Source organism: Streptomyces sp. NPDC056161 (genome assembly GCF_042268025.1).
In the GTDB taxonomy this organism is placed as follows: domain Bacteria; phylum Actinomycetota; class Actinomycetes; order Streptomycetales; family Streptomycetaceae; genus Streptomyces.
Genome location: NZ_JBHJUV010000063.1, coordinates 1 through 48696, shown reverse-complemented (window position 1 = coordinate 48696; position 48696 = coordinate 1). Strand labels below are relative to the sequence as shown.

Here is a 48696-nt window from a genome sequence, read left to right as displayed (position 1 = left end):
GCCCCAGGGGCCGCAGCCAGCCCGCTGTGCTGTGCACGGGACGGGGACGGCGGATACGGGCACGTACGGGCACGGGACTCCGGCGCCGGCATCCGTGGCCGCGCCAGGTGTGCGTCCCCTCGGCCAGGGTTCGCCGGCGCGGGGAACGGTGCTCAAGCGGCTCCGTCGGCCCGTGTCTGACCGACCTGCGGTGAGACGCCGCCCCCGATGCCCGATGCCCGATGCCCGATGCCCGATGCCCGATGCCCGATGCCCCAGGGCGCAGGGCGCAGGGCGCAGGGCGCAGGGCGCAGGGCCCAGAGCCCGGTGGCAGGGTTGCGCGGCCGGGTTCTCCACCCGCGGGTGGAGAAGGGACGACCGGCGGATCCACCCGTGATCCACCCGGGCTCCGATTCGCTGACCTGCGAATTTCCGTAGCGTCGTAGGCGTCGGCAGGACCCGCTGCCGACATCCCCTTCCGCTCACGGAGGCTTTGATGTCCGGGCTCGTCAACGCGCTGGTGATCGTGGCTGTCGTCGCGCTGGTGATCGCGCGGCAGTTCCGTGCCCGCCGGATCAGCACCGACCGGCGCTGGTGGATCCTGCCCCTGGTCCTGGCGTTGGTCGCGCTGCGTGAGCCCGGAATGATCGACGCACACCACCGCGCCGGGTCCGTCGCGCTGCTCGCGGCCGAGCTGGTCATAGGGCTGGCGATGGGCGCCGGCTGGGCCTGGACCACACGGGTGTGGACGGCGCCGGACGGTGCCATCTGGTCCAAGAGCACCAAGGCGAGCGCGGCCGTCTGGGTCGCCGGCATCGCGTTGCGCGTCGGCCTCTTCGCCCTCGGTGCCGTGCTGGGTGTCCATCAGGACAGCTCTGCCCTGCTCCTCGCGCTCGCGGGTACTCTCGTGGTCCGCTCGGGCGTTCTGATCTGGCGGGCGCAGTCCCTCACCGCGGCAGGCGGCCGCCGCGCGGCGTACGGTGACGCCGAGCGCCGGTCGGCGTGGAAGGAGGGCGTGTGACGGAGAACACCTGGACGCGCTGGCCCTCCCGCGAGGCGCTGGGCCGCGAGGGGGTCGCCAGACCGAGGCGCCTGCTCGCCTGGTCCGTGCGGATGCTGGTGCTCGGCGTACTGGTCTGGGGCGCCTTCGACGCCAACCACATCGACGTCTGGGGCAAGGTCGCGACCGTGGGCGGGATCCTCGTGACCGCGGCCCTGTCCTGGGGCTTCTACCACACGACCTACCGTCACCGGCTGTGGCCCTCCGTCGCGCTGATCGTTCTGCTTCTGGGCATGGCCGGGCTCGCCGGGGCGACGGGGTTCCGGGGGCCGGCACTGGTCGTGTGGTGCGGCTGTGCCATCGCGGCCCTGGAGCGGCTCCCTCTCGGAGCGGCACTGCCGGTCACCGCGGTCGCCCTCACCTCCTTCTCCGTGATCAACACCGACGTCTGGCTGACCACGGCGGCCGTCGTGGTGGGCATGGCCCTCGCCGGGTACGTCATGCGCCTGGACGCCGAGGCGCGGGGCAGCGCGCAGCGCCTGCTCACACAGGAGCGGGCCGCCCGAGCGGCCGAGGCGCAGTCCGCGGCACTGGCGGAGCGGGCCAGGATCGCCCGGGAGATCCACGACGTCCTCGCGCACAGCCTCTCGGCCCAGCTCGTGCACCTGGAGGCGGCCAGGCTGCTGATCGAGCGGGACGCGGACCGCGAGCAGATCCTCGATCGGGTGGTGGCGGCGCGCGGCATGGCCCGGGACGGCCTCGCCGAGACGCGGCAGGCGCTCTCCGCGCTGCGCGGTGAGATGTCCCCCCTGGAGGACTTCCTGAGCGATCTGGCCGGCGCCGGCGACGGTGCCGAGGTCACCGTCACAGGAGAACGCAGACCGCTCCCCGTCGAGGCGGCGCAGGCAGTGCGCCGCGTTGCTCAGGAGGCGTTGACGAACGTTCGCAAGCACGCGCAAGGAGCCAGGGTCCGTGTCCTGCTGGAGTACGCCGAGCACGAGGTGAGGCTGGACGTCAGGGACTCGGGTGGCAAGCCGGGTGATCTCACGAAGGCCGGCGGCGGGTACGGTCTGCTGGGGATGCGGGAGCGTGCCGAACTGCTGGGCGGCTCGTTGGAAGCCGGTCCGGACGAAGAGGGGTTCGCGGTGACGTTGAAGGTGCCCGTATGACCGAGCAGGTGGGGCGGAGGCCGGCCCGGGTGGTCGTGGCCGACGACCAGACCGTCGTCCGCGAGGGCATTGTGATGCTGCTCGGGCTGCTGCCGGGTATCGAGGTCGTCGGCGCGGTAGGCGACGGGGAGGAAGCCGTCAAGGCGGTCGCGGAGCTGGCCCCGGACGTGGTGCTGATGGATCTGCGGATGCCCCGTTGCGACGGGGTGGAGGCCACCCGGCGCATCCGTGCGGGGTATCCCGGTACCCAGGTCGTGGTGCTCACCACCTTCGCGGACGACGAGTCGCTGTTCCCCGCGCTTCGGGCGGGAGCGCGGGGCTATCTCACCAAGGACGCGGGCGGCGACGAGATCGTACGCGCGGTGGAGAGCGTGTTGTCCGGGGACGCGGGTCTGTCGCCCAGTGTCCAACGGCGGCTGCTGGAGCGGTTGTCCGAGCCGGAGCCGCAGCCGGCGCGGGTGGCGGCGCCGGACGGGCTGACCTCGCGGGAGACCGAGGTGCTGGTGCTGATCGCGGAGGGGCTGAGCAACCAGGAGATCGCTCGCAGACTGCATGTCTCCACCGCGACGGTGAAGACCCACATCAACAATCTCTTCGCCAAGACAGGCGTCAAGGATCGTGCTCAGGCAGTGCGTTACGCGTTCGGGAAGGGGCTGGTGCAGCCCGCAGCGGACTGAGTCACCTGATGGGGTGAAGAGGGGAGGGAAGAAGAGCCAGGGATCATTCCGCTCTGCCCATCCTTGGGCATGCAGTCAAGCAATGGTCGTCCCGGCGGGGACAGGGGTGGTCCAGGAAGTCCGGCCGAGAACCGGGAAGCGGCGCACACGGCGTCGCGCGAGGTGAGGCACGACGATCCCTGGTACGACGCGATGGCCTCCGGCTGGGGAGAGGCGGACAGTACGGGTGCGCCCGCCTCCTCGGTGCCCGGCGCGCGCGAGAGGGGTGAAGAAGCGGCCGTTCGCACCCGTGACGTCTATCTCGACGTGCAGCGCAGCGCCGCTTTCCAGGAGGTGCGCGGCAGGTACCGGAGGTTCGTGGTGCCCGGTGCCATCGCCTTCTTCGCGTGGTACGTGGGCTATGTGGTCACCGCGACGACGGCCCCCGGTTTCATGGCCCGGCCCGTGGTCGGCGCGTTGAACGTGGCGATGCTGGCCGGGCTGAGTCAGTTTCTGACCACCTTCCTGCTGACCTGGGCCTATGCGCGGCACGCGCGGCTGCGCAGGGATCGGCCCGCGCTCGAACTGCGCTGGAACACACAGGAGAGGGCGCGGGGAGTGCGAGGCGGTCGGTCGTGACGGGGCAGCATCAGTTTCTGGCGCTCCTGCTGTTCGGCGGGTTCGTGGCCGTCACCCTGGGGATCACGACGTGGGTGAGCCGTAGGCGGCAGGGTTCCGTGGAGGAGTTCTACGCGGGCGGCAGGCTCTTCTCCCCGATGGAGAATGGTTTTGCCATCGCCGGTGACTACATGTCGGCGGCCTCGTTCCTGGGCATCTCCGGGCTCATCGCGCTGTTCGGCTACGACGGGCTCCTGTACGCGGTGGGCTTTCTCGTCGCGTGGCTGCTGGTGCTGTTCCTCGTGGCCGAACTGGTCCGCAACTGCGGGCGGTTCACCCTGGCCGACGTGGTGGCGGCGCGGATGAGCGAGCGGCCGGTGCGGATCGCCGCGGGAACCGCCTCGGTCACCGTCTCCGTTCTCTATCTGGTGGCGCAGATGGTGGGGGCGGGCAGTCTGGTGGCGTTGCTGCTCGGGCGGACGGGCGCGGCGGCACAGATGTGGACGGTGATCGGTGTCGGCGCGCTCATGGTGGTCTATGTGTCGTTGGGAGGGATGCGAGCCACGACCTGGATCCAGATCGTGAAGGCGGTCCTGCTGCTCGGCGGGACCATCGCGCTGACCGTGCTCGTGCTGCTGCGCTTTCACGGTGATCTCGACCGGTTGCTGTTCACGGCCGCGAAGCGCAGTGGGCAGGGGGAAGCGTTCCTTGCGCCGGGGCTCAGGTACGGCGGGGACTGGACCGCCCGGTTCGACTTCATCAGCCTGGGCCTCGCACTGGTACTGGGCACAGCCGGGCTGCCGCACATCCTGTCCCGCTTCTACACGGTGCCGACCGCGCGGGCGGCCCGCCGTTCGGTGGTGTGGTCGATCGGGTTGATCGGTGGTTTCTATCTGATGACGTTCGTCCTCGGGTTCGGGGCCGCCGCGATCGTCGGGCCGCAGGCCGTGCGCGACTCGAACGCCGCGGGCAACACGGCGGTTCCGCTGCTCGCCCTCGACCTGGGCGGCGGAGCGGACTCCACCGGTGGGACGGTGCTGTTCGCGATCGTCGCGGCCGTCGCCTTCGCCACGATCCTCGCGGTGGTCGCCGGGATCACGCTGGCTTCCTCCGCGTCCGTGGCCCACGACCTGTACGCCTCGCTACGGCGGGGACGGGGGCGCGCACGGGGCGGGGCGCGCAGTGAGGTCGCTGTCGCGCGGGTGGCGGCGGTCGGCATCGGGGTGGTCGCCATCGGGCTCGGCCTGCTGGCCCGCGACCTCAACGTGGCCTTCCTGGTGGGCCTCGCCTTCGCCGTGGCGGCGTCCGCCAACCTCCCGGTGCTGCTGTACTCGCTGTTCTGGCGCGGCTTCACGACGCGCGGCGCGATCTGGGCCGTGTACGGCGGGCTGGTTCCGGCCCTGGTGCTGGTCGTGCTGTCCCCGGTGGTGTCGGGCAGCCCGGGGTCGCTGTTCCCGGGCGTCGACTTCCAGTACTTCCCGCTGGAGAACCCCGGCATCGTCTCCATCCCGCTGGGCTTCCTCGCGGGCTGGCTCGGCACTGTCACCTCGGCTCAGGCCCCGGACGAGGCCAAGTACGCGGAGACCGAGGTGCGGTCGCTGACCGGTGCGGGAGCCGCATAGGGGCGGACCGGGCGTCCCCGTGGGGAACCGTTACGGCACGAGCGCGGCCGGATGCGTCAGGGCGCCACCCAGGCGTACCGGTGCTCGGGTCGTCCCGTGTCGCCGTACTTCAGCGAGAGGCGCAGCCGGCCCGCCTGCTCCAGGTGGCGCAGATAGCGCTGCGCCGTGGAACGGCTCAGGCCCGTCTCGGCGGCGACCTCGTAGGCGGACAGCGGATGGTCGGCGCGGTGCAGCACCCCGCAGATGAGGTCGGTGGTGGGCTCCGAATGGCCACTCGGCAGACCGGGCGAACTCGGCGAGGGCGCGGTGCGCAGTGCGCCGAAGATCCGGTCGACCTGCTCCTGCCCCGTCAGACCCCGCCCGCCGACCCGGTCGACCGTGCGGCGCAGGGCGGCGTACGAGTCCAGCCGGGTCCGCAGCGCGCTGAACGTGAACGGCTTGACGAGATAGTGCAGGGCGCCCAGACGCATCGCCTTCTGCACGGTCGTCACGTCACTGGCTGCGGTGATCATGATGACGTCGGTGCCATGGCCCTCTTCCCGCATCCGGTGGACCAGTTCGAGCCCGGTCCGGTCGGGCAGGTAGTGGTCGAGCAGGACCAGGTCGATGGCTCCGCGTTCCACCCAGGCCAGGGCCTGGGCAGCACTGTGCGCGCGGGCGGCCACCCGGAAGCCGGGAACCTTTCCCACGTACTTGGCGTTGATCTCGGCGACACGGAAGTCGTCGTCCACCACCAGGACGTCAATCATGGGGCCTCATTTCCTCAAGGCCAGGCGAGCGTTAAGCCCGTGTTTCGGCTCCGCAGTTGTAGCGCGAGCAGAACGAGCACAACAGGCTGTTGCGAGCAAAAGAACGGATTGCGCTCAGAAGACTGCTGCTGTGGCGGGGGCCACACCTACGGTCCCGGGGCATGAGCACAGACACCGGCCCCGCCATCGAGCTGCGGGGCGCGAGCAAGATCTTCAAGACCCCGTCGGGGGGTCTGCACACGGCTGTCCGGGGCCTGGACCTCACCGTCGGACGCGGTGAGTTCGTCGCCGTCGTCGGACCGACGGGCTGCGGCAAATCCACCACGCTGACCCTCGTCAGCGGCCTGGAGGAGCCCTCCGAGGGCGAAGTGCTGGTGGCCGGGGAGCCGGTCGCCGGCGTCGGCGACAAGGTCGGCTTCGTCTTCCAGCAGGACGCGACCTTCCCGTGGCGGACGGTCCTGTCCAACGTCATGGCGGGCCCGCGCTTCCGTGGCGTACCGAAGGCGGAGGCCAAGCAGAAGGCCCGCGAATGGCTGGCCCGGGTCGGACTCGCCGCCTTCGAGGACCGTTACCCGCACCAGCTCTCCGGCGGTCAGCGCAAGCGTGTCGCCCTGGCCGCGACCTTCGTCAACGATCCGGAGATCCTGCTCATGGACGAGCCCTTCTCGGCGCTCGACGTGCAGACCCGGGCGCTGATGTCGGACGAGCTCCTCGAACTGTGGGAGGGCACGGGCGCGTCGGTCGTCTTCGTCACCCACGACCTGGAGGAGTCCATCGCGCTGGCCGACAAGGTGGTCGTGATGACCGCCGGGCCCGCGACCGTGAAGCAGGTCTTCGACATCGACCTGCCCCGGCCGCGCAAGGTCGAGTCGGTCCGCCTGGAGCCGCGGTTCATCGAGATCTACCGCGAGATCTGGGAGTCCCTCGGCGAAGAGGTCCGTATCACCCGTGAGAGGAGTGCGGCCCATGTCGCATGACGTCCTCGCCACCCCCGTCGCCGGCACGGACAAGCCCACGGACCGTACGCGGAGCCGGGCCAGGGCGGCCCGCAGACGCAAGGCCGTCGTCCTGGCCGGCCGGGCAGTGCTCCTGATCGCCGTGCTCGGCCTGTGGGAGGGGCTCTCCCGGGCCAAGGTCATCGATCCGTTCAACTTCTCGATGCCGTCGAAGATCTGGGACCAGATCTACACCTGGACCACGCACGGGACCGCGCTCGGCTCACTGGGCGAGCAGATCTGGTACACGCTCTACGAGGCGCTGCTGGGCTGGGTCATCGGTGTGGTCGCCGGTGTCGTCCTCGGTATCGCGCTCGGGCGGATCACCTTCCTCGCCGATGTCCTTGGTCCATACATCAAGGTGCTCAACTCGATCCCCCGGATCGTCCTCGCCCCGATCTTCGTGATCTGGTTCGGGCTCGGCCCCGCCTCCAAGGTCGCGTCCGCCGTGGTGCTCGTCTTCTTCCCGGTCTTCTTCAACGCCTTCCAGGGCGCCCGGGAGGTCGACCGCAACCTGGTCGCGAATGCCCGCGTCCTGGGCGCAAGCGACCGAAGGGTGACCCTTCAGGTCGTCATCCCCTCGGCCACCTCGTGGATCTTCACCAGCCTGCACGTCAGCTTCGGCTTCGCCCTGATCGGTGCGATCGTCGGCGAGTACATCGGCGCCACCAAGGGCGTCGGCCTGCTCGTCGCGCAGTCCCAGGGCACCTTCAACTCGGCCGGTGTGTACGCCGCGATGGTCATCCTCGCCGTCGTCGCACTCGTCGCCGAGGGGCTGCTGACCTTCGCCGAGCGGCGCATCTTCCGCTGGAAGCCGACCGACTCCGAGCACTGACGGCCGCGAAGGCCGCCCTCGCCTCCCCTGCCTCCCCTCTCCTTTCCCCGCACCGCATCCTCACAAGGACGTGAACCGTCATGCGCAAGACCGCCAGACTCGCGGCACTGTCCGTCGCCGGCCTGCTCGCCCTCTCCTCGCTCACCGCCTGCGCCAACGACGCGGCCAGTACCGCCGCGGGCAGCGGCAGCGGAGGAGGCGGCAAGGGGGAGCAGGTCAAGATCATGGTCGGTGGCCTGGACAAGGTCATCTACCTGCCCGCGATGCTCACCCAGCGGCTCGGCTACTTCGACGCCGAGGGACTGAACGTCCAGCTCCTGACCGAGCCCGCCGGAGTCCAGGCCGAGACCGCGCTGGTCGCCGGCCAGGTGCAGGGAACGGTCGGTTTCTACGACCACACGCTCGACCTCCAGGTGAAGGGCAAGGCCGTCGAATCCGTGGTGCAGTTCTCGCACGCGCCCGGTGAGGTGGAGGTCGTCTCCGCGAAGGCGGCAGGCGACATCACGTCGCCCAAGGACTTCAAGGGAAAGAAGCTCGGCGTCACCGGACTCGGATCCTCGACCGACTTCCTCACCAAGTACCTCGCCGTCAAGAACGGGGTGGACGTCAACGAGTTCACGCCCGTCGCCGTGGGCGCCGGGCCGACGTTCATCTCCGCGCTCCAGCAGGGTGCCATCGACGGTGGCATGACGACCGACCCGACCGTGGCGACGATCCTGGACAAGAAGGCGGGGAAGATCCTCCTCGACATGCGCACTCCCGAGGGCTCGCAGGAGGCGCTCGGCGGCCCGTATCCGTCGTCAAGTCTGTACATGCAGACGGACTGGGTGAACGGCCACAAGGACACCGTCCAGAAGTTGGTCAATGCATTCGTCAAGACGCTCAAGTGGATGTCCACGCACAGCGCGGACCAGATCGCCGCCAAGATGCCCGCCGACTACTCCCAGGGCGACAAGGCCCTCTACGCGGAGGCGATCAAGAGCACGCTGCCGATGTTCACCGACGACGGCGTGATGCCGCAGAACGGTCCGGAGACCGTCGAGAAGGTCCTCAAGGCGTTCAACCCCAACATCAAGAACGCCCAGGTGGACCTGAGCAAGACATACACGACGGAGTTCGTCGAGAAGGCCGCGCAGTCGGCGGGCTGACATCCGGCTCCGGTGCCGCCGCGCCGTCAGCCGCGGGCCGCCCACACGTAACGGTGTTCGGGGCGGCCCGCGTCGCCGTATTTCAGGGTCAGCCGGGCCTGTCCCGTGCGCTCCAGGAGCTTCAGATAGCGCTGGGCGGTCTGCCGGCTCACACCGGTCCGCTCGGCGATCTCCTGGGCGGACAGCGGCCCGCCGGCGTTCATCAGGCACCGGCGGACCAGTTCGGCGGTGGTGGGGGAGTGCCCCTTGGGCAGCTCCGGGGCGGCCGGCGCGGACAACGCCCCGAAGATGTGGTCCACCTGCGCCTGTCCGGCCTCACCACCGCTGTCCAACGTACGGCGCAACTGGGCGTACGCCTCCAGTTTGGTGCGCAGTCCGGCGAAGGTGAACGGTTTCACCAGGTACTGCAGGGCACCGTGGCGCATCGCCGCCTGCACGGTCGACACGTCCCGGGCCGCCGTCACCATGATGACGTCGGTCTGCAGGCCGCGCCTGCGCATCTCCCGGATGACGGCGAGGCCCGTCTCGTCGGGCAGGTAGTGGTCCAGGAGGACCAGGTCGAGCCCGGGCAGCGCCTCGATCCGGCGCAGTGCCCCGGCGGCGTCGTGCGCCTGACCGGCCACGTGGAAGCCCGGCACCTTCTCGACGTAGGCGGCGTTGACGCGGGCGACCCGGGCGTCGTCGTCCACGATCAGGACCTCGATCATCGGGCATCCTCCTCGGCGGCGGTCTCCGCGGGCGCCGTCAGCGCCGGTTCCAGCCCCTGCTCACGTCCCGGTTCCAGCGCCGGGTCCGCCAGGGCCTCCGGCAGCACCACCGTGAACTCCGCGCCCCTGCCGCCCGCCTGGCCCACCGACGCGCTGCCGCCCTGCCGCTCGGCGAACCGGCGCACCAGGGACAGTCCGAGCCCGCGCTTGCCGTGCGCGGGCGGCTTCTTCGTGGACCATCCCTCGGTGAAGACCAGTTCACGCTGCTCCACCGGGACACCGGGCCCGGTGTCGCGCACCCTGAGCACGGCCGTGCGTCCCTCGGCGCGCAGTTCGACCTCCACGCGCGCGTGCGGGGTGCCGGCCACGGCGTCGAGCGCGTTGTCCACCAGATTGCCCACGACCGTGACCAGCCCCCTGGGCTCGATCAGCCGGTCCGGGAGCCGGGTGCGGTCCGAGATCCACAGGGCGACCCCGCGTTCGGCCGCCACCGTCGCCTTGCCGACCAGCAGAGCGGCGAGCAGCGGGTCCTGGATCTTCTCGGTCACCTGCTCAGCGGTGACCCGGTGATCGCCGACCACCTCCCCGACGAACTCCACGGCGTCGTCGTACATCTCCAGTTCGAGCAGGCCGAGCAGCGTGTGCATGCGATTGGCGTGCTCGTGGTCCTGGGCGCGCAGCGCGTCGATCAGGCCCCGCGTGGAGTCGAGTTCGCGGCCGAGTTGCTCCAGTTCGGTGCGGTCGCGCAGGGTGGCCACCGCGCCGCCGTCACCGGTGGGCGTCCGGTTGGCCACGAGGACCCGCTGGCCGCGGACGGTCAGCAGGTCGGTGCCGGTCACCCGGCCGGCCAGGACGTCGGTCGTCCGGCCCTCGCCCAGCGCCTCGTCGGGGGTCCGTCCGACGGCCTCGTCGCCGATGCCGAGCAGGCGCCGCGCCTCGTCGTTGAGCAGGCGGACGCGGCCGGTGCGGTCCAGGGCGACGACGCCCTCCCGGATGCCGTGCAGCATCGCCTCCCGCTCCGCGAGCAGGGCCGAGATGTCCGAGAAGGCCAGGTCCCGGGTCTGCCGCTGGACCCGGCGGGAGATCAGCCAGGCGGCCAGCGCGCCGACCGCCAGCGCGCCGCCCGCGTAGGCGAGCAGCCCCGGGATGGCGCTGAGCAGCCGGGCCCGCACGCTGTCGTACGCGATGCCCACCGAGACCGCGCCGACGATCCTGTGGTGGGAGTCGTACAGCGGTACCTTGCCGCGCGCGGAGCGGCCCAGGGTGCCCTTGTCGATCTCCATGACCTGCTGTCCGGCCAGTGCCGCGCTCGGGTCGGTGGAGACGACGCTGCCGATCTCCGCGGGCGTGGTGTGCGACCAGCGCACTCCGTACAGGTCCATCACCACGATGTACTCGGCGTTCGTGGCGTGCCGGATCCGCTCGGCCTCCGCCTGCACCGGTCCGTCGACGGACGGCCGGGTGCGCTGGACGCCCTCGGCGATCTGCGGATCCTGCGCGGTGGTCTCGGCGATGGCCAGCGCGCGGCGCATCGCCTCCTGGTCGAGTTGCTTGCTCAGCGGGGCCAGGAACAGCCCGGTGGCGAGCACCGCGACTCCCGCGGCGATCGCCAACTGCGCCACGAGGACCTGCGAGAACACTCGCCGTGGCAGCCCGAGACGCAGCCGGCGCGCGGGGGGAGTGGGACTCATGTCCACGACAGTACGGGGGTGGGCGGACCGAGCCGTAGGGGGTGTGGTGTGGATCTCTTGACCGTATCTCGGGGGTGTGCGGTCGGCCTGACGCCGGGGATCCGGATCAGCCGGCCGGGACCGTCGCGGGCAGTTCTCGCACGGCCACCACGTCCATCCGGGCGGGTGCGCCCAGCGCCGAGGCGCCGCAACTCTCCTGGCGCGGCGGCAAGGAGGCGCCCTGGGCCACGATGACGCGCCACCGGCGGCCGTCGGCGTGGGCGACGGTCACCTCCCAGCGGGGCGCCGCGCCATCGGTGCGTACGACGGCCAGCGTGTCCGCCGCGTACTCGCCCGCCGCCGTGCGCACGGCCAGTTCGGCCGCCTGACCGGGCCTGTTCCAGGCCGAGTTCCCGCGGCACCCCTGGACGACGATCCGGCCCTCCTGGACGCCGTGCAGGACCTCCTTGACGGTAGGGGCCTCGGCCCTGCCGTACGAGTAGCCGTACGGCAGGACGAGCACCGTCGGCGAGAAGCGATGTCCACCCAGATGGGTGACCTCCCACACGCCCGGTACGCCGGACGCGGTGAGTTCGGCCGCGAGGGGACGGCCGAGCAGGGCGCAGCAGCGGTCTCGCTTGCCGTTGGTGCAGACGAGCGCGAGCGGACCTGTCTCGTGCGCGCGGCCGCCGAGCGCCGTGTCGAACGTGCGGTGGTCGCCCGCGCCGAGGGCGGCGTAGTCGAGGTCGAGCAGTTTGCGCGGGTCGCGGGTCGTGGCGCCGCGCAGCCACACCTTGCCGGGCACGGTGTGGGCGGCGTACACCCGACGTTCGGCGGGCGTGCCGGGGTCGGCGTGGCGGCCGGGCCGCCGGATGAGCGCGATCCGTACGCCGGTGCCGTCGGCGGCGGCCTCCAGGGCGCGGCCGAGCGCGCGGTCCAGGTGGCTCGACGTGAGCGCTTTGACACCCCAGGGGCCGGGCTGTTCCAGCAGCAGCCAGGTCGTCGCCGTGGCCGCCGTACCGGAAACGGGCTCGTCGAGGCTCCGGGAGACGGTTGCGCACCTACTCACAGAGGTGAGCCTAACCTGACTTTGCCCGGGGGTACTTCCGGCTCGCCCTCCCCGTGCTGCTCCGGCAGGGGCTGCGGGGGCCTCGGGCCCACGTAGTGGCCGCTGGGGCGCATCCGCATCGGGCGTTCCCCGTACTCCTCCAGGGCGTGCGCGATCCAGCCCGCCGTCCTGGCGACGGCGAAGACCGTCTCGCCCGCCGTCGCGGGCATGCCGCAGGAGGCGGTGAGCACGGCGAGGGCCAGGTCGACGTTGGCGTGCAGCGAGGTGTGCCGGGCGGCCGTGGCGACGATGTCCTGGGCCGCGAGGAGGGCGGGCTCCGCGCGCGGGATGCGCTCCAGGAGCGTGAACAGGGCACGCGCGCGCGGGTCCTCGCCCGGGTAGAGCCGGTGGCCGAGCCCGGGGATGCGGCGGCCGGCCCGGAGTTCGGCCGCGACCACCGGGCCGGCGTTGCCCTCGTCGAGCACGTCGAGCAGCAGCCGGTGGGCCAGTCCGCTGGCCGCGCCGTGCAGCGGGCCCTCGATCACACCGAGTCCGGCCGACACGGCCGCGTACACATGGGCCCGGGCCGAGGCGGCGACCCGTACCGCGAGCGTCGAGGCGGCCAGGTCGTGGTCGACGAGCAGGGCGAGCGCCGTGTCCAGGGCGCGAAGTGACGCCTCGTCGGGGTCATGGCTGGTCAGGCGGCCCCACAGGCGTTGCGCGAGCGGGCCCTCGTCCCGGCCGTACGGGCGCAGCGGCAGTGCGGCGACCAGGGTCGGGATGAGTACCCGCGCGGTCGCGAGCACGGCCTCCTCGGACAGGTCGAAGCGCAGTGGGTCCTCCGTCGCCGCGGCGATGGCCGCGACCCGCAGCTGATCGGTGGGCGCGGCGTGCTCCGGAAGGGCGGTCACGGCCCGGCGGGCGACGGCGACGGTGGCCTCCGGCGCGGTGAAGGTCACCTCGGGGCTCAGCCGCTCGGTCCACAACCACTCGGCGACCTCCTCGTAGGAGTGGTGCGCGGCCAGTTCGACGGCGTCCACGCCGCGGAAGTAGTAGTGGTCCTCGTCGATCAGCGTGATGCGGGTCCGGACGGACAGCTCGCCGCCGTAGACCGGCCCGGCCTGGCTCTCGCGCCTGTTGCGCCGGGCGAGGGCCGTCACCTCCGCCTCGTCGAAGGTGCTGCCGCGGCCGCCCGGCTCGCGCCTACTGGTGAGCTGACCACGACTCACGTACGCGTACACGGTCTCCGGCTTCACGCCGAGCAGTTCGGCGGTCTCCCTGGTGCTCAGCCTCCGCTGGGGGCCGCCGGGGGCGGGTTCTTGATCGCGCATGGGGGTCACCGTAGTCGCCTCACTGGCGTATGGATCGAATATTGATCGGATCAATATTGACAGAAAATCTATCAAGCATGGACAGTCTAATCAATTCCAGGGAGGAGAATCATGTCCATCAACAAGGCCCCAGCCACCCTTGTCGATGTGCCGCGCGGACTCGCGGGTGTCGTCGTCGCCGACACCGAGATCGGTGACGTCCGGGGCATCGAGGGCTTCTACCACTACCGCCAGTACTCGGCCGTCGAACTCGCGCGGACCCGCGGCTTCGAGGACGTCTGGCACCTCCTCGCATACGGCGGACTCCCGGACCCGCAGCGCCGTGCCGCCTTCCTCGCCGAGACCAAGGCGCTGCGCGGGCTCCCCACCGAAATCAGTGCCGCGCTGCCCGCCGTGGCCGCGGCGAGCCGCACCTCGGGCCCGCTGGCCGGGGCGCGCACCGCGCTGTCCCTGCTGGGCGCGGCCCGGGGGTTCCGGCCCCTGTACGACATCGACCCCGACCGGCGCCGTGCCGACGCCGTCGCCGCCTGCGCGGCCGTACCGACCCTGCTCACCGCCCTGTACCGGCTCGGGCGTGGGCAGCAGCCGGTGGAGCCGCGCGAGGACCTGTCCTACGCCGCCAACTACCTGTACATGGTGACTGGTGAGGAACCGGACGCGCGGCAGGCTCGGGCGGTCGAGCAGTACTTGATCTCAACCATTGACCATGGATTCAATGCATCAACCTTCACCGCGCGGGTCATCGCGTCCACCGGCGCCGATGTGGTGGCGTGCCTCCTGGGGGCCCTGGGTGCGCTCTCCGGGCCGCTGCACGGGGGTGCGCCCAGCCGTGCGCTGGACACCCTCGACGCGATCGGCACCCCGGACCGGATCGACGGCTGGATCCGCGAGCGGGTCCTGGCCGGTGACCGCATCATGGGCTTCGGCCACGCGATCTACCGCACGGAGGACCCCCGTTCGCGGATGCTCCGTGAGATCGCCCAGGGCTTCGGTGGACCGCGTGTCGGCTTCGCCGTGGAGGTCGAGCGCCGGGTCGAGGCGATCCTCGCCGAGCTGAAACCCGGCCGCGAACTGCACACGAACGTCGAGTTCTACGCGGGTGTGGTCATGGAGCTGTGCGGACTGCCCCGCGAGATGTTCACGCCCACCTTCGCGGCGGCGCGCGTGGTCGGCTGGAGCGCCAACATCCTGGAACAGGCCGCCGACTCGAAGATCATCCGGCCGGTCGCGCGGTACGTCGGGCCGGAGCCGCAGATTCCGGTGCCGATCCCCGAGTGACGAGGCAGCGGACCCCACGGACACCCACGAGCGCCGTCCACGGACTCTCGTGGACGCGCACGCGCATCCGCTGACACGCACGGGCGCCCACACATGCTGACACGCGCGGGCGCCCACCATGCAGACACCCACGGGCGCGTCCACGCACGCTGACGCACGGGCACTCACGGACGGACGCTCACGGACTCACGGACGGGCACTCACGGACGCCGCCCCCCGCTCACCGTCGCCACAGAGACCGCTGACGCCGCCTACGCCCACGACGGTGGAGTCCTGCCGCTGCTCGTATCCTGGGTCGGCATTCCATCCCCGACCGTGCGCCGGGCCGTGAGCCGGCGCACGCGTCCGCGTGAGAGAGGTCGCTCAGTGGGGCACCACCGCAGTCCGCAGCAGATCCCGGTCGTCGTACTCGCCGGATTCCTGGGCTCCGGGAAGACCACGCTACTCAACCACCTCCTCCATCGCGGCGGGGGCAGCCGGATCGGGGCGATCGTCAATGACTTCGGCGCCATCGAGATCGACGCGATGGCCGTGGCCGGCGCCCTCGGCGACTCGACGGTCTCCCTCGGCAACGGCTGCCTGTGCTGCGCCGTCGACACCAGCGAACTCGACGACTACCTGGCACGGCTCGCCGCCCCGGACACCGGCATCGACGTCATCGTCATCGAGGCCAGCGGGCTCGCCGAACCCCAGGAACTCGTCCGGATGGTGCTCGCCAGCGAACACCCCGGGATCGTCTACGGCGGCCTCGTCGAGGTGGTCGACGCCGCGGAGTTCGACGCCACCCGCACCCGGCACCCGGAGATCGACCGGCACCTGGCCCTCGCCGATCTGGTCGTGGTCAACAAGCTCGACCGGGCCGAGGACGGCGAGCGGGTGCTCGGCCTCGTCGGCTCGCTCACCGACCGAGCCGCCGTCGTGCCCGCCTCCTACGGCCGCGTCGACCCCGAATTCCTCTTCGACTGCCGCCCGGCCGAGGAACGCATCGGTCAGCTGTCCTTCGACGACCTGCACGAGCACGGCGAGGACGAGCACGACCCGCACGACCACGACCCGCACGAGCACGCGGGCCATCTGCACCATCTGCACACCGGCTACGAGAGCCTGTCCTTCGTCTCCGACGTCCCGCTGGACCCCCGCCGGCTGATGCGCTTCCTCGACAGCCGGCCCGAGGGGCTGTACCGGATCAAGGGACACGTCGACTTCGGGGCGTACGACTGCGGAAACCGGTATGGCGTGCACGCCGTCGGGCGGTTCCTGCGCTTCTACCCCGAGCCCTGGGCGGAGACCGGGGACCGGCTCACCCAGCTCGTCCTCATCGGCGCCGGACTCGACACCGCCGCCCTCGGCGAGGAACTCCGGGCCTGCGAGAGCGGCGACGCCCCGCACACCGACGAGCACGGCATGTGGGGCGTCCTGCGCTACGTGACGGCTCCGGAGGGCGGGGACGATCCCGAGCGGTACGCCGCCGGGGAACCGGCCCCCGAGGATCCGCCGTTCGGGAACCCGGGCCGGTCCGGCGAGGCGTTCGGGGACCCCGCCCAGCCCGGCGAGGCGTTCGGGGACCCCGTCCAGCCGTCCGGAGAGCCCGTCTAGAAGGCCGGGCCCGCCACCACCGACACCGTCTTCGCCAGCGACACGCCCGAGCCGTCGCGGCGCGGGTCCAGTTCCGGCAGCTCGACCGGCGCGCCGTTCTTCTGCGCCGCCCGCGCCGGGATCGGGCCCGCCCAGGCCAGCGACAGGCAGTCCTCGCCCTTCAGGAACCGCTGGCAGCGCACGCCCCCGGTGGCCCGTCCCTTGCGCGGGTACTGGTCGAACGGGGTCAGCTTGGCCGTCGTCTGCACCGAGTCGTCCAGCGTGCCCCGCGAGCCCGCCACCGTGAAGACCATCGCCTCCACGGCCGGGTCGACCGCGGTGAAGGAGATCACCTTGGCGCCCTCGGTGAGCTTGATACCGGCCATGCCACCCGCCGGCCGGCCCTGCGGGCGGACCATGGACGCCTGGTAGCGCAGCAACTGCGCGTCGTCCGTGACGAACACCAGGTCCTCCTCGCCGGTGCGCAGCTCCATCCCGCCGACGATCCGGTCGCCCTCCTTGAGCGCGATGACCTCCAACTCGTCCTTGTTGGACGGGTAGTCGGGCACCACCCGCTTCACCACGCCCTGCTCGGTGCCGAGCGCCAGACCGGGGGACGACTCGTCGAGCGTCGTCAGGCACACCACCGTCTCGTCGTCGTCCAGGCTGACGAACTCCGCCAGCGGCGCGCCGCCCGCCAGGTTCGGCACCGTCGTCGGCTCCGGCAGCTGTGGCAGGTCGACCACGTTGACCCGCAGCAGACGGCCGGCGGACGTCACCACGCCCACCTCGCCGCGCGCCGTCGCCGGAACCGCCGAGATGATCACGTCGTGCTTGACCCGCTTGGCCCCGGCATCGGCCGGGTAGGGCTCGGCGTCCGCGGTCCGGGCCAGCAGCCCGGTCGAGGACAGCAGCACCCGGCACGGATCGTCGGCCACCTGGAGCGGCACGGCGGCGACCGGTGCGGCCCCCGCTTCCAGCAGCAGCGTACGGCGGGGGGTGGCGAACTTCTTGGCCACCGCGGCGAGTTCGGCGGAGACCAGCTTGCGCAGCTCGGCGTCCGACTCCAGGATCCGGGTCAGCTCCGCGATCTCCTCGTTCAGCCGCTCCTTCTCCGCCTCCAGCTCGATCCGGTCGTACTTGGTCAGGCGGCGCAGGGGGGTGTCCAGGATGTACTGCGTCTGGATCTCCGACAGCGAGAAGTGCTCCATCAGCCGCGCCTTCGCCTGCGCGCTGTTCTCGCTGGAGCGGATCAGCCGGATGACCTCGTCGATGTCCACCAGGGCGGTGAGCAGGCCCTCCACCAGGTGCAGCCGGTCGCGCCGCTTGCTGCGGCGGAACTCCGAGCGGCGCCGCACCACCTCGAAGCGGTGGTCGAGGTAGACCTCCAGGAGTTCCTTCAGACCCAGGGTGAGCGGCTGGCCGTCGACCAGGGCCACGTTGTTGATGCCGAAGGACTCCTCCATCGGCGTCAGCTTGTAGAGCTGCTCCAGGACCGCCTCGGGCACGAAGCCGTTCTTGATCTCGATGACCAGGCGCAGGCCGTGCTCCCGGTCCGTGAGGTCCTTGACGTCGGCGATGCCCTGGATCTTCTTCGAGCCGACCAGGTCCTTGATCTTGGAGATCACCTTCTCCGGGCCGACCGCGAACGGCAGTTCCGTGACGACGAGACCCTTGCGGCGGGCCGTCACCGTCTCCACGGACACCGTGGCGCGGATCCGGAACGTGCCCCGGCCCGTCTCGTACGCGTCACGGATCCCGGCGAGGCCGACGATCCGGCCGCCGGTGGGCAGGTCGGGGCCCGGCACGTACTTGATCAGGGCATCCAGGTCGGCGTTCGGATACCGGATCAGGTGGCGGGCGGCCGCGATCACCTCGCCGAGGTTGTGCGGCGGCATGTTGGTGGCCATGCCCACGGCGATGCCGGACGCGCCGTTCACCAGCAGGTTCGGGAAGGCGGCGGGCAGGGCCGCCGGCTCCTGCTCCTGGCCGTCGTAGTTGGGCGCGAAGTCGACCGTGTCCTCGTCGATCGACTCGGTCATCAGGCTGGTGGCCTCGGCCATCCGGCACTCGGTGTACCGCATCGCGGCCGGCGGGTCGTCGTTGCCCAGCGAGCCGAAGTTGCCGTGGCCGTCCACCAGCGGGACACGCATCGAGAAGGACTGGGCCATGCGCACCAGGGCGTCGTAGATGGACGCGTCTCCGTGCGGGTGGAGCTTGCCCATGACGTCGCCGACGACACGCGCGCACTTCACGTAGCCGCGGTCGGGGCGCAGTCCCATCTCGTTCATCTGGTAGACGATGCGGCGGTGCACCGGCTTGAGGCCGTCGCGCGCATCCGGCAGGGCGCGGGAGTAGATGACCGAGTACGCGTACTCAAGGTAGGAGCCCTGCATCTCGTCCACGACGTCGATGTCGAGGATTCGCTCCTCGAACGGTTCGTCGGGTGGCGGGGTCTTCGTGCTGCGGCGGGCCATCGCTGCCGGCTCCTCCTGTTTCCGGTCGCTCCCCTGCGGGGCGTTCGTGCTGAAGCGTGAACGTGATCTGCTGCGGACCATTGTGGACCGCGACACTGACAACCCGGGCCAGGCCCCGGTGCCGGCGGCCGGCCCCGGCGCCGGAGCCGACCGCGGGGCCGCCTCGTGGTATGACCCCCGCAGGCTACGCGATCCGCTGTGGGCGTACGTCCCGCGGGAACTTCGCCCGAGGTCCGCACGCTTGCATACAGTGGCAGGACTGGCAGGAAATCCGCGGTTTCGCAACCGCACCCGCGATCGAAGGGACGTACATGCCCATGGGTCACACGGCCACAGCCGAGGCAGGCTCCGGCGGCCTGACAGCGACCGAGCACCGCCTGGCCAACGGCCTGCGCGTGGTGCTCTCCGAGGACCACCTGACCCCGGTCGCGGCGGTCTGCCTCTGGTACGACGTCGGCTCCCGCCACGAAGTCAAGGGGCGCACCGGTCTGGCTCACCTTTTCGAGCACCTGATGTTCCAGGGGTCCGCGCAGGTGACGGGCAACGGTCACTTCGAGCTGGTGCAGGGCGCCGGCGGCTCGCTGAACGGCACCACCAGCTTCGAGCGCACCAACTACTTCGAGACCATGCCCGCCCACCAGCTGGAACTCGCCCTCTGGCTGGAGGCCGACCGCATGGGCTCCCTGCTGGCCGCGCTCGACGACGAGTCCATGGAGAACCAGCGGGACGTCGTCAAGAACGAGCGCCGCCAGCGGTACGACAACGTGCCCTACGGCACCGCTTTCGAGCGGCTGACCGCCCTCGCCTACCCGGAGGGCCACCCGTACCACCACACGCCCATCGGCTCGATGGCGGACCTGGACGCGGCCACGCTGGAGGACGCGCGCCAGTTCTTCCGCACCTACTACGCGCCCAACAACGCCGTACTCTCCGTAGTCGGCGACATCGACCCGGAGCAGACCCTCGCCTGGATCGAGAAGTACTTCGGCTCCATCGCGTCCCACGACGGCAAGCCCGAGCCCCGCGACGGCACGCTGCCCCTGGTCATGGGCGAGCAGCTGCGCGAGGTCGTCGTGGAGGAGGTTCCGGCCCGCGCCCTGATGGCGGCCTACCGGCTGCCGGAGGACGGCACGCGCGCGTCCGACGCGGCCGACCTGGCGCTCACCGTCCTCGGCGGCGGCGAGTCCTCCCGCCTGTACAACCGGCTCGTCCGGCGGGACCGTACGGCGGTGGCGGCCGGATTCGGCCTGCTGCGGCTGGCCGGCGCGCCCTCCCTGGGCTGGCTGGACGTGAAGACGTCCGGTGACGTCGAGGTGCCGGTCATCGAGGCCGCCATCGACGAGGAGCTGGCCCGGTTCGCCGCCGAGGGCCCCACTCCGGAGGAAATGGAGCGGGCCCAGGCGCAGTTGGAGCGCGAGTGGCTGGACCGGCTCGGTACGGTCGCGGGCCGCGCCGACGAACTGTGCCGGTTCGCCGTCCTGTTCGGTGACCCGCAGCTCGCCCTCACCGCCGTGCAGCGCGTCCTGGAAGTGACCGCCCAGGAGGTCCAGGAGGTCGCCCGGGCCCGGCTGCGCCCCGACAACCGCGCGGTGCTCGTCTACGAGCCGCTGTCCGCGGAGTCCGCGGAGCACACCGAGGACGTGGACGTCCCCGAGGACCCCGAGTCCGAAGCCACCGTCGAAGCCGGCGCCGACAACGAGGAGGCGGCCAAGTGACCGAGCTCGCCACGATGGAGTTCCACCCCCAGCCCCGCGCGGGCGAGGCGAAGCCGTGGGCCTTCCCGGCCCCCGAGCGCGGCACGCTGGACAACGGCCTGACCGTCCTGCGCTGCCACCGCCCCGGCCAGCGGATCGTCGCCGTCGAGGTGCTGCTGTCCGCACCCCTGGACGCCGAACCGGCCGGCCTCGACGGCGTCGCCACGATCATGGCCCGCGCCTTCTCCGAGGGCACCGACCGGCACTCCGCCGAGGAGTTCGCCGCCGAGCTGGAGCGGGCCGGCGCCACGCTGGACTCGCACGCCGACCACCCCGGTGTCCGGCTGAGCCTGGAGGTCCCGGCCTCCCGCCTGGCCAAGGGCCTCGGCCTGCTGTCCGACGCGCTGCGCGCACCCGCGTTCGCCGACAGCGAGGTCGAGCGGCTGGTCCGCAACCGCCTCGACGAGATCCCGCACGAGCTGGCCAACCCGGCCCGCCGTGCCGCCAAGGAACTCTCCAAGGAGCTGTTCCCGGCGGCCTCGCGCATGTCACGCCCGCGCCAGGGCACCGAGGAGACCGTCGCCAAGATCGACGCGGCGGCGGTGCGGGCCTTCTACGAGCGGCACGTGCGGCCCGCCACGGCCACCGCCGTGGTCGTCGGCGACCTGACCGGCATCGACCTGGACGCGCTGCTCGACGAGTCCCTGGGTGCCTGGACCGGTGCCACGTCCGAGCCGCGGCCGGTGCCGTCGGTGAGCGCCGACGACCACGGCCGGGTCGTCATCGTGGACCGTCCCGGCGCCGTCCAGACGCAGCTGCTCATCGGCCGCGTCGGCTCCGACCGGCACGACCGGGTCTGGCCCGCCCAGGTGCTCGGCACGTACTGCCTCGGCGGCACCCTCACCTCCCGGCTGGACCGCGTCCTGCGCGAGGAGAAGGGCTACACCTACGGCGTCCGCGCGTTCGGCCAGGTCCTGCGGTCCGCCCCGGACGGCACGGGCGCCTCGCTGCTCGCCATCAGCGGTTCCGTGGACACCCCGAACACCGGTCCCGCGCTCGCGGACCTGTGGACGGTGCTGCGCACGCTGGCGGCGGAGGGGCTCACGGACGCGGAGCGCGATGTCGCTGTGCAGAACCTCGTGGGGGTGGCGCCGCTGAAGTACGAGACGGCCGCGGCGGTGGCGAGCACACTCGCCGACCAGGTGGAGCAGTACTTGTCCGACGACTACCAGGCGACGCTCTACCAGCAGCTGGCCGCCACCGGCACCGTCGAGGCCACGGCCGCCGTCGTGAACGCCTTCCCGGTGGACGGTCTGGTGACGGTCCTGGTCGGCGACGCGGCACAGATCAAGGAACCGGTCGAGGCCCTCGGCATCGGCGAGGTCCGCGTGGTTCCCGCGGAGTAGTCCACGACCCCGCGCGCGTGCGCCCAGGCGGTGTCCCCCGCGCGCGGGGGACACCGCCTGGGACGACGGGATCCCGCCCCCTTCATCGCGCCCGCAGCCGCCACAGCAGCCACATCCGCATCCGCCTCCCCCGTCCCTCAAACCGCGGCTCGCGACGCGCGCGTGGCGCCCTGACAGCCGACCGTTCGTCAGTTCTCCAGGCCGTACGCCCCCGTCCCGGCCCCCGGACGCGGCCTCTCTCCCTTCCCGGGGATGCCCGAATTGCGGGGGAGCCTGCCCATCTGGCCTGTGGCATGCGCTACAAACGCCCGGTTCTGTTTGGGGATTGAAAGTTGTCCCCTTAGCGTCATCCGGGTTGTTCGTCAGGCAGTGCGCCGCGCCGCGGCACCGGACAGCCATCGCCGAGTCCCCGTACGGCGCGAGCCGGGGAGCCGGGGACCCGCGTCCCCGGGATGAACCGGGCCCGCACGGAACCGTAGGAGACCCACCTGCTCCGAACCCTCCCGCAGCGCCTGCACGACCTGGGGCAGCACCGCAGGCCCGGTGGGCGAGAGGGAAGGAAAGGACCAGCCACTCCATGGCGTTCACCCACGCCGCAGGGAAGCACCGGCGCCCCGGCCGGACGCACCGCACCACCACTCGGGCGGCGGGCGTCGCCGCCCTCGCCACCACCGGTGTCATGGGCACCCTCGCGGCCGGCTCGGCACACGCGGCCGGCGCCCCCGAGGAGCGGACCGGCCTCACCCCCGTCGTCGGCCTCAGCGACCTGGTCGCCGAGCAGGTCGACGCCCAGGCGGCCGCGCAGCGGCGGGCGGCGGAGGAGAAGGCGGCCGGGGAGGCCGCGCGCAGGGCGGCGGCACAGCAGGCGGTCGCGGAACGCGCCGCCGAGACCCGGGCCGCCCGCGAAGCCGAGCGTGCGCGTCTGAACGCCTTCGTCGCGCCGATCGCGCACTCCTACGTCTCCACCGGCTACCGGACCGGTGGCTCCCTGTGGTCCTCCGGCACCCACACCGGCATCGACTTCCACGCCGGCGTCGGCACCGCCGTCCACACGGTGGGCTCCGGCACCGTGGTGTCGGCCGGCTGGTCAGGTGCGTACGGCTACGAGATCGTGATCAGGATGGCGGATGGCATGTACACCCAGTACGGCCATCTGTCGTCCATCGGCGTCTCCGCGGGCGGCCAGGTCACCCCGGGACAGCAGATCGGGCTGTCCGGCGCGACGGGCAACGCGACCGGGCCGCACCTCCACTTCGAGGTCCGGACGACGGCGGAGTACGGCTCCGACGTCGACCCCGTCGGCTACCTCCGCAGGCACGGCGTGAACGTCTGACGATCGACGGCGACCCCTCCCGTGACCCCGGCCCGCCGCGCCCGGGGTTTCGTCGTTTCGGACGTGCCGCTGTCCAAAAAATATCCATGGATTCCGGCCCGCCATCGGAAATTCCGGCTCATTGCAATAGAGTCGCGGAACACGCGTCAATCGTCGACGTTTCACGGGGATTAAGGCGGAGGTCGGGTATGCGTATTCCGGCGCACTCGGTGTGCACGGCGATCCGGGACGACATCGTCGCCGGTGTCTACGAACGCGGCAGCCGGCTCACCGAAGAACTTCTCGCGCGCCGTTACGGCGTCTCGCGCGTCCCCGTCCGTGAGGCCCTGCGCACGCTGGAGGCGGAGGGCTTCGTGGTGACGCGGCGGCACGCGGGCGCGTGCGTGGCCGAACCGACCGAGCAGGAGGCCGCCGACCTGCTGGAGATGCGCCTGCTCCTGGAGCCGCTGGGCGCCTCCCGGGCCGCCCAGCGGCGCACCGAGGCCCACCTCAAGGTGTTGCGCGGCCTGGTCCGGCTGGGCCAGGAGCGGGCCAGGCGGGGCAACAGCGAGGAACTGCGTTCCCTGGACGGCTGGTTCCACGAGACGCTCGCCCAGGCGTCCGGGAGCCATGCCCTGACCTCGACGCTCACCCAGCTCCGGCACAAGATCGCCTGGATGTACGTGGTGGAGGCGCCCACCGCCCACGTCGAGTCCTGGGCGGAGCACGGCGTCATCGTGGACGCGGTGGCGCGCGGCGACGCGGAGCGCGCGCGGGCGGTGATGACCCTGCACACCGAGCGCGCGACCGGCGCGCACCGACTGCGCTTCGCGCGCGGCGACCGCCCGGTATCCGTGAGGACTTCGCAACGTCCCGTAAACATGTCGGGTCTGCGAAATTAACAAGGGCGCCGTATACAAAGAAGAGGTAATCGGTGGCGGTGTATTTCCGCTGCCGTATTTCCGTACGTTCGAATTCTCGTCGGGTGTCGCCCGCGTACGCTCGCCGTGAATTTCGATGCGGGTCGGACGGAGACGGCCGGAGACGGTCGGGGAAGCGCGGACACGTGCGGGGACACGTGCGGGGACAGGCGGATGCGGGCGGACACGGTGAAACCGCGCCGCCCGGAAGTGGGCATGGCGAAGCCGCGCCGCCCGGAGGTGGACATGGTGAAGCCGCGCCGCCCGGACGGGGCTGACGCGGCTCCGGTCGCCACTGCGGCGACACGCGCCCGGACGCGGCTGCGTCGGTGCGCGCGACGGCGGAGGACGCTCAGACGGTCTCGGGCAGCTCCTCCAGCCCCTCGGCGACCAGCTTCGCCAGCCGGTCCAGAGCGACGTCGGCGCCCTCGGCGTCGGAGGTGAGGACGATCTCCTCGCCGCCCTGCGCGCCCAGGCCGAGCACGGCGAGCATGGAGGCGGCGTTGACCGGGGCGCCCCCGGCCTTCGCGATGGTCACCGGGATGCCCGCGGCCGTGGCGGCCCGGACGAAGATGGAGGCGGGACGGGCGTGAAGGCCCTCGGCCCAGCCGACGTTGACGCGGCGCTCAGCCATGTGTTGCTGCCCTTCCGAGTTCAGAGTTGTCTAGACCAGTTTTCCATATGGTGATGCATGCCCGGAGCGGTGCCGCGTCCGGCCCCGCTGGGTCGCCGGACCGGGGCCTCGGTCCGGTGTCCGTCCCCCACAGACTGCCTCGCGCCACTGTCATTGGCGAGCCGTACTCTGGGCCCCATGCGGACCACGGTGGACCGGCACGGCCGGCACGAGTACCCCGCCCACTGGGAGGCGGACGTGGTACTGCGCGACGGCGGCACCGCACGCATCCGGCCCATCACCGCCGATGACGCCGACCGCCTGGTCAGTTTCTACGAGCAGGTCTCCGACGAGTCGAAGTACTACCGCTTCTTCGCACCGTACCCGCGCCTGTCCGCCAAGGACGTCCACCGCTTCACCCACCACGACTTCGTGGACCGGGTGGGACTCGCGGCCACGGTCGGCGACGAGTTCATCGCGACCGTACGCTACGACCGCGTCGACGCCGACGGCCTGCTCGCGCCCTCCGGCCGCCCGCCCGCCACCACCCCCGCCGAAGGGCGGGCCGGGACCGCTCCCACGGTCTCCCACCAGGCCGGGACCGCTTCCGCGGTCTCCGACCAGGCCGAGGTCGCCTTCCTGGTGCAGGACGCGCACCAGGGCCGCGGGGTCGCCTCCGCCCTCCTGGAACACATCGCCGCCGTCGCGCGCGAGCGCGGAATCCGCCGCTTCATCGCCGAGGTGCTGCCCGCCAACACCAAGATGATCAAGGTGTTCACGGACGCCGGCTACACCCAGAAGCGCAGCTTCGAGGACGGCGTCGTACGCCTGGAGTTCGACCTGGAGCCCACCGAGCGCTCGCTCGCCGTGCAGCGCGCCCGGGAGCAGCGCGCCGAGGCGCGCTCCGTGCGCCGGCTGCTCGCGCCCCACTCCGTCGCGGTCCTCGGCGTGGGCCGCACACCCGGCGGCGTGGGCCGCGGCGTCCTCGGCAACATCCGGGACGCCGGGTTCACCGGGAGCCTGTACGCGGTCAACTCCGCCTTCCCCGAGGAACTGGAGGAGGTCGACGGAGTGCCCGCGTACCGCTCGGTGCGGGACATCGAGGGCGCCGTCGACCTCGCGGTCCTCGCCGTCCCGGCCGAGCAGGTGGGGGAGGCGGTCACCGACTGCGGCGAACACGGCGTACAGGGTCTCGTGGTGATCTCCGCCGGATACGCGGAGAGCGGCCCCGAAGGACACGAGCGGCAGCGCGCACTTGTCCGGCACGCGCGCACGTACGGCATGCGGCTCGTTGGACCGAACGCCTTCGGGATCATCAACACCGCCGAGGAGGTGCGGCTCAACGCCTCGCTCGCGCCCGAACTGCCGCGCCCCGGGCGGATCGGCCTGTTCGCCCAGTCCGGGGCGATCGGCATCGCGCTGCTGTCCCGGCTGCACCGGCGCGGGGGAGGGGTCACCGGGGTCACGGGTGTCTCCACCTTCGTGTCGTCCGGCAACCGGGCGGACGTCTCCGGCAACGACCTCATCCAGTACTGGTACGACGACCCCGACACCGACGTCGTCCTCATGTACCTGGAGACTCTGGGCAACCCGCGCAAGTTCACCCGGCTGGCCCGCCGGACGGCCGCGGCGAAGCCGCTGGTCGTGGTGCAGGGATCAGGGTCGGCGCCACTGGGCCACGCGGTCCGGGCCACCCGGCTGCCGCACGCCACGGTGTCCGCGCTGCTGCGGCAGGCGGGGGTCATCCGGGTCGACACGATCACCGAACTGGTCGACGCGGGGCTGCTGCTCGCACGCCAGCCGCTGCCCGCCGGGCCCCGGGTGGCGATCCTCGGCAACTCCGAGTCACTGGGGCTGCTCACCTACGACCGGTGCCTGGCCGAGGGGCTGCGCCCGGGACGCCCGCTGGACCTGACGACGCAGGCCACCGCGGCGGACTTCCACCGGGCGCTGTCCCGGGCGCTCGCGGACGACACCTGCGACGCGGTGGTCGTCACGGCCATCCCGGCGATCGGGGACGGCCCGCCCCGGGACGCGGAACTGGCGCAGGCGCTGCGCTCCGCCGCCGCGGCGGCTCCGGCGAAGCCCGTGCTCGTCGTGCACGTGGAACTGGGCGGACTCGCGGCGGCGTTGTCCGCCGCGGCCGGCACGGCACCGCAGGCCGGAGCGCAGCCGTCCGTGGACGAGGCTGAGCCGCCGCGCGATCTGCTCCTGCCCGGGGTGCAGCCGTCCGTGGACGAGGTCGAGCCGCCGCGCGATCTGCTCCTGCCCGGGGTGCAGCTGTCCGCGAACGAGGTCGAGCCGCCGCCCGATCTGCCCCCGCCCGGGGTGCAGCCGTCCGTGGACGAGGTCGAGCCGTCGCCCGCTCCGCCACCACCCGGCGCGCCACGGACGCGGACCAAGGAGAGCGTCGCACCCGGAGCGGCCCGCGAGGGCACCCGCCTCATTCCCGCGTATCCGGCGGCCGAGCGCGCCGTGCGGGCGCTCGCCGAAGCCGTCAGGTACGCGCAGTGGCGATGCGAGGCGGCCGATCCCGGGAAAGTGCCCGAGTACGAGGACATCGACGAGAAGGGGGCCGCCGGTCTGATCGCCGGCCTGCTCACCCGCGGGCAGCACCTCACGATCGGTACCGAAGAGACCTGCGAACTGCTCGGAAAATACGGCATCCACGTGCGCCGCGCACTGCCCGCCCCCGGCCCGGACGCGGCCGTCGAGGCCGCCCGCGCCCTCGGCTACCCGGTCGCCCTCAAAGCGACAGCCCCGCACCTGCGTCACCGCGCCGACCTGGGCGGGGTACGGCTCGACGTGCCCGACGAGGAGCAACTTCGCCGCGCGTATGCCGAGTTGACCGAGTTGTTCGGCAAGCCGGAGGAACTGCGGCCGGTGGTGCAGGCGATGGCGCCCCGGGGCGTGGACACCGTGGTACGGGCCGTGATCGACCCGGCGGCCGGGGCCGTGCTGTCCTTCGGGCTGGCCGGGGCCGCCTCGCAACTGCTCGGCGACATCGCGCACCGGCTGATCCCGGTGACCGACCGGGAGGCGGCCTCGCTGGTGCGCTCGATCCGGACGGCGCCGCTGCTGTTCGGCTGGCGCGGCTCCGCGCCGGTCGACACGCCCGCCCTGGAGGAGGCGCTGCTGCGGGTGTCCCGGCTGGTTCACGACCACCCCGAGGTGGTGGCCGTCACCCTGGAACCGGTGGTCGTGGCCCCGCACGGCCTGAGCGTCCTCGGCGCCACGGTACGGCTCGCGCCCCCGCCGGTCCGCGACGACCTCGGACCCCGGACGCTTCCGGTGTACTGACGTGGGCCTGCCCTATCGCCGAGGGACCGGCTGAGGCGGCCATGCCCTGCCGCGGGCCCGCCGGTAGCCGTACCGCCGCGGGCCCGCCGGTAGCCGTACCGCCGAGGGCTCGCCTGCCGCAGTACCCCCGAGGGCCCGCCTGCCGCCGTACCGCCGAGGGCCCGTCTGCCGCCGTACCGCCGAGGGCTCGCCTGCCGCAGTACCCCCGAGGGCCCGCCTGCCGCCGTACCGCCGCCGAGTCTCCCCGCGCCCTGACGCGGACCCGACACACACTCCCCGGCAGGGCCTCTCCCAGACAGGCCCTCTCCCCGCCACCGAGTCCGCCGGGCGCCGACTCCTCCAGCGCACCGATCCGGAACCGCCCCGCAACCCGCGCCGCATACCCACCCGGGCCCCCACGACGCCCCTGGCCGTGCCCCGCCCGTCCCCCCCCTGTATCCGCCTCCCGCCGAACCGGCCGGAACCCGCCACCGCGCGAGGCCGCGCCCCTTCGGGCACCCGCCGGGAGGGCCGGAGGCGCACCGGCCTGGACCCGTGCACCCTCCCGGCCCCGGCCACCGGCCTGCCCCGCGCACTGGCCGGACCCGCGTACCGGCCCGGCGCCCCCGACCGGCCGGCACCCGCGCGCCGGCCGACGCTCCCGCCTGCCCGCCCGGTCCCGCCGGATCCGCCCGCCGGACCGGCCTTCCCGACTGGACCGGACGGCGTTCCCGACTCGTCCGGACCGGCGTTCCCGACTCGTCCGGACCGGCGTTCCCGACCGGACCGGAGCTCACGGGCCCACGGACTAGGATGGACGCCATGGCCAAGACCAGTACGACGACCCAGGGGCTGCGTGCGGCGATCGAGCGCAGCGGCTACTACCCGGCCCTCGTGGCCGAGGCGGTGGAGGCCGCCGTGGGCGGCGAGCCCATGCGGTCGTACCTGGTCCACCAGGAGACGACCTTCGACCAGAACGAGGTGCGGCGGCACGTGACCGTGCTGGTCCTCACCGGCAACCGGTTCATCGTCAGCCACACCGACGAACAGGCCGCCGACAGCGACTCCCCGACGCCATTCGCCACCACCTCCACGGAGTCCGTGAAACTCGACCGGATCTCGTCCGTGGTGGTCAGCCGTGTGGTGGCCAACCCGGAGCAGTACAAGCCCGGTACGCCGCCCCGCGAGGTCGTGCTGACCATCGGCTGGGGCGCCGTCTCCCGTATCGACCTGGAACCCGCCGCCTGCGGTGACCCGAACTGCGAGGCCGACCACGGCTATACGGGCAGCTCGACGGCGGACGACCTCAGTCTGCGCGTCAGCGAGGCGGGGGACGGCCCGGAGTCGGTGCGCGAGGCACTCGCCTTCGCGCAGGCGCTCTCCGAGGCGACCGCGGATCTCACGCACTGATGGCGCAGACCGCAGCCTGGGACTCGCATCCGGAGCCGCTCGCCCTCGGCAGCGCGCCGCTGCCGCAGTACGGCAGCGGCTCGCTCGCCGATCTGCTGCCCACCCTGGCCGCCGGGATGTCCGTCCCCGGTATGACCGCGGCGATCCCGGAACTGACCGCAGCCGACCGTAACTGCGTCTTCCTGATCGACGGTCTGGGCTGGGAGCAACTCACGGCCCACCCCGCCGAGGCACCCTTCCTGACCTCGCTCCTCGCCAGCTCGCGTGGCGGCACCGGCCGCCCGATCACCGCCTGCTACCCGGCGACCACCGCGACCTCCCTCGCCTCCGTCGGCACCGGCCTGCCACCGGGTGCGCACGGTCTGCCGGGGTACACGGTCCGCGACCCCGGAACCGGCGAGCTGATGAACCAGCTGCGCTGGCAGCCGTGGACCGAGCCGCGGGTCTGGCAGCCGTACCCCACCGTCTTCCAGCTGGCCCAGGACGCAGGCGTGCACGCCGCCCAGGTCTCCTCCCCGGCCTTCGCGAACACCCCGCTCACCAAGGTCGCGCTCAGCGGTGGCACGTTCCACGGGCGGCTCAGCGGTGAGGAGCGCATGGACCTCGCGGCCGAGCAACTGGCCGCCGCGGACAGGGCCCTGGTGTACACGTACTACGCCGAACTGGACGGCGCCGGACACCGCTACGGTGTCGCCTCCGACACCTGGCGCGGCCAGCTCATGTACGTCGACCGGCTCGTCCAGCGCCTCGCCGAGCAACTGCCGGCGCGCAGCGCGCTCTACGTCACCGCCGACCACGGCATGGTCGACGTGCCCTTCGACGAGTTGCACCGCATCGACTTCGACGAGGACTGGGAGCTACGGGCGGGCGTCGCCCTGCTGGGCGGCGAGGGCCGCGCGCGCCATGTCTACGCGCTGCCGGGCGCCGCGGACGACGTTCTGACCTGCTGGCGCGAGGTGCTGGGCGAACAGTTCTGGGTGGCCTCGCGGGACGAGGCGGTCGCCGCGGGCTGGTTCGGGCCACGGGTCGACGACCGCGTGTACGCACGCATCGGCGACGTGGTCGCCGCCGCCCACGACGAGGTGCTGATCATCGCCTCCGAACGGGAGCCGAAGGAGTCGGCGATGGTCGGCAACCACGGCTCGATGACCCCTGCCGAGCAATTGGTGCCCCTGCTCGAAGTACGTACCTGAACGCCGACCCGCTGCCACACTCTTGCCGAAAGGTGCTCAACCCCCCATGCCCGAGCTGGTGTTCTTCTCCGGAACGATGGACTGCGGGAAGTCCACACTTGCTCTACAGCGAATCCACAATCGGTCGGCAAGGGGTTTGCAGGGCGTGATATTCACGCGCGATGACCGGGCGGGGGAGGGGAAGCTGTCTTCGCGGCTCGGTCTGGTGACGGAGGCTGTCGAGGCGGCGCCGGGGATGGATCTGTACGCCTATGTGGTGGGCCGGATGTCGCAGGGCGACAGGGTCGACTATCTGATTGTGGATGAGGCGCAGTTCCTGGCGCCGGAGCAGATCGATCAGCTGGCGCGGGTTGTGGACGACCTGGGCCTCGATGTCTTCGCCTTCGGTATCACGACCGACTTTCGGACCAGGCTCTTTCCGGGCTCGCAGCGGCTGATCGAGCTGGCGGACCGGATCGAGACCCTTCAGGTCGAGGCGATGTGCTGGTGCGGGGCGCGTGCCACGCACAATGCCCGCACGGTGGGCGGCGCGATGGTCGTGGAGGGTGAGCAGGTTGTCGTCGGTGACGTGAACGGCTCCTCCGCGGAGGTCGGCTATGAGGTGTTGTGCCGACGGCATCACCGCCGCCGCATGACGAGCGCCACTGCGAGTGCCGGCCAGCTCTCGCCGGATGTCCTGCCGTTTGCGCCCTCTTGAGCCTCGAACCTGCCTGCTTACGACGTCCCGATCTTGGTCTGCAAACTGAGCGGCACGGACAAGACCGGGTCCACCGCGGTGATGCCATCGACCCACGCCAACCGCAGTGGGGCCCGTGTCCACAGGCGGAGGCCGTCGGCTACGACCTCACCGGCGACCGGCACTAGGGTATGCGCGCCTCCCGAGCCTCGGCACAGGGCGAGAGTCCGTGGCGCCCAGAGGGTGTGGTGCAGGGCGGCCAGATGGCGGAGCTGATCGACTCAGCCGCCGCTCTTGCGCCGGAACGACCGCTGGTTCGCAGCCGGGCCGTGCGCCCCACGGACCTTCGACGCAGCGGTGTTCCCAGCAGGGTCAGCGGCGTCCGCCTGTACACCGCGCTTGCGCGCCAGGGCTTCCTGGAACTTGCGCTTCAGGTCGTAATGCCCGTCGCTGTCGGGTGCCAGAGCGGACGTCTCGGGGGCGGGTGGCTCCGAACCCTCTGTGGATGCAGAGTCTTCGGCCATGGCGACCTCCGGGCTCGGGCAGTGGGAAGCACAGCTTGTCATGCCGGGCGCAGTGCGGTGCGCAGGCGACATCATCATGGCCCCGGCTCCGGCGGGTATCGCCAGCTCTCGGGTGGGCACCAGGATCAGAGCGAGGGGCTGCTTCGGTTCCGCGCGCCGCCCGGCCGTCCGTGCGAGCAGCGGCAGGCCGAAGGCGAGCGTTTTGCCCGATCCGGTGCGCCCGCGCCCCAGGACGTCGCGTCCCGCGAGGGCGTTGGGCAGCGTGGCTGCTTGGATCGGGAACGCCTCGCGCACACCGAGTTCGCCGAGCGTTCGCAGCACCTCGGCTGGCAGCTCCAGACCCGCGAAGGAGGCGACCGGGGGCGCCGTTGGGGCAGTGGCCACGGGCGGGGCGCGATCGCCGCTGGAGGTGCCGGAGCGGTCAGGGTGATTCATGAAGAGCTTTCCGCATGGGGGGACGTACCGAGGAAGGCCCGGTAGGAATGATCAGCCGACGAACAAGAGGAACCGGAGTCCTCGGTCCCCAGCAGCGTCCGCAGCGCCTCCGCGGGCAGCGGGCCGTGCCGGGCCACGGCGTCGCGCCGTGACACCCCGGGCACGAACGCGGTGGCCGGCCAGAGGGATTCGGGCCTCCGTGTCGGCGTCCGCCACCGGCGCCGTGAACGCGCCCGACACCTGCCGGGCCGCGGTCACCTCACGGCCAGAACGCTCCCGGAACGCCTCGTCCGCCGCGAGGTCCGCCCGGACGGCCTTCACCGCGACGGTACGGCACACCCGGCGAACGTCCCAGGTAGACCGTGCCCATACCGCCTGTACCGAGGCGTCCGAGCAGTGTGAAGGGGCCCATGCCAGGCGGATCGTGTCGTCGAGTCGCTGCACCGAACACCCTTCCCTTGTGTTCCGTCTGTCTCACAGGTCAGAGACCGCTGATCCTGCAACACAGCAAACCTGCGAATCAACTCCGCGTAGCAGAGCCAGACCTGGAGTGTGGCTATCGATGCCGTGGCGCTGTCCTGGCACCGGATCCGCACCAGGGTCGGATCGTGCCCTACGCTCGACCTACGACCGGTGCGTTGGAGAAGGCGGAGGACATCGTGGTCCCGATTGCACCTGAACTGCTCATGGCCCTTGCCAGCGGTACCGCGGGTGCGGCCGGGGAGCAGATCTGGACGTCCCTGCGAAACCTGGTCAGGCGACGGCTGTCGGACCAAGCGCCTTACGACGAGGGAGAGTTGACGGCCCTCGCCGAGGCGCCCGACAGCACGGAGCGGGCTACGGAGCTCGCGGAGGCACTGGCTCTGCGCGCCCGGCAGGACCCCGCGTTCGCCGAGGCGCTCGCGGTCTGGCGGCGGGAGGCCGAGGCACTGGAGGGCACGCGGACCGGCGCGGGCGACGTACGCAACGTGGTCTCCGGGGGCACTCAGAGCACCGTCATCCAGACGCGGGACGTTCACGGTTCCATCAACCTCGGTGGCTGACGAGGCCGTGCACGGCCGGTCGGCGGCGCGGGAGAGGGCCGCGTGAGCCGGACGACTCGGCCGCGCCGGCCCGGCACCCGATCGTGGCACTGCTGACGTGCCGTCCCCCGTTGGTCTACTGTGAGTGCCGTGTCGGAACGTGACGAACCCTGTGCGCTTGCAAGCGAGTTCACCGCGGCACTCGCTCGTCAGCAACAGCTCGCCGAGCGCCGCGAGGAGATCGTCACCAGGCTGCACGATGAGGTCGAGCGACTGCGCCGGGGCGAGATGGAAACGGCGCTCGACCTGGTGCGCCACTCCCTGATCCGGCTGCACGACCAGATCCTGCGCCAGGCCGAGAACGTCACCGCCCCGCTCGGCGTCGACGAACTGCGGTCCCTGCTGACCGCGCTGGCCGACGAGGCAGCGGACACCGTGGCCAGGACCGGCGTCGAGCGGTATGTCCCCGGGCCCGGCGAGGCGTTCGACATGGCGTTGCAGCGTCCGGTGGGCCGCGCCGCCGCCGAAGGGCCCGAGGCGGACCGGACGGTGGCGCGCGTCGTGGCAGCCGGATTCGTGCAGGGGGAGCGGGTCGTGCGCAAGGCCGACGTCGTGGTTTCCCGTTGGGAACCGGATGCCCCATGAACTTCTTCTCTCTCAGCGGGGCATGAAGGACATGCCCTGCAAGGACAACTGGCGGGACAACAGACGGGGCGGACGTGACGCGCGGGCGTCCCGGTGGCGGGAGACCGTATGGCCGTGTACGGCATCGACCTTGGAACCACCTATTCGTGCATCGCACGGATCGACGAGGTCGGCAGACCGACCGTGCTGCGCAACCTCGAAGGGACGGACACCACACCGTCCGTCGTCTACTTCGAGAGCGCCGACAGCGTCGTCGTGGGACAGAGCGCGAAGGACGCCACCGTCCTCGACCCCGAGCACGTGGTGCAGCTCATCAAGCGGGACATGGGCGATGTGGTGCCGCGCGAGTTCCACGGCCGCACCTACATGCCCGAAGAGATCTCCGCCCGCATCCTGCGCAAACTCGTCGAGGACGCCAAGGCCGCCGGCGGTGAGGAGGTCCGTGACGCGGTGATCAGCGTGCCCGCCTACTTCGGGCTCGCCGAACGGGACGCCACCCGCAAGGCCGGCGAGATCGCCGGGCTGCGCGTCCTCGACGTGGTCGCCGAGCCCATCGCGGCCGCGCTCGATTACAGCGCGCTGGAAGGAGACGAGGAGCGCGTGGATCGGGCCATCCTCGTGTACGACCTGGGCGGCGGTACCTTCGACACGACCGTCCTCACCCTGCGCGGACGGGAGCTGACCGTGCTCTGCACGGACGGCGCGAAGGAACTGGGCGGCAGCGACTTCGACGACCGTGTCGTCGTGCACCTGGTGGAGCGGTTCCGCGAGCGCTTCCCGGACGTCGACGACCCGCTGTCCGACCCGCAGTCCGAGACACAGCTGCGCAAGGACGCCGAAGAAGCGAAGAAGGCGCTGTCCTTCCGCGAGCGCTACACCGTCCGCGTCATGCACCAGGGCAGGGTCGAAACGGTGGAGCTGACCCGGGGACTGGTCGAGGAGCTGACCCGCGACCTGCTCGACCGCACCGTCGACATCACCCGCCGCACCGTCGAACTGGCCGCGGAGCGGGGCGTGCCGTCCTTCGACGAGGTACTGCTCGTCGGCGGCGCCACCAAGATGCCCGCCGTCGCCGCCGCCCTGCGCACCCAGTTCGGCTTCGAGCCCAGGCTGCACAACCCGGACCTCGCGGTGGCCCGCGGCGCCGCGCTCTACGCCCTCGACCGGGCCACGTACATCCTCGCCAGCGGCGACCTCCCCGCCGGGCAGGCACCGGACGTCCCGGAGACCGGCCTCACCCGCCGCCCCTACGACATCTCCACCGTCGCCTCGCGCGGTTACGGCATCCAGGTCACGGACATCGACAGCGGCCGGGAGTACGTCACCCACCTCGTGCACGCCAACGACACCCTGCCGGCGTCGGTGACCGACGACTTCTACACCCTGCGCGACGGCCAGCGACGGGTCCGGATCCAGGTCATGGAGCAGGCGGGCGCCGTGGAGTCGGAGGAACTGGAGCACAACGCCCCGGTCGCGGAAGGGACGTTGAAGATCCCGCCCGGCAAGCCCGCGCGCTGGCCCTTCCAATGCGTCTTCACGCTCGACACCTCCGGACTCCTCACCGTCGTCGCCACCGAGCGGGAGTCCCGCGAACAGATCGAGATCTCCATCCAGATCGGAGGGCTGTCGCAGGAGGCGGTCGACGAGGCCCGGGTCGCGATGAGCCGCCAGCGGATCGGCTGAGCGCGGGCAGGACGGGGGGAAGCAGGCCGTGGTCTTCGACGAGTCACGCTACCGGCGCGAGGTGCTCGACGCCGGGTTGCCCGTGACCGAGGATCTGCGCACGCGCTACCAGTTGCCGCAGCACATCGACGGGCCCGCCGTCGCCGAGGCGGTCACCGCGGTCCGCGTCTGCTGGCGCCGCAGTCGGGCTCGGCTCAAGTACCGGGCGGTCATCGAGCAGTTGGAAGCCGGGTACCTCAGCCACCGGCCGCTCCTGGACGCGGCCGCGGCCGGGGACCCGGGACGACTGCAAGCTGCTCTTGAGGCACACAGCCTGCGCGCGGAATCCGAGCGGGCCCGGCTGCGCGCCGCTCTGCAGGAGGCCACGGGCGGGCTCGGCATGCTCGCCGAGCGCACAGTCGCGGAGATCGCCGCCGCCCACCGGGTCGGGGAGGACCGGGTGAGAGACCTGCTGCCCGCCCTCGGGCTGCGCCTCGCCGAACCCGACCCGCTGCCGCGGACGGTTCCGCACCCTTCGTACGCGCGCTGCGCCCGCCAACTGGAGGTGCTGGGACTCAGGCACCTCGGCGACTTCCTCGCGACCGGCGGGCCCGGCGGGCGGACCGAGCAGCCCGTGCGCGTCTTCGACCGGCCCCCGGTCGGTGCGCCGGTCGTCGAGGCAGCGGCGCGCCGCTGGGGCCGGCTGCCGCACGGCGCCGCGCACACAGCCGCCCAGGCCGTGATCGCGGCCGTCCGCGGCGTGCTGAGCGACCAGGGGCCGGAGGGGCTCGCCCAGATCCTGCGCCATGAACTGGCGACCCCGCTGCGGACGCGGCACGCCGCCCGCGCGACGCCGTCGACGCTCCTGCGATACGCAGTGGACGAGCTGGCCGTCGCCGAGGAGGACGCGCGGCGACTGGTGTTCGCGGTGCTGCACGAGGCAGCCGGGGATCCGTTCCTGGAGCGGGTGCGCCGGCTGGCCGCGGAAGGGCGGCTCGCCGAGGCGGCGGCCGTGGCGGACCGGTTGCCGCCGGGCTCGCTCGCCGAGGACGTACAGCGACTGGCCGAGCATGTGCGCGAGAAGCTGGCCGAGGCACGCGGGGCCGTGGAGCAGGCGCGCCGACTGCCGCCGGCCGACGCGGACCGGGCCTGGGACCTGTTGGAACAGGCGGAGGCGGCAGTCCGCGACCTGCCGGCGATCGACGCTGTGCGACAAGGGCTCGCGGTCCGTTCGGTGTCCGGCCTCACCGCGACCCGGGCCAGCGCGGGCGTCACCGTCCGCTGGCGGCCCTCGCCGTCCACGCGGGGCGAGCCCGAGTACGTACTGCTGCGCAGTGAGCGGCGCCCGCCCCGCGACGCGGCCGACGGCACCGTGCTGCCGCTGACCGAGCCGCGTGCCACCTCGTACCTCGACGGCAGCCCCCCTGCCTGCATCCCGCTGTACTACGCGGTCGCCGTGCGCCGGGCCGCCGAACCCGGCAGCGCCCCCTCGCCGCTCATGATGGCGGGGCCCGTCGTGCACTGGCCCGAGGTCGCCGGCGTCCGCCTGCGCGCCGAGGACCGTCAGATCGTCGCCGACTGGACCTGCCCCGACGGCGCGCACCGCGTAGAGGTCGTCCGCACCGCGCCGGGTGGTGAGACCGTGACGGTGGCCGCCCGCCGCGACGGCTTCACCGATGACGGGGTCTCGAACGCGACGACGTACGGCTATTGCATCCGAGTCGTCTACCGCACCGACGACGGACCGCCCGTGCGCACGGAGGGCGTCCGGCGCACCGCCACGCCGCTCGCGCCGCCCGAGCCGGTCACCGACCTGGACATCCGTCTCGTCGACGGCCGCCTCCTGGCTCGCCTCGACCCGCTGCCGGACGGCGAGGTGCGCCTCTACGGGTTCGACGACGCGCCTCCGTGGCCGGCCGGCACCCGGCTGCGCACGACCGAACTCCCCGGGCGGCCGATCGTCGCGGAGCCCGCCCCGGAGGGGCTGCGGTTCGCGCCGCCGAGCCGGCTCACCCTGGTGGTCGCGGTCACGGTCGCCGGGGAACATGCCGTCGTCGGCGCACATGCGGCGGCAGCCACGCCCGTACTGGGCAGTCTCACGTTCACCCGGCACGGCGGCACGGGTGTGACCGTCGTCTTCGACTGGCCGCCGGGCAGCGGCGACGAGGTCGAGGTCGTCTGGCGGAGCACCGGCGTGGCGGACGGCCGGCGACGCACCGTCACCCGGGCCGCCTACCGGCACGAGGCGGGCGTGCGGCTGCCGGTCGCCGACGGCGCCGGGGTGGACGTCGAGGTGCGGCCGATCGCCTTGCTCGGCGGGCTGGCCGCCTACGGCGAGCCGAGCACGGCGGCACTGCCACCGCGCATCGAGGTCGACTATCGGCTGGAGCGGCACGGCCTGCCCGGACGCCGCACGGTCACCGCCGTGTTCACGGCACGCGCCACCGTACGAGCCGAGCGACTGCTGCTGGTCCGCTCGCGCGGCCCGGTAAGGCCGCTGGAGCCCACCGACGGGGAGGTCCTGGCGGCGGACACCGACGTGACGCTCGGCCCGGGACACGATGTCCGGCTGTCGGCGCGCCTGGCCCGCGGCCCGAGCGGCGGGCTGCGCTGCTTCGCCGTGGGCGAGTCGCTCGTACTGCGTGACCCGCCGCTGCACACGCTCAAGGTCTCCTGAGGGGAGTGGACGTGCGAATGCCGTGGCGCCGCAGCTGGGTGTGCCCGCACTGCTTCCGGAGCATCTCCCGGGCACAGATCGCGTATGTCTGCGCGAGCGGCGCCGGCTGCGCGGAGGACCGGGTCCTCGCGTCCGCCGACCCGCGGGCCGGTTCTGCGGTGTGCGGTACCTGCGGCCGTACCACCACCCGGCTGCACTGCACCGCCTGCACGGGCCGGCTGCCAGAGGGTTATCTGCGTGTCCCCGGAAAGCTGGTGGCGCTCGCCGGACCGGTCAGCTCCGGCAAGAGCACCTACATCGGCGTCCTCGTGCACGAGCTGCTGCACCGCCTCGGAGCCGAACTCGACGCGGCTCTGCTGCCCTGCGACGACGACACGATGGCCGACTACCACGAGCGGTACGAACGGCACCTGTACGAGGAGCAGCACACCGTCCCCAAGACCGCGGAACACGACGCCGGCCGCCCCCTGGTGCACCGGCTCAGCCGCACCCGGCGGGGCCGTTTCGGGCGCACCCGCCGACGGGTGCTGACCCTCGTCTTCCTCGACACGGCGGGCGAGCACTTCGCGTCGCGCGACCGTATGGAGAACCAGCTGCGCTACTTCGCCGCGGCCGACGCCGTGGTCGTTCTCGTCGACCCGCAGGACCTGCCCGGCGTACCGGTGAAGGACGGTGACGGGGTGCCGGGCAGATCGGGCGACGTACTGGCCCGGGTCCTGGGCCACCTGGGCGGCGGCAAGGTGGCCGTGCCGGTCGCGGTCGCCCTCACCAAGGCCGACCTCCTGTGGCCGCACCTGCCGGACAACTCCCCGCTGCACCGCACCCGCCGCCCCGGCCCCGTCTTCGACGCCGACGACCGAGCCGCCGTCCATGCCGAAGTGCAGGCCCTGCTGCGACGCTGGCAGGAACACCAACTCGACGCGCGGCTCCAGCAGTTCTGCACCGATTACCAGCTGTTCGCGCTGTCCACGCTGGGCACCGCGCCCCGGCAGGGCGGTGACCTCGGACTCGGCGGCGTGGTACGGCCGCACCGTGTGGAGGATCCCCTCATGTGGCTGCTGCACCGCTTCGGCGCCCTCGACCGGGGACAGGGGTGACACGCATGGCCGGACAGGCGCACTACACGTCCGCCCCGCCCTCGGCGGACGCACCCCACGGCGGCTTCCGCTTCACCGCGGTCTCCCCGGCCGCCCGCCCCGCACTCGACGTCCTGCGGGTGCTGACGGGGTACGCGCGGCCGCCGGGCACGGACCGGCACGACCACTTCCCCGTGGCGTTCGCCTACGACCGGCCGGACGTCGACATGGCCGTGCTGACCCGGACCTGCTTCACCGGCCAGGACTACAGCGGTCGCTGGGGCAACCACTTCTGCCACGTCCTGTGCGCCACCCCCGGTGAACTCGCGGGCCTGCGCCCAGTCGAGCTCTGGGACACCCCGCAGTGGGCTCCGTCGCCCGAACCCGGCGACGGCCACGCCCTGCCCGACCTCGCCGAACTCGTCCCCGGCAGCGCCGTCGGACCCGACCGCGTGGGCCGCCTGCTGGCCGGCAGCGGCGACCCCGGCGTCCACCTCCTGGAACGACTGCTCACCGCGGCTCTGCAGGCGCTGGTCGGCGAGGGCCCCGGCGCGACCCTGGTCTCAGCGGACGCGGACCGTGTCGTCGGCTGGATCGCCGCCGTCTCGTACACCCTGCCCGCGAGCCTGGCGGCCGAGCTGACGTTCACCACGTACACCGCTCGGCCGGAGGACGACCACCGCCATCTGATCGGGACGCGGCAGGAGACCGGGAAGCGGACACCGGGTCCGGTGTTCGACCTCGACCGACTGACCGCGGACGGCTGTCCGGAGCCCGATCCGATGGCACGCTTCCTCGCGAACGCGTTGGGGAACGGGCGCCTCGACATCCTGGACACCGTGGCGGAGGTGTGGGACGCGGGACCCGCGGACGGCGTCGAGGCGGACGTACGGCGGCTGCGGACCGGGTGCGCGTTGCTCGCGCCGGACGGCGATGCGGTGGCTTTCGGCGGAGAGGACTCCGGGCTTGCGGGTTTCGTACGCGCTGTCGTGGAACTGCGGCCCCAGGTGGGCCTGGCGTCCGAGCACCTCAGGAGAGCCGTCGCGCGTCATCTCGCCCGGGGGAGGGCACCCCTCGGCGAGGTACGGGCCGTGCTCGCTCCGTTGCCCGACTCCTGCCGGCCGGCCGTCCTCGCCGGGGTGTTCGCCGCCCTCGAAGCCTCCGCCGATCTACGGACCGCCGCCCTGGACGCACAGGCGTGCGCGTCCCTCGTCTCCCTCGCGGACGAAGCTCCGGACGTGCTCGCCAGTGCCCCCGGCACCGCACTGCACGTCCTGCGCCGGGCTTCCGCGGAACCACCGTCGGCCGCGCTGCGGATCCTGCGGCTGTTCCGGCAAGGACTCTGGGAGGAGAAGGAGGTTTATGCGGCGTTGCGTGATCTGATGCGGACCGAGCAGCCGGAACCGGAGCGGGCGTCACTGCTGCCGTGGCGACGCGGGGCGGCCCGGCAGAAGGAGTGAGCCGTGTCCAATCCCGTGATTCTGCTGCTGGCGATCATCCTGCTGGTCGTCCTGATCGTCGGCCAAGGCGTCGTCATCACCCTGCCCAAGCTGATGTGGGCTCAACTGAAGACCGTCTGGCGGACCTTCGGCCGGGCACCGCACACCGCACCCGACCCGGACGGCGAGCCGGCCATGCCTGCCTACGTCCGGGGCGTCGCCGCACGCGACCTGCGCGCGACCTGGTGGGACGGACTCGATCGGCACGAACGGCTGGTGAGCGAGGCCGACCGCTTCGTGGCCGAACTGGTCCGGGACGCGTTCCGCGGGCCACGACGGGGCGGGAGCGAGGGACAGGGATGCATGATGCTTCTGCTGCGCCCGCCCTTCCTGCTCACGACCGTCTTCGTCGTACTGACCGCGACGGCGTTCAGCCTCCTTCCGCTCCTGCTCACGCTGCTGGCGTGGGCGGTGTGCTGCGCGCTGTGGGCCCTGTGGTGGGCGGTGTGGGCGGCGGTCGCGCGGGCGGGGCGCGCGCTGCGCGGCGGGCCGGCGCCCTGCCCGTACCCGGGCTGTGGACGCGTCGTCCACCGCCCGGTCAGGCAGTGCCCGACATGCCGGGCCGGGCACCGGCAGCTGGTGCCCAACCGGTACGGCGCCTTCCGCCACCGCTGCCGCTGCGGCACCCGGCTGCCCGCCGTGCTCGGAGTGCGCCGCCTGGACGCGTGCTGTCCGCACTGCGGGAAGGCGCTGCCCGCCGGATACGAACGGGCACGGGTCGTCGTGCTCGTCGGGGGCTCGACCACACAGCGCGCCGCAGTGCACCGGCAGGCACTGGCCGAGCTGGGCGCCACACCCGGAGCCGAGCCGCCGCTCGTACGCACCGGCAGGACGCCCCTGCTCTGGTACGACCCGCCTGGTGACGCGTACGGCAGTCAGGGTTCGGCCGCCGGTCTTGAGGTGGTGCGCCGGGCCCGCGGACTGCTGCTGATGGTGGACGACTCTGCCGCGCACAGCGCCGACGTACACGCCGTGACCCGGGTTCTGCACGTCGTGGCGGGACTGCCCGCGCGCCGCCGTCCGCGCCGGCTGGCCCTGCTGTACACCCGAGTCCTGCGGGGCGACGGCGCCGAAGTGCGGGCGCGGCTGGACGCGGCCGGCGGCGGTCACCTGCTGCGCGCGCTCGACGCCACGGGCATTCCGGTGCGCTGCCTTCCGGCCGCCGAGCTCGCGGGGACGCTGCGGTGGCTCGCCGGTACGGCCGGCACCGCAGGCTCCGGGGAGACCATGGCACCGCCGCCCGCGCGCCGACCGGAGAACCCGACGCTCCGCCCAGCCCGGTACCACGCCGCTCGCCGCACTCTGCTCCTCACCCATCTCGCCGGATACCTGGCCCTGCCGGTCGCCCTGGTCCTGCTGGCGACGGGCGTGCTGCCCCCGCAGGCCCTCTTCGGAGTGCCCGGGAGATACGACAAGTGGCGGCGTCCGCTGGCCGATTCCGTCCACCAGGTCGACCTCACCGCAGCCGCCACCCGAGACTGGCCGAAGCTCAGCGAGAGTTACTCGGCACCGGGGCATCCGGCGTCCGCCGCTCTGCCGGGACACGCGGGTTACTGGTCGGTCAAGGATTCGCCGGAGAAGGACAACTGGCTGAGGCTCGACTTCGGGATGCCGTTGCCGCTGAGCGAGGTCTCGGTGGACTTCGATCCGGACAGCATCACGTCGTGGGCCCCGGGAGTCGACGTGGAGGGCCAGAACGGCGCCCGGACGTACTGGCTCACCAACGCCCACCCCCACCGGCAGAAGCAGGGCGCCTACCTCACGAAGACGTACGGCTACGACGATTCCGTCCCACGGACCGTCGACTCCATCCGTATCGGCCTGAACTCCGACCTCGACGGCAAGACCAGTGACGAGCAGCGGCTTCGGCTGCGCGAGTTCAACGTGCGCTGGCGCAGCTCCGACGCCCTTCGCCTGCACCCGGCGGCCGACGGCCGGCTGGCCATCGAGAACGCCACCGCACGCGACCTCGCCATCACCGTACGGCCGCCCCTGCTACCCGCGGGCTGGCGTGCGACCCTCGTCGGACGGCCGCCCCGGACACTCGCGGCACACGGCACGTACGAGGCACGCTGGCGGATCACGGCTCCCCGGGGGACCACGGGGCGTTCTCCCATCGCCTACGCCGTCGACGCCGGCGAGAACGGGCAGACCGTGACGGCCCGCTGCCTGGCCCTCCTCACGGCCGCCCTGGACGCCGAACCGCTCTGCTGAGCCTTTCCGCTCTGCTCATCGGTGCCCGAACGGTCGGCTCAGGACTCCGTCGGTTTCCCATGCAGGCGTACCGTGCTCAGGATCTTCATGATCGTCGAGTCCGGCAGCTCGTCCTTGACGCCTGTGGCGCCGACGAGGCTCCATGCGACGAAGCCGCCCGCGGAGTTCTTGAAGCCGAACGCGACGGCCTTGCCGTCGCTCGCGCACCTGCCTTTCTGAGGCGTGTTCCTGGACCGGGCCCACGCGATGCTGCCCTTGACGCCGGACCTGGTCGTGTACGGCTGCGCCGTCCTCTCGCGGACGATGCTCTTCCTGTCCGGCTGCGTATAACCGCCGTACACCCACAGGTCCGCCAGGCTCAGGGCGGCTTCTGCGGTGCTATTTGAGCCCTTTGAGCCCTTGGTGCCCGCCATCGCCAGACCGGTGCTGTCCATGCGCCCGTCCTTGTCGTCGTCGGACAGGCACCAGTTCTCCCGGAGGACCGCGGGAGCGCTCATGACGACGATGGTCTTGCCCCAGTTGTCGGGGTTGCTGTAATCGACCGTGCTGTCGTCGAAGCCAATCAGCATGCCCGGTGGCTTGACGTCCCAGTCCGGCGGTACATCGAAGGCCGTTCCCCACTTGGGGTTCACGACGACCTTCCAGCCCGGGACGGTCGGCCGCTCGGTCGCGGTGCCGTGCGGCTCGGGGGACGCCGGCGCCGAGGCTGTCGCGCTCTTCGAGGCAGTCGTCGGCGCTTTGGTGGTTCCGCCGCCGCCTCCGGTGCGGTCGTCCTGGGCGCCGCCCAGGAGCAGGAAGCCGCTCAGGCCGACGGCTGCGACCACGGTCGTGGCCGCAGCGACTGCGACCACCTTCGCCCGGTTTCCGCCGCCGGGCGGCTGCGGCCGCAGCGGCCGTTGGTACGGGTCCTGGCTGTGAAGGTCCCGCTCGTTACTGGGCGGTTGTCCTGACCACATGCCTGACAACCATAGTCCGGAGTCTTCCCACGGGTGCCGTCCCAGCGGTCGGGAAAGAGCCGGCGGCCCCGTCGGCAGACCGGTCACGGGCCTTGGTGAACCGCACGCAAGCAGCGCACGCCGACAGAGCCTGTTCACGCTACGGTTGTCCGGAGCCGCGCGCCACGGCTCGGGCCCTCGCGGGCGCGTGGGTGAGCCGGCGCCTCGACGCGGTGGCCGTACGGGAGCCGGCGCGGGCGGAGGGCGCGGCTGCCGGAGTGGCGGGGCGGGCTCGTGCGGGGAGGGAGTGAGCCGTGCTGAACCCACTCGAACTGCTCCTGGGCATCGTCCGCCTGGGGACGCGTACGGCAGCCAGGAGTCGGTCGCCGTACTGGACGTCCTGCACCAGGCCGACGGACTGCTGCTGGTGGTGGACGACCCCGCCGCGCACAGCGCCGCCGCGCACGCCGTCACCCGGGTCCTGCACGTCGTGGCAGCCCTGCCCGCGCGCCACCGTCCGCGCCGTCTCGCGCTGCTGCACACCCGTGCCGCACGGGGCGATGACACCGCCGTACGCGCCGGGCTGGAGGCGGCCGGCGGCGGCCATCTGCTGCGCGGCCTGGACGCCACCGGCATCCCGCTGCGCTGTGTCCCCGCCTCGGTTCTCGCGGGAACGCTGTGGTGGCTGGCCGGCGATGGATGGCTCCCGGGCCCCGACGCGAGCAGCACGCCACCGCCTGTGCGCCGTCCGGAGAACGCCCCGCTCCGCTTCCCCCGGCACCGCGTCGCCCGCCGCACCCTGCTACTCACCCACCTCGCCGGATACCTGGTGATACCACTGGTCCTGGTCCTCCTGGTGGTGGACGAGCTACCGTCGGACGCCGTCTTCGGCGTGCCCGGCGCGTACGACAAGTGGCGGCATCCGCTGCAGAGTTCGGTCCGTCAAGTCGACCTCATGGCCGCCACCACCCGGGACTGGCCCAAGCTCGGCGCCGGTTATTCGGCTCCGGGGCACCCGCCCTCCGCGGCGCTCCCGGGCCACACGGGGTACTGGTCGATCAAGGGCTCTCCGCGAGACTACAACTGGCCGCGCGTGGACTTCGGTCTTCCGCTGCCGCTGAGCGAGGTCACGGTGGACTTCGACCCGGACAGTGTCAAGCGGTTCTTCCCACCGAGCCTCAGCGTGGACGGCCAAGTCGGCGCCCGCACGGTCCCGGCTCCGTTCGAATACGCTCATTACAAGGACGAGGACGGTCAGTTCAGCGGCCTGGACTTCCCCTTCGCCAAGGCCGTCAACTCCCTTCGCATCGGCATCAGCCCTTTGGTGGAGGGCGGCGGCGAAAAGCAGTTCCGCATGCGCGAGTTGAACATCCGTTGGATCAGCTCGGACGCGCTGCGCCTGCACCCGGCGGACGGCGGCCGGCTCGGCATCGAGAACGCCACAGGGCGCTCTCTCGCCATCGACGTGCGGGCACCGCTGCTGCCCGCGGGCTGGCACGCCACCCTCGTCGGGCACCCGCCCCGGGTGCTCGGGGCGCACGACACGTACGAGGCCCGCTGGCGGATCACGGCGCCGCGGGGGACCCCGGGCCGGGCTCCGATCGCGTACGCCGCCGATGCCACCGAGGACGGTCACACGGTCACGTCACGCTGCCTGGCCCTGCTCACGGCGGCCGGCCGGACCTGGCCGCTCTGCTGACCGCATTACGGCCGCCAGCGTGGGCCTGCGAAGTCCTCCAGCGCAGCGGCGAGTTGGGGACCGACCTGCGGGGTCGTACCGAGCGACAGGACGAAGTACCAGCCTTCGCCCATCCGGGAGCGGCGTGGCGGGCGCGGAGCTGTGGGCAGCAGACGTACCTGGAGCGCGTAGAAGCGCAGGTCCCGGCCCCGGATGACGGCGCGGCGCGCGGTGATCTCCTCGATACCGTGCCACGCGTACGAGCGGCGTCTGCGCCCGATCACCGAGGTGATCGCGTCCGGAGTCAGCTCCAGCTCCACCGGCCGGCGCGGCAGGAGGAAGCCGACCACGGTGACCAGAACACCGACGAACGGCCAGAACACCACGAGCAGCCAGTTCACGGGCTCCTGCCATTGGCCGCTCACGGTGAAGCGGACGAGGAAGACGCCGGTGATGGGTCCCACCGCCGCCCAGTGCGCCAGCGGCAGCCTCCGGGACCGGCCACGGACGTGGTAGTTGCCCGCGGTCCGTTCCACCGTGAAGTCGCGGGAGTCCGCGAGTACGGGTACGCGCGGCTTCACGAAGACGGGCACGGCGCTTCCCCGCTGCTGGGCGCGGTGGGCGGCGAGATGCTCCTGGAGCCGCCGGTTACGGAAGCGGTAAGTGCCCCCGGACAACTGCAACAGGCCCGCCGTACGGGCGTCCCCGAGGAACCTCATCAGCGACCAGGGCACCCGTCCGGCCGCAGCCAGCGAGCACTTGGCGAGGATCCAGCGGCTCCACGGACTGAGCAGCACGAACGTCGCCGAGGCGCCCGCCCAGGCGGCGATGGCCGGCCACCAGCTGCCCGACCCCTGTGCGTCGAACGCGGAGTCCGCCCCGGCACCGAGGCCGATCAGCGGGGCCACCAGCGTCAGCGTGGTGACGAGCGCGGCCTGTTCGCCGCGCAGGAGTTCGCCGGGGGTGGCTGCGTCGACGGTGTCGGCGGGAGCCGCGTACACGATCATGAGCAGCGCGGGCAGCACACCGCCGATCCCGAGTGTGATCAGAAGGAAGTCAGGCGTCACGAAGACGTACAGGACGAGGAGCAGGACGACCAGGGCGGGCCCGCCGGCGAGTGCCGCGAGGCGCGCCCGCGGGCCGACCCGCGCATGCCGGTCCACGGAGCGCAGGGCATGGATGAACAACAGCGGATTCACGCTGCGGCGTGGCTCGGCGAGCCGCTGGCCGAACCAGCCATAGGTCACGGTCCGCGCGAGGGCGGCGAAGATGACGCCGCCCGTCACGTCGTACGTCACGCCGAGATCGCCCAGCGGATCGCTCTCGGCGTAGCCGGACATGAGCGCCCTGATACCGACGGAGATCAGAATGCCGGTTGTGAGGAGCGCGGGCAGCGCCATCAGCCGGGGCAGCGGCGCCGCGTACAGCCGCCACCAGGCCAGCTCGGACTCCTCGCGGCGGCTCAGCAGCAGCGCGAGGTAAGACAGCCAGGCGCCGGCCCGATCGGCCTCCCAGGCACGGGGCGGGTGCAGACGGCCGGGGTTGGGCGGCCGGGCCGGAAACGCGGCGGGCACGATGCGATCGAGCAGATGTGCCTCGACCGCGTCCCGCTCCGGAAACCGCTTCCGGTCCGCCAACTCACCTGGATCGGCTGGATGTCGCTCGTACGCGCGACGCACCAGCCACACCATCAGCGGACTGGTCAGAGCCCACGCGACCGGCGCGGAGGGTTCCTTCCGAAGGGACTCCAGCAGAGGGGCCCAAGCAGCGGCGCGAGCCCGGGGCCGGGCCTGTCGCAGGTATTCCGCCACCTCGTCGGGGCGCAGCGGCAGCGATTCGATGACCGTGGCGTGCCGCAGCCCCTTGCCCTCCTGGTCGAGGTCGGCGTATTCGGCCGTGCGGGAGACCAGTACGACGTCCCCTTGACTGCCGAGGCCGGCGTTGAGGGCGTCGAGGACCTCGGCGCGGCGGTGTCCGGGCAGTTCGTCGAGGCCGTCGAGGACGGGCAGGACACGCCGCTCCCGTACGAGCCGACCGGCGGGATGGACGCCGTCCATGGGCGGCAGACCGGGGTGGTCCTGCCGCAGCCGGTCCACGAGCCACTCGGTCAGCGGTTGTCGCCGGGTGTCCCAGGACTCCAGCGACAGCACGAGCGGGATCGGCACGTCGTCCTCGCCCTGTGTGAGCCGCCGGGCCAGGAGTTCGAGGGTGAGCAGGACGGAGAGCACGGTCTTGCCGGACCCGGCGTTGCCCAGCACGACCAGCCGCCGTCGGGGCTGGAGCCTGAGGAAGGTCCCGGCGATGGTGTCGGCCCCGGAGCCCACGGGCACGTAGTCCCCTGCGGACGCGACTCGTCGGCTGGGCGTCCAGCGCACTGGCAGTGGCTCGGGATCGGTCATGTCCCATGCGTCGGCCTCGGCACGCCACCGGAACAGGAGACTCCGTGCGAGCCTGCGCTCGGCCGCGGCCAGCGGAGCGTCGTCATCGGGAGGCGGGCTCTCCATGCGCAGCGTCAGATTGAGATCGCCTTCGAGGATCCCGATCTGGATCAGATAATCGGCTGTGCAGTCGACCGCGGTGTTGGTGATGTGCGGCCCACCGCCGGAGTCCCTCGTCATGTATGTCTGCCCCCGTTGTCGGCCTTCCCACTGTACTCATCCGCCCTCGGCCGGGGCCCAGGAGCACATGCTCCGGTCCGGCCGGGCCCGCCGCGAACACGGCGCCGCGCCAGGGGACTTCAGCTGCCGCTCAGAATTCCGCTCGGGTCCCCGTGGCGGCGTAATGTGCCGAGGATCTTCATGATCGTCAGGTCCGGGAGCTCGCGTCATGGAGGGGATTCCACCCCATGTGGTGAGTGGTCAAGTAAAAGGACTTGGGCGCAGATCTTCTGTGGGTGCCTCGTTGGAGTGATTCGCAGGGGTTCGGAATGAGGCCGGTCGTGCCGACTTCTACCGTCGCCGGGGTCGAGC

The 48696-nt window shown here is 72.1% G+C and carries 36 protein-coding genes and 1 pseudogene; 26 read left to right on the top strand and 11 right to left on the bottom strand.

Annotated features, from left to right (window positions below; all coding sequences use genetic code 11):
- Positions 1 to 475 precede the first annotated feature (475 nt).
- The 5 genes from ACFC09_RS38765 (at position 476) to ACFC09_RS38745 (ending at position 5044) form a co-directional block, all read left to right on the top strand.
- Positions 476 to 1000, top strand: a complete 525-nt coding sequence (locus ACFC09_RS38765; protein ID WP_376536515.1) for a DUF1453 domain-containing protein — start codon at positions 476 to 478, stop codon at positions 998 to 1000.
- A complete protein-coding gene (locus ACFC09_RS38760; protein WP_376536513.1) occupies positions 997 to 2148 on the top strand; it encodes a sensor histidine kinase in 1152 nt (383 codons plus the stop codon). The genes ACFC09_RS38765 and ACFC09_RS38760 overlap by 4 nt, the downstream gene beginning before the upstream one ends.
- Positions 2145 to 2825 carry a response regulator gene (locus ACFC09_RS38755; protein WP_376536511.1) on the top strand — a complete coding sequence of 227 codons (681 nt, stop codon included), beginning with the start codon at positions 2145 to 2147 and terminating at the stop codon, positions 2823 to 2825. The genes ACFC09_RS38760 and ACFC09_RS38755 overlap by 4 nt, the downstream gene beginning before the upstream one ends.
- Before the next feature lie 69 nt (positions 2826 to 2894).
- Complete coding sequence (locus tag ACFC09_RS38750) at positions 2895 to 3443, top strand: DUF485 domain-containing protein (RefSeq protein WP_376536509.1); 549 nt, start codon at positions 2895 to 2897, stop codon at positions 3441 to 3443.
- The gene (locus ACFC09_RS38745; protein ID WP_376536507.1) at positions 3440 to 5044 is read left to right on the top strand and encodes a cation acetate symporter; all 1605 of its coding nucleotides are present in this window, start codon (positions 3440 to 3442) and stop codon (positions 5042 to 5044) included. The genes ACFC09_RS38750 and ACFC09_RS38745 overlap by 4 nt, the downstream gene beginning before the upstream one ends.
- Positions 5045 to 5100: 56 nt before the next feature.
- Here ACFC09_RS38745 and ACFC09_RS38740 read toward each other — a convergent pair whose 3' ends face one another.
- Positions 5101 to 5793: a response regulator gene (locus ACFC09_RS38740; protein WP_376536505.1), complete on the bottom strand. Its 693-nt coding sequence runs from the start codon at positions 5791 to 5793 to the stop codon at positions 5101 to 5103.
- Positions 5794 to 5954: 161 nt separating this feature from the next.
- Between ACFC09_RS38740 and ACFC09_RS38735 the strand changes: the two genes are divergently transcribed.
- The 3 genes from ACFC09_RS38735 (at position 5955) to ACFC09_RS38725 (ending at position 8771) form a co-directional block, all read left to right on the top strand.
- Positions 5955 to 6770, top strand: coding sequence for an ABC transporter ATP-binding protein (locus ACFC09_RS38735; RefSeq protein WP_376536503.1), 816 nt, complete (start codon positions 5955 to 5957; stop codon positions 6768 to 6770).
- The gene (locus ACFC09_RS38730) at positions 6760 to 7623 is read left to right on the top strand and encodes an ABC transporter permease (RefSeq protein ID WP_376536501.1); all 864 of its coding nucleotides are present in this window, start codon (positions 6760 to 6762) and stop codon (positions 7621 to 7623) included. Before ACFC09_RS38735 ends, ACFC09_RS38730 begins: the two co-directional genes overlap by 11 nt.
- A gap of 80 nt (positions 7624 to 7703) precedes the next feature.
- Positions 7704 to 8771 (top strand): ABC transporter substrate-binding protein, encoded by a 1068-nt coding sequence (locus ACFC09_RS38725; protein ID WP_376536499.1) that lies wholly within the window; start codon positions 7704 to 7706, stop codon positions 8769 to 8771.
- A 26-nt stretch (positions 8772 to 8797) separates the two neighbouring features.
- Here ACFC09_RS38725 and ACFC09_RS38720 read toward each other — a convergent pair whose 3' ends face one another.
- The 4 genes from ACFC09_RS38720 to ACFC09_RS38705 all read right to left on the bottom strand — a co-directional run bounded on the left by ACFC09_RS38720 (position 8798) and on the right by ACFC09_RS38705 (position 13527).
- Entirely contained in the window at positions 8798 to 9478 is a 681-nt protein-coding gene (locus ACFC09_RS38720; protein WP_376536497.1) for a response regulator, read from the bottom strand.
- The gene (locus ACFC09_RS38715; RefSeq protein WP_376536495.1) at positions 9475 to 11169 is read right to left on the bottom strand and encodes an ATP-binding protein; all 1695 of its coding nucleotides are present in this window, start codon (positions 11167 to 11169) and stop codon (positions 9475 to 9477) included. Before ACFC09_RS38715 ends, ACFC09_RS38720 begins: the two co-directional genes overlap by 4 nt.
- Before the next feature lie 106 nt (positions 11170 to 11275).
- A complete protein-coding gene (locus ACFC09_RS38710; protein WP_376536493.1) occupies positions 11276 to 12217 on the bottom strand; it encodes a sucrase ferredoxin in 942 nt (313 codons plus the stop codon).
- Positions 12214 to 13527: a citrate/2-methylcitrate synthase gene (locus tag ACFC09_RS38705; protein ID WP_376536491.1), complete on the bottom strand. Its 1314-nt coding sequence runs from the start codon at positions 13525 to 13527 to the stop codon at positions 12214 to 12216. Before ACFC09_RS38705 ends, ACFC09_RS38710 begins: the two co-directional genes overlap by 4 nt.
- Before the next feature lie 111 nt (positions 13528 to 13638).
- Here ACFC09_RS38705 and ACFC09_RS38700 point away from each other — a divergent pair, with 111 nt between their 5' ends.
- Both ACFC09_RS38700 and ACFC09_RS38695 read left to right on the top strand, forming a co-directional pair.
- Positions 13639 to 14805, top strand: coding sequence for a citrate synthase/methylcitrate synthase (locus tag ACFC09_RS38700; RefSeq protein ID WP_376536489.1), 1167 nt, complete (start codon positions 13639 to 13641; stop codon positions 14803 to 14805).
- 366 nt (positions 14806 to 15171) lie between these two features.
- The gene (locus tag ACFC09_RS38695; protein ID WP_376536487.1) at positions 15172 to 16401 is read left to right on the top strand and encodes a CobW family GTP-binding protein; all 1230 of its coding nucleotides are present in this window, start codon (positions 15172 to 15174) and stop codon (positions 16399 to 16401) included.
- On the opposite strand, the gene ACFC09_RS38690 is transcribed toward ACFC09_RS38695, so the two are convergent.
- Positions 16398 to 18857, bottom strand: coding sequence for a DNA topoisomerase (ATP-hydrolyzing) subunit A (locus tag ACFC09_RS38690; protein WP_376536485.1), 2460 nt, complete (start codon positions 18855 to 18857; stop codon positions 16398 to 16400). The two genes, ACFC09_RS38695 and ACFC09_RS38690, sit on opposite strands and share 4 nt — an antisense overlap.
- Before the next feature lie 311 nt (positions 18858 to 19168).
- On the opposite strand from ACFC09_RS38690, the gene ACFC09_RS38685 reads away from it, so the two are divergent.
- The 4 genes from ACFC09_RS38685 to ACFC09_RS38670 all read left to right on the top strand — a co-directional run bounded on the left by ACFC09_RS38685 (position 19169) and on the right by ACFC09_RS38670 (position 24171).
- Positions 19169 to 20572, top strand: coding sequence for a M16 family metallopeptidase (locus ACFC09_RS38685; protein ID WP_376536483.1), 1404 nt, complete (start codon positions 19169 to 19171; stop codon positions 20570 to 20572).
- A complete protein-coding gene (locus tag ACFC09_RS38680) occupies positions 20569 to 21957 on the top strand; it encodes a M16 family metallopeptidase (protein ID WP_376536481.1) in 1389 nt (462 codons plus the stop codon). The genes ACFC09_RS38685 and ACFC09_RS38680 overlap by 4 nt, the downstream gene beginning before the upstream one ends.
- Positions 21958 to 22534: 577 nt before the next feature.
- Entirely contained in the window at positions 22535 to 23290 is a 756-nt protein-coding gene (locus tag ACFC09_RS38675) for a M23 family metallopeptidase (protein WP_376536479.1), read from the top strand.
- A gap of 188 nt (positions 23291 to 23478) precedes the next feature.
- The gene (locus ACFC09_RS38670; protein WP_376536477.1) at positions 23479 to 24171 is read left to right on the top strand and encodes a GntR family transcriptional regulator; all 693 of its coding nucleotides are present in this window, start codon (positions 23479 to 23481) and stop codon (positions 24169 to 24171) included.
- Positions 24172 to 24541: 370 nt separating this feature from the next.
- Here ACFC09_RS38670 and ACFC09_RS38665 read toward each other — a convergent pair whose 3' ends face one another.
- On the bottom strand, positions 24542 to 24823 hold the full coding sequence (locus ACFC09_RS38665; RefSeq protein ID WP_376536475.1) for an HPr family phosphocarrier protein: 282 nt from the start codon (positions 24821 to 24823) through the stop codon (positions 24542 to 24544).
- A 177-nt stretch (positions 24824 to 25000) separates the two neighbouring features.
- Here ACFC09_RS38665 and ACFC09_RS38660 point away from each other — a divergent pair, with 177 nt between their 5' ends.
- From ACFC09_RS38660 to ACFC09_RS38645, 4 genes are all read left to right on the top strand, one after another.
- Complete coding sequence (locus ACFC09_RS38660) at positions 25001 to 28102, top strand: GNAT family N-acetyltransferase (RefSeq protein ID WP_376536473.1); 3102 nt, start codon at positions 25001 to 25003, stop codon at positions 28100 to 28102.
- Between the two features lie 792 nt (positions 28103 to 28894).
- A complete protein-coding gene (locus ACFC09_RS38655) occupies positions 28895 to 29491 on the top strand; it encodes a DUF5998 family protein (protein WP_376536471.1) in 597 nt (198 codons plus the stop codon).
- Positions 29491 to 30684: an alkaline phosphatase family protein gene (locus tag ACFC09_RS38650; protein WP_376536469.1), complete on the top strand. Its 1194-nt coding sequence runs from the start codon at positions 29491 to 29493 to the stop codon at positions 30682 to 30684. Before ACFC09_RS38655 ends, ACFC09_RS38650 begins: the two co-directional genes overlap by 1 nt.
- Before the next feature lie 46 nt (positions 30685 to 30730).
- A complete protein-coding gene (locus tag ACFC09_RS38645; RefSeq protein ID WP_376536467.1) occupies positions 30731 to 31381 on the top strand; it encodes a thymidine kinase in 651 nt (216 codons plus the stop codon).
- A 260-nt stretch (positions 31382 to 31641) separates the two neighbouring features.
- Here the strand turns inward: ACFC09_RS38645 and ACFC09_RS38640 are convergent, their stop codons facing one another.
- A complete protein-coding gene (locus ACFC09_RS38640; RefSeq protein ID WP_376536517.1) occupies positions 31642 to 31956 on the bottom strand; it encodes a DUF5302 domain-containing protein in 315 nt (104 codons plus the stop codon).
- A 27-nt stretch (positions 31957 to 31983) separates the two neighbouring features.
- Positions 31984 to 32319: pseudogene (locus tag ACFC09_RS38635) on the bottom strand (DEAD/DEAH box helicase); the annotation flags it as partial.
- Between the two features lie 608 nt (positions 32320 to 32927).
- Between ACFC09_RS38635 and ACFC09_RS38630 the strand changes: the two are divergent.
- The 7 genes from ACFC09_RS38630 to ACFC09_RS38600 all read left to right on the top strand — a co-directional run bounded on the left by ACFC09_RS38630 (position 32928) and on the right by ACFC09_RS38600 (position 43114).
- Positions 32928 to 33362, top strand: a complete 435-nt coding sequence (locus ACFC09_RS38630; protein WP_376536465.1) for a hypothetical protein — start codon at positions 32928 to 32930, stop codon at positions 33360 to 33362.
- A 129-nt stretch (positions 33363 to 33491) separates the two neighbouring features.
- Positions 33492 to 33986 carry a nucleotide exchange factor GrpE gene (locus ACFC09_RS38625; RefSeq protein ID WP_376536463.1) on the top strand — a complete coding sequence of 165 codons (495 nt, stop codon included), beginning with the start codon at positions 33492 to 33494 and terminating at the stop codon, positions 33984 to 33986.
- Between the two features lie 108 nt (positions 33987 to 34094).
- Positions 34095 to 35669, top strand: coding sequence for an Hsp70 family protein (locus tag ACFC09_RS38620; protein ID WP_376536461.1), 1575 nt, complete (start codon positions 34095 to 34097; stop codon positions 35667 to 35669).
- A gap of 28 nt (positions 35670 to 35697) precedes the next feature.
- Positions 35698 to 38325, top strand: coding sequence for a hypothetical protein (locus tag ACFC09_RS38615; RefSeq protein ID WP_376536459.1), 2628 nt, complete (start codon positions 35698 to 35700; stop codon positions 38323 to 38325).
- Positions 38326 to 38330: 5 nt separating this feature from the next.
- The gene (locus ACFC09_RS38610) at positions 38331 to 39422 is read left to right on the top strand and encodes a hypothetical protein (RefSeq protein WP_376536457.1); all 1092 of its coding nucleotides are present in this window, start codon (positions 38331 to 38333) and stop codon (positions 39420 to 39422) included.
- A gap of 5 nt (positions 39423 to 39427) precedes the next feature.
- Positions 39428 to 40861: a hypothetical protein gene (locus ACFC09_RS38605; RefSeq protein ID WP_376536455.1), complete on the top strand. Its 1434-nt coding sequence runs from the start codon at positions 39428 to 39430 to the stop codon at positions 40859 to 40861.
- Positions 40862 to 40864: 3 nt separating this feature from the next.
- Entirely contained in the window at positions 40865 to 43114 is a 2250-nt protein-coding gene (locus ACFC09_RS38600; protein ID WP_376536453.1) for a hypothetical protein, read from the top strand.
- 38 nt (positions 43115 to 43152) lie between these two features.
- Here ACFC09_RS38600 and ACFC09_RS38595 read toward each other — a convergent pair whose 3' ends face one another.
- Complete coding sequence (locus tag ACFC09_RS38595; RefSeq protein ID WP_376536451.1) at positions 43153 to 43965, bottom strand: hypothetical protein; 813 nt, start codon at positions 43963 to 43965, stop codon at positions 43153 to 43155.
- 391 nt (positions 43966 to 44356) lie between these two features.
- Here ACFC09_RS38595 and ACFC09_RS38590 point away from each other — a divergent pair, with 391 nt between their 5' ends.
- Positions 44357 to 45748, top strand: a complete 1392-nt coding sequence (locus ACFC09_RS38590) for a hypothetical protein (RefSeq protein WP_376536449.1) — start codon at positions 44357 to 44359, stop codon at positions 45746 to 45748.
- A 5-nt stretch (positions 45749 to 45753) separates the two neighbouring features.
- On the opposite strand, the gene ACFC09_RS38585 is transcribed toward ACFC09_RS38590, so the two are convergent.
- The gene (locus tag ACFC09_RS38585; RefSeq protein ID WP_376536448.1) at positions 45754 to 48345 is read right to left on the bottom strand and encodes an NACHT domain-containing protein; all 2592 of its coding nucleotides are present in this window, start codon (positions 48343 to 48345) and stop codon (positions 45754 to 45756) included.
- Between the last annotated feature and the right edge of the window lie 351 nt (positions 48346 to 48696).

Bases quoted from the DNA above. Each gene is read 5' to 3' on its own strand.
- ACFC09_RS38645 (WP_376536467.1), top strand. From the start codon at position 30,731: ATGCCCGAGCTGGTGTTCTTCTCCGGAACGATGGACTGCGGGAAGTCC.
- ACFC09_RS38735 (WP_376536503.1), top strand. From the start codon at position 5,955: ATGAGCACAGACACCGGCCCCGCCATCGAGCTGCGGGGCGCGAGCAAG.
- ACFC09_RS38725 (WP_376536499.1), top strand. From the start codon at position 7,704: ATGCGCAAGACCGCCAGACTCGCGGCACTGTCCGTCGCCGGCCTGCTC.
- ACFC09_RS38650 (WP_376536469.1), top strand. From the start codon at position 29,491: ATGGCGCAGACCGCAGCCTGGGACTCGCATCCGGAGCCGCTCGCCCTC.
- ACFC09_RS38660 (WP_376536473.1), top strand. From the start codon at position 25,001: ATGCGGACCACGGTGGACCGGCACGGCCGGCACGAGTACCCCGCCCAC.
- ACFC09_RS38675 (WP_376536479.1), top strand. From the start codon at position 22,535: ATGGCGTTCACCCACGCCGCAGGGAAGCACCGGCGCCCCGGCCGGACG.
- ACFC09_RS38740 (WP_376536505.1), bottom strand. From the start codon at position 5,793: ATGATTGACGTCCTGGTGGTGGACGACGACTTCCGTGTCGCCGAGATC.
- ACFC09_RS38755 (WP_376536511.1), top strand. From the start codon at position 2,145: ATGACCGAGCAGGTGGGGCGGAGGCCGGCCCGGGTGGTCGTGGCCGAC.
- ACFC09_RS38620 (WP_376536461.1), top strand. From the start codon at position 34,095: ATGGCCGTGTACGGCATCGACCTTGGAACCACCTATTCGTGCATCGCA.
- ACFC09_RS38655 (WP_376536471.1), top strand. From the start codon at position 28,895: ATGGACGCCATGGCCAAGACCAGTACGACGACCCAGGGGCTGCGTGCG.
- ACFC09_RS38715 (WP_376536495.1), bottom strand. From the start codon at position 11,169: ATGAGTCCCACTCCCCCCGCGCGCCGGCTGCGTCTCGGGCTGCCACGG.
- ACFC09_RS38685 (WP_376536483.1), top strand. From the start codon at position 19,169: ATGCCCATGGGTCACACGGCCACAGCCGAGGCAGGCTCCGGCGGCCTG.
- ACFC09_RS38750 (WP_376536509.1), top strand. From the start codon at position 2,895: ATGCAGTCAAGCAATGGTCGTCCCGGCGGGGACAGGGGTGGTCCAGGA.
- ACFC09_RS38690 (WP_376536485.1), bottom strand. From the start codon at position 18,857: ATGGCCCGCCGCAGCACGAAGACCCCGCCACCCGACGAACCGTTCGAG.
- ACFC09_RS38705 (WP_376536491.1), bottom strand. From the start codon at position 13,527: ATGCGCGATCAAGAACCCGCCCCCGGCGGCCCCCAGCGGAGGCTGAGC.
- ACFC09_RS38700 (WP_376536489.1), top strand. From the start codon at position 13,639: ATGTCCATCAACAAGGCCCCAGCCACCCTTGTCGATGTGCCGCGCGGA.
- ACFC09_RS38670 (WP_376536477.1), top strand. From the start codon at position 23,479: ATGCGTATTCCGGCGCACTCGGTGTGCACGGCGATCCGGGACGACATC.
- ACFC09_RS38765 (WP_376536515.1), top strand. From the start codon at position 476: ATGTCCGGGCTCGTCAACGCGCTGGTGATCGTGGCTGTCGTCGCGCTG.
- ACFC09_RS38665 (WP_376536475.1), bottom strand. From the start codon at position 24,823: ATGGCTGAGCGCCGCGTCAACGTCGGCTGGGCCGAGGGCCTTCACGCC.
- ACFC09_RS38720 (WP_376536497.1), bottom strand. From the start codon at position 9,478: ATGATCGAGGTCCTGATCGTGGACGACGACGCCCGGGTCGCCCGCGTC.
- ACFC09_RS38605 (WP_376536455.1), top strand. From the start codon at position 39,428: ATGGCCGGACAGGCGCACTACACGTCCGCCCCGCCCTCGGCGGACGCA.
- ACFC09_RS38640 (WP_376536517.1), bottom strand. From the start codon at position 31,956: ATGTCGCCTGCGCACCGCACTGCGCCCGGCATGACAAGCTGTGCTTCC.
- ACFC09_RS38730 (WP_376536501.1), top strand. From the start codon at position 6,760: ATGTCGCATGACGTCCTCGCCACCCCCGTCGCCGGCACGGACAAGCCC.
- ACFC09_RS38585 (WP_376536448.1), bottom strand. From the start codon at position 48,345: ATGACGAGGGACTCCGGCGGTGGGCCGCACATCACCAACACCGCGGTC.